The sequence below is a fragment of the Sinorhizobium americanum genome (genome assembly GCF_001651855.1).
In the GTDB taxonomy this organism is placed as follows: Bacteria; Pseudomonadota; Alphaproteobacteria; order Rhizobiales; family Rhizobiaceae; genus Sinorhizobium; species Sinorhizobium americanum.
Genome location: NZ_LNQC01000050.1, coordinates 1 through 54,993 on the forward strand (window position 1 = coordinate 1; position 54,993 = coordinate 54,993).

A 54,993-nucleotide genomic window follows, 5' to 3' on the forward strand; every position below is an offset into this window, starting at 1 on the left:
CTCGGGCGAGACGGAGAAGCGGCCGATCTCCTGGAGCGGCTCATAGCGGACGCGCCGGCGCGGCGGCACCCTCGATACCTCTCCTTGCGTGCGGCAGCCTGCAGTCATTTGGGGCGCACCGAGGAGGCGCAGCGATGTGCCAGGGCCTCCATTGAGTCGGTCGGCAAGTGTTGGAAGGGCGATCCGGCGGCGGGGCCGCGGCAATATGTGGACTGGCTCGTGGATACCTTGTACCTGCGTCGGGACGAGGACGCGGAACGGTTGCGCGAGGGCTTGCGGCGAGCCGGGTTGCCGGCTTGATGATGGCTTCTTCTGACCGCTCTTCTCAGCAAACAAGCCATTCCGCCAACGATTCCATATGGCAGAGTTCCACCCACCCACGACGCTGGTGAAGGCGAATTCTCGACCCAAGACGGCCATTGCTCGTCGATAGCGCGAAGGTCTGCAGTGGCCGATATATCGGGTCGTTCCACTCGATCCCCTCATCATCAATGGTCCCGCGCCGCTCAGCGCCGGATAACTTCTTGAAGGCGGGATTGCTATGCGCCTCACCCCAGCAGGAGCGGTCGGGGCATGACGGCATATTAGAGACTACTAAATCTATCTGTGGTACACTTCCGACATGCGCGACTTGCTGCTCTATATCGTAGTGTTGGGCTGCCCCGTGGCGGTCGATTGGATCACCACCGAGGGGACGTACAGCCGCGCGGTATGGCAAGTATTGAGCGAGCAAGCTGACTCCGTCCGGTATCAGGTCGAATACTTGGTCGATGACATCGCCAGGCTTTAAGGCCTGCGCAAGGGCTTTGCCCGTTTCGATTTGCCTCGCTCGTGCGGTGCGCTAAATCTCCGTCGAGATGACAAAGAAAGAAAAGCAGCCGTCGACGGACGACTCTACCCTGCGACGACAGGTTGCCGCCCTGCCGTTTCGCGTTTCGGAGCGCGGTTCCATTGAAATTCTCCTGATCACCTCACGCGATACCGGTCGGTTCATCATACCGAAGGGATGGCGGAAGAAAGGCCAGAAGCAATGGGACGCCGCCGCGAGGGAAGCCTTTGAGGAGGCAGGCGTTGTCGGCAAGGTCGCGAGCAAAGCGGCAGGCAGCTACACATATTGGAAGCGCGGTAACGGCGAATTTGAACGGCTTCAAGTGCTGGTCTATCCGCTCGAGGTAAAGACGCAGCGGGCAAGCTGGCCCGAGAAGGGTGAGCGAAAGATGGCTTGGTTAACTGCAGAAGATGCGGCTCTTCTCGTCGACGAGCCGGCTCTAGCTTCTTTGATCAGGACCTTTGCGCCTAAGGTCTGACCCACTGGCATTGCTCGCGTTTTTCGAGCATAATTCTCGGATCGCTCCCGCGTTTGCCATGACGTGTCTCCAAAAGGAGTGAAGAGTCCTGTAAGCAGACTCGGCGCCCGTCTAATCGGCGGGCGCATTTGAAGAGCCCGCCACATGGTCCCCCCCACCGCGGGCTCTTTCTGTGTCTAGATCCTTTACGGCCGGTTTGAACCTACCAAACAAAAAAGGCCGGGCTAACCCGACCTTCCTGCAGCCATTGCCAGTACATCCGTGGTCAATGGCGAGATGGTGTCGATTGCGTGACACGAGCGCAACCTGCTCGGTTCGAGCGTGTCAGAGGCAGATATCGCACAAAGGAATTTCTGGGTTCGTCGCCTCCCACCATCGCATCGGTCTGCCGCAATGGAGGCACCTCGTCTCCGCGCGCGCCAGTGCCTCCAGTTCAGCAAGACGCTTCCCAGCCTTTTGAGCTTCCGCTTGCCGTTTAATGGCGTCGTCGCGGCGCTTTAGCTCGCCGCTCGCTCTTCATCAGTAAAGCCGCTCACCTACGCACTCCCTTCGGTCTCGCTCCCCTCGTCCAAGTCATTGATGGGCAGGTAACCGTATCCCTGCAGCCACTCGCGAATGATGAGGCGGATCAATTCTTCCCGCGTCATCTGGAGCTCTTCGCAGGAGAGGGCTAGCGCCGTCTCCACGTCGTCATCGAGTTTCATCATCCTTCGCATCTCGCTTTGCGTTCAGCGTCGCACAGCGCCGGTGGCAGTCAAGGATTAGGGGGCACCGCCCAAAGGGGCGACGCGCGCACTCGTGTCCCTTTGACGGCTACACGGAGTAGATGTATTTACTAGTAGATATACTACTTCCATCTGAAAAGTAGGTAGCAATCCGATGATGACCACGGTAACGAGTTTCGTTTCCGAGCTATGCCGCGCCGCCAATGAGGTCCATCATCTTACTCCGTTGGCGGCCCGCCGGCTGCTGGAGCGCGCTGTGGCGGTAATCCACGACATGCCGGAGATAAAGGGCGTCGAGGCGAACAACACTGTCCAGGACGCCACTATCGCACTGTTAAAGGTTGCCGTATCCGCTCCACACCGTTCAGAACGCGAAATACGAAGCGCGCTGCTCGACGCCGCGGATATCATTCGGCTGCGGAAGAGCGGGCGATCTGTTCAGCGGGATTCCGAGCCCGGCGAGAAGACTGGACACTTTTCGGAAAAGCCTAATGATTTAGCGTGAAGGACCGGTGTCCAATTGAATGCTAAGCCATTGATGCGGCTTACCTATGCGATTTGAGGCGGCGGACCAGACCCAGACCGAGCGGCTGCCCGACCTCGACTTTCCACCCTGCTGCGACGTAATCTGAACTGCAAGGATCGACCCGTGGCAGACATCGGGCTTCACGCGCCGAATGACAAAAAAGTACGCTCTGCAGACGTTCGACGACGGCACCTGAGCATTGCCCATTGCGTTTTGTGCCGGAGCTCTGATGGCCGCGGCTAGGCCATTCTTGCTTCCGCAAGAAACGACAGCATAAGCGCTGAAACTCTCTGCGGGTCTTCCCAATGCGGGTTATGTCCATACCCCTCGAGCGTGATGGATCGCACTGAGGGGAATGCCTGTGCAAGTGCCTCGCGATGCGGGCTGCCAAAGAGCGGATCAGCCGAACCACCGATACAGAGCACCGGCGCGGTGACCCGCATCGCGCTGCGCCGGAGATCGGTTTCGGCAAAGCCCTCCAAGATGCCGTGCCAGACGGCCGCCGGCATTGCCGCCGCGTCCCTTTTCATCTTCGACAGAAAGTCGGGCTCGACAGGCCGGCTGCAGGAATACCAGTCCCGGAGAAAATGCCCCGCGGGGTCTATCGGGTCGCGAAGTGCGCGGATTCCGCGCGACAGCGGGCTCATGCTGCCAAAATCCGGCCTCAGGCTTGCAGACATAAGCACGAGGGCGGTCACGTCATCGCGACGACAAGCGGCAAGCTCGATCGCTGTCATTGCGCCCATCGAATGGCCGATAACGGCAAACTTTGAAATGCCCAGAAACGCCAGAAACCGGTCAATGCTTGCGGCAAAATCGCTGACGCGCATCCCATCCCCCAAAGCGGACTCACCGTGTCCGGGGAGATCCGGAATGATCAGACGGTAGCCGGCAAGAAAGGGCTCAAGCGCGGCAAAGCTGCGGCCGGTGTCAGAATAGCCATGCAGCAGCAGAAGCGGCGGCCCGCTTCCGCTACTGTCGGCGAAAGCGATCGGCCTTCCCCCTGGCAATTCGACGCGCCGCTTGCGACGATGCCATTCGTCCTTGACGCTGCACATCACAGGCCGAGCGCTGCCTTAACCGCGGCGAGGCCCGCTTGGCCGTCGAAAGTTGATACCCCGGTCAGCCAGGTTTCCAAGCGCTGTGGCTCGTCCTTTACCGATTGCAGAGCCGCTTCTTCCGGCTCCATTCCATCGTTCATGATGTAGGCCATGCCGCGGTTCTCGTATTCGACATCGAAAACGAGGTTGTTCAAAAGCTTTGCGACATTGGGGCACTCCTGCAGGTAGCCCTTGCGCACTTGGGTGGAGACCGTTGCCGCACCGAAATTCGGGCCATAGAACTTGTCACCGCCAGTCAGATACTTCATGTCGAAGACGGTATTCATCGGATGGGGCGCCCAACCCTGGAAGACGATGAACGACTTGTCGCGTGTCCGACGAACCACTTCCGAGAGCATGCCCTGCTCGCTCGACTCCACCACTTCCCATTCCTCAAGCCCGATGGCTGGATCCTCGATCGCGTCTAGCATCAGTTGGTTCGAGCCTGGCTCGATGCCGTAGAGCTTCCGTTCGAACTTATCGGCGAACTTCTGCAGGTCGGAAAAGTCCCTGACGCCAGCTTCCCAGACGTAGGTCGGAACGGCGAAGGTGTATTTGGCACCCTCGAGATTAGTCCGAACCGTCTCGACCGAGCCCTCCTCCTTGTACGGCTTGTAGTAAGCGACCATGGCTGGGTGCCAATAGCCGAGAAACACGTCGAGGTCCTTGCTCTTCAGGCTCGTGTAGATGACGTCGATACCGAGAAGCTGGCTCTTCGCCTCGTAGCCCAGCGCCTTCAGCAAGGTCAGACCGACCCCGGTGGTGAAGGCAAGATCATTCCAACCCGGCTCAGCCAACCGCACTATTTTGCAGCTTTCCGGCTCTGCCGCAAACACAGGAGCGGCAATGGCGATGAGAGCAAACGCCGCCGTCCCAGCTTTTAAAGATCGCTCCATCGTATTCCCCTTTTATCCAGTTGGTCATTTTACTGTCCCATAGGTCAATTATTGATCTTTTCGGAAAGTTTGTCAAATGTGGGCGAAAGTGAGGGCGTGCAAATGAGACTGACCAAGATCAGCGATATCCGAAAACGTGAACTCAGACGGGCGGCGTTCGAGGTCCTACAGCGTGAAGGCATGGCGGGGGCAACACTGGAGAAGGTCGCGGCTCAAGCAGGCGCATCGAAGGGCATCGTCCTGCACTACTTCGCCAACAAGCAGCAGTTGTTCGAGCATGCGATGCGCGAGGCAAACGCCGTATTGAAGGATGCCGTTGTGAGGCGGCTGAACCGCGCCAACACCCCGTTTGAACGACTGGAAGCAATCATCGAAGGCAATTTCGAGGACCGCTTCTTCCAGCCGTCGATCTGCCATGCCTGGCTGTCGCTCTGCGCCGAGGTGCCGCGCGACCCGCAGCTAGCGCGCATTCAAAAAGTCATTCATGCGCGAATGCGATCAAACCTCCTGTCGGCGCTGATCCATTTCCTGCCGGAGGAGGAATGCGAGACCGTCGTTCTTGGAATTACCGCGCTGATTGACGGACTGTGGCTGCGCCTCGGTCTGCAGTCGGAGGGCCTGACACGTGAAGATGCACTTCGCCAGATGCGCGACTATCTTTCTCATCGGCTGCCCTCCGGCGCCGCATAAGAGGTAGACGACGATCTCGAAGGGGTCGTTGTTGGGAGGGGACGAATTACTACCTTAAGCGATCGGGCGGTTTACGCTAGCGACCATGACACCTTTCACACGATAGGGATTTTTTGGCGGGTTTCGCCACAACAGCCGTTGGATAGTCTCCTGTAGACGGCAAAGTGCGACCCTGATGAGGCCTACAGGAACAAGCAGAATCGACCCGAAGTAGACACCTGCGGTTAAGGCGAGAGCGTCTCAATTTTGGAGTCATTGCAGACCTTCGCCGGCGGGTGCAGCTTGCGCAGCAGCGGCTCGCTTCAGCCGACCCCATCCATGGCAGCGCTGGGTTTTCGCGTCAGAATCAAAGACGGTAGAACCGCACCGCATTATCGTGGAAGAGAGCGGCGCGTTCATCGCCTGAGTAGGCTTTCGTGATGTCCTTGAAGGCGTTGAAGATTGCATCGTAGCTGGAAAACAGCTTGTCCACGGGGAAGTTGGAAGCAAACATGCAGCGTTCCACGCCAAAGGCGGCTATAGCTTCCTCGACGTAGGGCCGGATCGATGCCGTCGTCCAGGTCCAGTCACCCATGCCAAGGCCGGAAATCTTGCAGGCGACGTTCGGCGCCTGCGATAGCAACCGCATTCCCTCACGCCAACCTGGGAAATGATCGGGTCCGTCGACCTGCATGCCGGTGTGGTTGAGAATGATCTGAACGTCCGGAAAATCGCGCGCGAGGTTAAGAAACTCCTCCATCTGCCAGTAGTAGAGCTGGAGATCGAAGCTCAGTCTGCGTTTGGCCAGTTCACGGAATCCCCGCCGCCATTCGGGTGTCCTGCTTACCTCCGCCTCGATAAGGTAGGTCTTGGCCGGGTCATTATGGAAGTTCATGGATTGGCGGATGCCGCGGAAGTTCGCATATTGCATGTGCTCGTCGAGAAGTTCGCCCACATCCGGCTTCCGCAAGTCAGCGTAACCGACGATCCCATGCGGAAATCCGTGCTTGTCCGCCACGCCTTGCAGCCAACGCGTCTCGCCGGCCGGATCCTTCGGATCATAACCGACGTCGAGGTGAACCGCCTTGACGAGGTTCTGGTTCTTCGCGTCGGCAAGGAAATCACCGATAAGGTAGGTCTTGTTGATGGCGGTATAGTCGCCGAAAGCCGACGGCTTCACGCCGTCGGAGAGCCAAGGATAGTAGTTGTGGTCCAAGTCCCAGAGATGGAAATGGGGGTCGACGATAGGAAGGTCATCCATGTTTGACGTTTCCGATTGGGAGGCAGGGGGTGCCCGGACAAGTCCCGACACCCTATCGATATCAGTTGCTGGGCGGGAAGACGCGAGCGACGACAGCCTTGGCTTCGGGCGAGTCTACCTTGTCGGCGGTGACGAGCGGCATGACCAAGGCCAGGTCTTTCGTAACAGGCGCATCGGTGAGTGCATTGAACACCTGTTGCGTTCCATCGAGCCCCTGTCCGACTGCCTCCTGGAAGAAGATGCCCTGGATGGCGTTCGCCTTCAGGAGACCGATGGTGGTTGGGCTGCCGTCTGCAACGGCAATGCCCACCTTGCCGGTGAGGCCACGCGTCTCGAGTATCTTGGCCGCGCCCGTTCCGGCTTCGTCATACATGCCGTAGATTGCCTTGATGTCGGGATGCGCCGTCAACATGTCGTTCGCCTGCGTGACGGCCTCGTTAACCGTCAGGCCGCGGGTTTCGAGCATCTGCGCCAACTCGCATCCGTCGGTCGCGAATGCTTCCTTGGCACCCTTGAGGTACTTTTGCGCGTTTTCCCGATCCTGCGGCAGCGACAACATGCCAACCTTGCTTCCGCCGCGATCCTTGGCGAGCTTGCAGACAAAACTGCCTTGAGCCTTTCCGGTCTCGTAGTTGTTCGCGGTAACCGACGACGTATAGTCCGTCTGTCCGGGCTGGGGGCCAATGCCGGCGAAAGCGATCGGAATGTTCTGTGACTTCAGGTAGGCAAGCAGTGGCGGCGTGCTGGTGGAACTCACCGGACCGATCACGATCGCATCCACGCCCTTCGTTACCGCCGTCCTGGCGTTGTCCATCTGCTTGGCGGGCGAGTTTTCGGACGTGTATTCGACATAGTCCATGCCGAGTTCCTCGGCCTTTTTCTTTACCCCGTAGCCAACCCATTGCCAGTAGGAAATGTCGAGCGAGGGCGCGAGATAGGCGACCGTCTTTTTCTCCTCCGCCTGTACGCCTGTAAGGCCAACTCCTGCTCCCACAATGGCAGCAGTCAAGATAAGCGCTGTCGTAAGTTTGTTCTTCATGCTTTTTCTCCTCCTCCAAAAGAACCGGCGCGGACGCCGATGTCACTCTCAGCCGGCCCCGCGCCGGGATTTGCTGAAGCGGTCGATCACGACCGCGATCAGGATTGCGAGACCCGTCACCGAGCCTTGCCAGAAACTGTTGATGCCGATCAGGTTGACGCCGTTCTGAATGACAGTGATCATCAGAGCGCCGAGCACGGCTCCCACTGCGGTCCCCGTGCCACCGAGGAGGCTCGCGCCGCCGATCACCACCGCTGCGATGGCTTGCAACATGAGGCTCGAGCCGGCGGTGGATTCGGCATTCAAAATATAGGAGATCGTCAGCAGGCCGGAGAAAGACGCCAGAAGCGACGAGGCCACATAGGCGAAGAACTTGGTGCGCTTGACTGGAATTCCGAGCAGATAGGCTGCCGCGGCGCTGCTGCCTACGGCGTAGAACCACCGGCCGGCCACCATCTTCTTCAGGAAGATTTCGATCGCTACCAGAAGGACCAGGCAGAACAGAATGTAGTTAGGCAGGCCTGGAATGAGGCTGCCACTGTTCAAGAGCCAGAAATCCGGATCTGGGATCGGCATAGAGCGACCATTGGTCACGATAAAGGCAAGGGAGCCGGCAACCGCGAATGTGATCAGCGTCACCACAAAGGGCGCGAGCCCTGCGATCGTCACTAGAAAGCCGTTGATGGAGCCGAACACAAGGCCCACGCCCAAGCCGAACATGCTTGCCGCGACGCCGCCATAGCCGTACGCCATGGCCTGCGCAGTTACCATGCCGGTCAGCGAAAAGACTGAGCCAACGGACAGATCGATGCCCCCAGTGATGACGACGAGAAGCACGCCGAGTGACATGATGATCAGCGGCGCTCCAGCTTGGGTAACGTTGGCGAAGTTGCCCCAGCTCAGCGCCTGCGGCACCTGCGAGCCTACGGCAAGCGCTAGAAGCGCGATTGCAACGGCGATTGCAACTTCGGTGCGATACGTCCCGATGATGCTCTCACGGTGCCTGATTGCGCAAGGCGTCTGACCAGCCGCTTGCGTGCCTTGTGTGGTCGTATGTGTCATGCCGCCAATCCCGTCAGTTCAGAGAGCCTGTCCTCGCTCAAATCGCCATGCTCTATCAGGCCGGAACAACGTCCCTCGGTATCGAAGGCGATGACCCTGTCGCATACCTCCAGAAGCTCAACATTCTCCGTGGACCACCAGACGATGATCGTGCCGGTCGACGCCATTTGCCGGATGAGTTGATAGATTTCTTTTTTTGTCCCGATGTCGACGCCGCGTGTTGGCTCCTCGAGAACGAGGAGATCCGAGGGAACGCCCAGCCAGCGCGCCACGAGGAGCTTCTGCTGCGTCCCGCCGCTGAGCGTGTGCGGCAGGTCCCAGATCGAATCGGCTTTAACCTTGAGTGCCTGCAACAGATCCAGACATTCGATCCGCTCGCTGGCGCCCGCGAACAGGCTGCCGCGAACGACGCGCCGAGACGCCAGCACATTGTCGAGAATGGGCAGGCTGTGAAGTATGCCCTTCTGCGACCGGTCGCCGGTGACGAATCCGGCCCCGAGCCTGGCCGCCTCCCGCGGCGAAGAAAACCGGGTCGGCCATTTGGCACGAGAGACGGTCCAGCGCTTCGACCGGGCAGCGCCCACGAGAGCATCGATCAGCGCTTGTGGTCCGACGGGAGCACCGGCAATCCCCACTATGGTGCCCGGCGCGAATTCCAGCTCGTTCCCGTCTTCCCGGACCGTCAGGCCTTCGCCGCTGACCCTCGCTCGTGCGAGGGGCGCGTGCTCGGCGGAATGGAAAGCGGCGAGCTGACCCATCTTCTCGACAATCGCCGCGTCGCTGAGACTTGCCGTCGGCACCCGGTCCACGACCGTACGACCGTCGCGGATGATGGTGCAGACATCTGCAATCTCTCTGATCTCCCTCATTCGGTGCGACACGAAGACGACCGAGAGCCCCGCATTGCGGGTGAGCCGCCTCAGGACCGAGAACAGGCGCTCCGTTTCGGCTGCGGTCAGGTTTGCCGTGGGTTCATCAAGCAGAAGCAAATCGGCGCCTGAAGAAAGTGCGCGGGCGATCTCAACCATTTGGCCTTCGTGGAGGCTGAGGTCGCCAACAAGCCGATGAACGGAGGCCGACGCGAAATCGCGGTCGATCATGGACAGCGCCTCGTGGGCGTGCCGCAGCGCGCCCTTGCGGCTGAACGGTGCAAAACCCTTTCGAAAATGCGGCAGGGCGATGTTTTCGGCGACCGTCAGATGCGGCAACAGCGCCAGCTCCTGATGAACGACCGCCACCTTTCGCCGCCCCTCCGCTTCGGTGCGAGCGGCACCGGCAGGATCCCGAAAGATGATTTCGCCCTCACCTTTTGTGGCCGAACCCGTGATGACGCGGATCAAAGTGGATTTGCCCGCGCCGTTTCCTCCGAGGAGCGCGTGGACTTCGCCGCGAGCGACCGAGAAATCGACACCCTTGAGCACGGAAGTAGCGCCGTAGGACTTGGTCAGCCCTTTGACCGATAGGACGAATTGTTGTGCGTTCGACATCACGCTTCTCCCCTCAATAGATCGTCAGGCCGGGAATGAAGCTGACGGCGAGCAGAAGAAGCATCGCCATGCCGAAAAACGGCCACAGCTCCCGTGTCGTCGCACCAAGCGGTGTCTTTGCGATCGAGGAAGAGATGAATAGAGTCGTCCCGATGGGCGGCGTGTAGAGGCCGATCCCCAGGTTGATAACCATCATCAGGCCGAGTTGCACACGGTCGAGGCCAATCGCGTCCGCCAGAGGCACGAAGATCGGGCCGAGCAGGAGGATTGCCGGTGGCATGTCGAGCGGCATGCCGACGATCAGCATCAGGATGTTCATCAGCAGGATGATGAGGATGGGGCTCGAGATGTTGTCCGCCACCCATGCCGCCATCTGTTGCGGCGCCTGGTCGAAGGTGAGGACCCAGCCGACAGCAGCGCTTCCCATGATGACGAGCATGACCACGCCGGTCGCAACGCCCGCCTCGACCACATTCTCGCAGAACCGCGTCCAGGTCAGGTCGCGGTAAAACAGCAGGCTCAGCAAAAGGGAATACACGACCGACAGCACGGCCACCTCGGTCGGGGTCGCGAAACCGAAGCGCAGGAACAGAACGATCAAGATGGGCAGGAGAATTGCAGGAAAGCTCTTGAGCGCGAGCATCGCCAGCTCACTCTTCTTCACCTTCACGGCTTGCGCGTCGTATCGACGCCGAAGCGACACGAACCAGCAGACGAAAACGAAGCTCGCCGCCATGATGAGACCGGGCAGGATACCCGCCAGGAACAGGTTGCCGACGCTGACACCGCTGATGAGCGAATAGAGAATCATCGGTATTGACGGCGGGATGAGCACGTCAATGACTGCCGAGGTCGCATTGTTCGCGGCACAGAGCGCCGGGGGATAGCCCTGCTTCTTCTGCCACGGAATGAGCACCGATCCGAGCGCGCTGGCATTCGCAACAGCCGAGCCCGACACCCCGCCGAAGACGACGGAGGAGACGACCGTCGTCGACAACGGGCCACCGCGCCACCGCTGCATCGCCTTTGACGCAAGCGCCAGGAGCTGCCGGCCGAGTTCCCCTCCGAGCATCAGCGTCCCCGCCAGCATGAAAAACGGCAGCGCCAGCATGGGAAAGGACTGGGTCTGGTCGTAAACCTGCTGTGCAACCACGGAAAGCGGCACGTAGCCATTGAAAAGCACACCGACGGCCGCCGCAATAATGAGCGCGTAGCCCACCGGCACGGCCAGCACCATGAGAATGCAGAACGAGATGATCATTATCAGCGTCATAGCGGCATCTCCTCTGCCCCGACCTTGGTCCGCTGTTCCCAGCCGAAACGAAGCACCCTCACCGCGACGGAGACCGTGACGATAGCGACGAGGAAGGCGCCGACAGCCAGCGAGTAGTATCCGACGCTGTTTGGCAGTTGCAGCACGGGACTGTGTTCCACGCCCGCGATCTCCGCCACGACCATTGCCTGATAGCTGAGCACCAGGAAGGCTGAGGCGCTGACCGCGCTAGCGAGCACGAAGGCGGCAATACGAAGCCGCTGTCCCAGCTTGTCGTAGAGCCATTCGACGGCCATGTGTCCGCCGACGTGTGCGGCCAGCACGATCCCTGCCAGAATGAACCAGGGGAAGATCAGCATCGGCAGCTCCTGCGCGAAGGAGAAGCCGCCGCTCAGGGTATAGCGGGCGATCACATTGCCCGTGGTGACGAGGGTGAGCGCGATCCCGCTCGCTATCACGACGAAGCGGGCGAGCCGCACGATGACCTTCTCGACGACGTCGACGAGCTGCAACAGCATAAGCATGGCGAGGCTCCGGCTTGGCGAGGACGGTTACGCCCTCGCCTCCGCTTCGATCTGGCTGACGAAATCGCCGAACGGCTTCTTCTTCCAGATTTCGGCAACGGGAGCCGTCGCCTTCACGAACGCCTCGCGATCGACCTCGGCGACTTCAACATTTGCGTTGCTCTTGAAGGCGGCCAGGACCTCCGAAGCCTTCTCGGCGGAGAGTTTTCGCTGCAGGTCGCCGGCCTCCTTGGCTGCCACCCTCACCGGTTCGAGGTCACCTCCAAGCCGCGCCTCGGCGATCTTCGACATCAGAAACGGTGTCGACTCCCACTTGTGCGCGGTCAGGCTGATGTAGCGGTTGACCTCGTAGAGCTTCGAGCTCTCGATGTTGGCGAGTGGATTCTCCTGTCCGTCGACGACGCCCTGCTGCAGGGCGATGTAGAGCTCTCCAAAGGCGATCTGCTCGGTGGTCGCGCCGAGCGACTCAAAAATGTCGATGGTCATCGGATCCGCCGGCGTGCGTATCTTCATGCCGGAAACATCGGCCGGCGCGACGACCTTTCGCTTCGAATTGGTGAGGTGGCGGATGCCGTTGTCCCACCAGTCGAGCGGAACGACGCCGACCGCCTCGAAACGCTTGTTGAGCTCCTGTCCGACGGCGCCGTTGAGAAGCTTCATCGCCTTCTCGGTGCTCGCGAACAGGAAAGGCAAGCCGAGGGCCGCCAGCTCCGGCACCAGAGCCGAGGTGGCGCCCTGGCTGTTTGCCGTGAAGTCCAGTGCCCCGGTGCGCAGGCTCGTCAACATGGCCGCGTCGCTGCCGAGCGTCTCGGCTCCCGCGACATTGATCTTCACGCGTCCCGACGTCTTCTCGGCCACCAGCTCTGCAAACTTGGCGGCGGCGACGGTCCGTGGATTTCCCGGCGCGGCGCCGTGACCGAGCGTCAACGTCGTTTCGGCCCTGGCGGGTCGGATGGTGCTGACGAGCGCGGGCGCGGCAAGCGCTGCCGCGGCCGATGCGAGAAACGTACGTCTATGAAGTTGCAAGCTCATTGTCTCCTCCTAAAGTGCTTACATTTTGAAGGCGATCCAGCTCCTCCAAGCCGGATCTCCACTATTCGTCGAGCCAACCTTTGATCGCTGACACCACCTTGCCCGTGGAGAACCCGTACTGATCGTGCAGCGTCGGCAGGGCACCCGCCTCCAGGAACTGATCCGGTAGTGCGATTTGGCGGAAGGCTGCGGGGCGGACGTCCGAGCGCATGAGCGTAGCGGCCACGGCCTCGCCAAGCCCGCCGATCACAGTGTGGTTCTCGGCAACGACGACGAGGCGCCCACCTCTTCGGCACTCCGCAAGGATCGTCGCCTCGTCGAGCGGTTTGATGGTGGGAACGTGCAGCACGGCCGCATCCACACCGTCCTTCTGGAGTTCCTTGGCGGCTTCAAGCGCCCGCATCGTCATGAGGCCGGACGAAATGATCAGCGTGTCCCGTCCATCCCGGATCAACTTCGCTTTGCCGAGCTCGAATTCGTAGCCGTATTCGTCGAGCACAAGCGGTACGTTGCCGCGAAGCAGCCGCATGTAGACCGGGCCCTTGTGGGCGACGATCGCCGGCACCGCCTGCTCAATCTCGTGCGCATCGCAAGGATCGATGATCGTCAGGTTCGGCATGCCTCGGAACATCGCTATGTCCTCGGTTGCCTGATGGCTCGGTCCGTAACCGGTGGTGAGGCCGGGAAGCGCGCAGACGATCTTCACGTCCAGCATCTCCTCGGCGATCGCAAGGCAGATGAAGTCGTAGGCGCGGCGGGAAGCAAAGACCGCATAGGTAGTGACCCACGGTTGGAAACCTTCTCGCGCCATGCCGGCCGCCGCCATCATCAGAAGCTGCTCGGCCATCCCCATCTGGTAGAACCGGTCCGGGTGGGCGGCGCGGAAGATATGCAGGTCGGTGTATTTCGCCAAGTCGGCGGAAAGGCCGACGATCCGAGGGTCCCTGTCTGCCAACGCCGCGAGCGTGTGGCCGAAGGGTGCTGGCTTCGTCGGCTGGTCCGGCCCGGCGATGGACGCGATCATCGCTGAAGTCGTAAGCCGTGGTCTGTCGCCGTTGTTCAGCAAGTGCTCCGGCCGAATATACTTGGAACGCCTCATGCCACGGCTCCTGCATCGATGATCTTCAGGGCTTCGGCCCATTCATGCGGCTCGACCCGCAGGAAGTGGTTGCGCTCGCGCGCCTCCAGGAATGGCACGCCCTTCGCCATTTTCGTGTCGCAGATGATCATGCGCGGCTGTGCGCCCTCGTGGTGGCGGGCAGCATCGAACGCCTTGACCAGTGCGTCGACGTCGTTGCCGTCGACGCGCTGCACGAACCAACCGAAAGCCTCGAACTTCGGTACGAGCGGCTCGAAGTTCATGACACCAAGCGAGGGTCCGTCTGCCTGCATCTGATTGACGTCGACGATGCCGATCAGGTTGTCGAGCTTGTACGAACCGGCCGACATCGCCGCTTCCCAGGTCGAGCCCTCGTCCAGTTCGCCATCCGAGAACAGATTGTAGACAAACGATTTCGAGCCCTTGCGCTTCAACGCCAGGGACATGCCGACAGCAATGCCAAGCCCGTGGCCGAGCGATCCGCCGGTGATCTCCATGCCCGGCGTATAGGCCGCCATGCCGGACATCGGCAGCCGGCTGTCGTCCATGCCGTAGGTCCCGAGCTCGTCTTCGGGGATGATCTTCGCCTCGATTAAGGCTGCATAGAGCGCGATGGCGTAGTGGCCGATCGAGAGCAGGAAGCGGTCGCGGCCTTCCCACTCCGGATCCTGCGGGCGATAGTTGGTGGCGTGGAAATAGGACACGGCGAGCACATCGGCGACACCAAGCGCCTGCGCGATATAGCCTTGGCCCTGGACCTCTCCCATCCGGAGCGCGTTGCGGCGGATGCGCCTTGCGCGCTCGCTCAAGCTCACATTGTGACCAATCTCGGTCATTCTTCTCTTCCTTTCGTCCAATTCACTGGAGTCGCCGGTTCAGTGGATCAGCATTCCACCGTTGACGTCGATCACGGCGCCGGTGACATAGGCCGACAGGTCCGAGGCTAGGAACAGATAGATGCTCGCGACGTCGCGTGCCTCGCCGAGCCTGTTCAACGGGATGCCCCTGATGATGTCGGCCCGCATCTCTTCGGTCAGCTTGCCACCAGTGATATCGGTCTGGATGAGACCGGGGGTCACCGAATTGACGCGAATGCCTGCTGGGCCGAATTCGCGCGCCATCGCCTTCGCGAGACCAAGAACGCCCGCCTTGGCCGCCGAATAGTGCGGACCGCCGAAAATGCCGCCTCCCCGCTGGGCGGAGACCGAAGACATGCAGGCAATTGATCCGCCGCCATTGTCGCGCATGTTTGGGATAAAGGACTGGCTGAGGTTGAGAACACCCGTCATGTTGACCGCAACGATGCGCTGCCAATCAGCATCGGAAATCTCGAGCGTCTTCACGGGCTGCGTGACACCGGCGTTGTTGATGAGCACGTCGATGGCGCCGAACGCCTCGATTGCCGCCTCCGCCGCAGCCTTGCACGACGCCCGATCCGTGACGTCGCAGCCGAGACCAATGTGACTGCCGCGCTCAACCGGTGGCAGGGTCGACGCCGCTTCGCTGGCGGCCCCAACATCGATGTCCAGGATGGCGACTCTGGCACCATTCTCCGCAAAAAGCTCGGCTGTAGCACGGCCGATACCGCGCTTGCTCGCCGCGCCCGAAATGACCGCGGTCTTTCCTCGCAGTAGCATACAGATCTCCTCCCGACGCTCCTCCCTGGAGCCTCTGGTCCTCTTCGTCCGAATGGCGGTCCGCCGCTTCGACGGGGAGAGAATTGAATGAACGAGCGGTCTGCTGCAAACGCCAAGTTTACATCGGTAGATGACTCTGCTTCACTAATCCGATGCTGAACATGATTTCGCTTTCCGCCATGCGCATCTTTGAATCGGCCGCCCGCCTCGGCTCCTTTCGAGCGGCAGCCGAGGAGCTCAGGCTTTCGCCGAGCGCTATCAGCCATGCGATTATGCGACTGGAGCGGGATCTCGGCGCCAGTCTTTTCGAGCGGACTACACGCAATGTCGAGCTGACGCTGGCGGGCCAGACGCTGCTCACCCATGCTTCCAATGCCTTTGAGGATCTGCGTCGTGGTGTTGAACTTATTTCATCGAAAAAGGCGCAGTTGCTGCGCGTCCACTGCGCGCCAAGTTTCGCCGCGCAAGTTTTGTCACCGCGCCTGCCGCTGTTCCTGAAAGAGAACCCCGGCATCGAAGTGAGGTTCGCCGCCAGCACGAACTATGCCCGTTTCGTGGACGGTCTTTTCGATGCGGACATCGTCTATGGCGAGCCTCTGGATCGCGAGGACCTCATCGTCATTCCCCTCGGAGAGGAGATCGTCGCTCCCCTCTGTTCGCCAGAGATGGCGAAGGAACTCAAATCGCCCCGTGACCTCGTACGACAGCCGCTCATACGCAGCGACCTGAAGCGCATCCAGTGGGTCGACTGGTTCGAGGCGAACAACCTCGGGCCGCCTCCCGCTCCAACGATGAGCTTCGACAGGAGCTTCCTTGCAGTAGACGCCGCCGCTAACGGGTTGGGTGTCGCACTTGAATCGGACGTGCTGGCGCGCCGCGAATTGGACAACGGAAAACTGGTGCGGCCCTTCGCAGGCAGGTGTCGCGACACGCGCTACATCGGGCACTACCTGGCTTATCCGAAATCTGGCAGTCAACGGCGCTTGGCGAGGATTTTCGCCGACTGGCTGACGAGAATAATGCAATCTGACGATTGATTGCGCACGATGATGTCAGATGCGATAGCGCGTGGTCATTGGGCGGGCTGACACTCAGCGACGGAGACTTAAGTGCAGCCTGGCGATTAGGCTGCCTTCTGTCTATGCCCGGGCGTGGTCGTGCAAAGCGGCTGTCCCGCACGGTCTCAGTTGACTCGCACTATCAACTGCGACCGATTGAATCGCTAAGACGACCCTAAGCGGACTCCAATTCGTTGCTCGTGAACGGCAGGTTTGCGCCGATTTGCCATCGTCGAGGAGCCACTCCGCTCAGATGCGCGTTCTGCGACGAACGGGTGGGCATTCGTCCCGTTCACGTTCGTGCGTGACTTGAAATGACGTGATGGTTCAAGCCGCGGAAGCGGCGCCGAGCCGGAAATTGTCCCGAGCCCATGATGCAAATGTCGTCGGTGTCTTACCCGCCACCTTGTTCGCGAGCGCGATCTCAGCGTCGTGGGAGCCCGGTCCAAGATACGTATAGGTTTCGTAGTAGGACAGCGTCTCCCCTAACGCGTCAGCCCCAGGGAAGAAGCCTGCGTACACCTCCCGAGGAACCCGGGTGAACGAGAGCTTATGGCCCAACTGATTCAACGTGCCGAGGAGGTCGTTGAAGGTCAGGAAGTCGCCGACCAACGGTAGATATGCGCCGTTGCCAGTTTCTTCCGGGTTCGCGAACGCGCCGGCCACGATGTCGCCCAGTTCGTTGATGTCACCCATGTGAAAGCAACGTACCGCTGGATCGATAGGTAATACCCAGCCTAAGCTTCCGTCCTGCTGCATTTGCGGACCGTATGGTCCCGCGAAGTTCTGATAGTATGCAGGCGGTACGACGAAGGTGTGACGCGGGAATCCAGCATCCTTCACGATCGAGTCAACCTTCGCCTTCCCGGTGAATTGGGGAACGTCGAACTTGCCATCGCTGATTGCCTCGACGTTTGGAAGGGTCGACCAGATCAGGTGGTTGACGCCCGCAGCTTTCGCGGCCTGAATTGCCGCTGTTGCCTGCTTGATCTCATCGGCGCCTTCTTGCCAGAAGTTAGTCACGAGAAAGACGCCGTGCGCGCCTTCGAGTGCCGCTGCAAGCGTCTCTGGCCGTTCCAGATCCGCTGCGACAACTTCGTCGGCGAGGCCTTGATACTTGCCCGGTTCGCGCGAGAGCGCGCGCACCTTGAACTGGCCGTTGGCCTTCAGGGCACGCACCACGCCGGCCCCCTGATTTCCCGTTGCGCCGAACACGGCGATCAGCTTCTTGTCGTTGGATGCCATCTGTAACTCTTTCCGTTTGGTTTCAGGCGCCCGCGGGAACGCGAGACGGCCCTCGTGATCATCTTCGGCTACATCTTGCGCCGGAGCGAAAATCGTAACAATGCTTCAACAATTGACATCATCTGCCAGGATTCGAGCCATATGAGCGATCCAGTGGAAACCGCGGAACTCGTCGCCTTCACAAAGACGGTCGACGCCAAATCCCTCTCGCGTGCCGCCGCCGAGCTGCGCGTCCCGCGCGCTACTGTGAGCCGCCGCCTCGCGCGTCTCGAGGAGCGTCTCGGCGCGCGGCTCCTCCGCCGCACGACGCGAAGCCTCGTCCTCACTGATGTCGGTGAGGTGTTCTATCGGCAGGCCTGCATCGCGCTTGAGGCCGTGCGCCTCGCCGAGCAGAGCGTGCGGATGACCGACGACGTCGTGCGCGGCGATTTGCGCGTCTCGGTGCCGCCGATGACGAGCGTTGGCTTCCATGCGATGCTCTGCGAATTCGCGACGCGCCACCCCGAGCTGCGCGTCCGCGTCCACACCTCGAACCAACGTGTTGACCTTTTCCGCGGCGACTACGACGTCGCGCTCCGGGCCAGTAGCCAGATCGAGCCCGGTCTCATCGCGCGCACGCTGTTGCGCGACCCAATGATCGCCGTCGCGTCGCCCGCTTACCTCGCCGACTGCGGCGCGCCGCGCACGCACCGCGATCTCAAGAGTCACCGCTGTCTCCTCGGCTTCACAGGCGGCGAGCTGCCGGAGACCCACTGGCCCATGACCTCCGGAGGCAAGCTCCACGTCGAGGGAGCATTCTTCTCGAACGACATCAACCTGTTGTGCGACGCCGCCGTGAGCGGCCTCGGCATCGCGCTCCTGCCGCACAATCTCGTGGCGCCGCACCTCGAGAGCGGCGCGCTCGTGCAGGTGCTCGCCGGCGTCATCGGCGCCGAAATGCAGATCGCGCTCGTCTACCCCGAGCGCGCGTTCTTGCCGCCTCAGGTGCGCGCCTTTATCGATGCGGTCGCCGCCTGGGTGCCGCGCGAGCTTGCCGCGAACCAGCGCACCTATTAGCGAGAGGACATAGTCGCAGAGGTGAAGAAGGCTGCACCTCTCTCGCTGCGCGAGCTGCGAGGGCAACTGGCTTCGGATTTAACCGGTGTTCCTTTGGCGCGACTTGCTCGTTCAGATGAGCAGGGCGAAGGGCCGTCTTCCACCCGAAAGGTCCTCCAAAAGGATTACCATTGTGCCGCTTGTAGATTGAGCGCTGCGGCAGCGGAGGGTGGCTTTCAGGAGCAAGGCTATGTCTAGCTGAAACTCAGGCCGCATCATCGGTCAGAAGCCTCCATTGAAGCCAAAGGAGGTCTGGGCCATCCGAACCCGCCTTCAGATGACGGGTGCGGTCCGCGACCTGGCGCTGTTCAATCTCGCGATCGACAGCAAGCTGCGCGCTTGTGATCTCGTCGCGATCTCAGTTGCCGATGTTGCAATTTCCGGAAGGGTGCGCGACCGCGCGATCATTATCCAACGGAAAACAGGCCGACCAGGGCAGTTCGAACTGACCGATCAGAGACGGGAAGCTGTCGGTGCTTGGATCGGACGTCGGAGGCTCGGTGAACGGGATCACCTGTTTCCCAGCTGCTCGGCCACAAGAAGCTGGAGAGCACCGTGCAGTACCTCGGAATAGAGGTGGACGACGCCTTAGCCATTTCTGAGCAAGTGGAGCTGTAGCACTCAAGGCGGCGCTTCAATTCGAAGCGCCGCCCGCTCGCCTGCTGAGGCGAAAGTTCGGCTCGTTGCAAGCATCGGGATTTGCTTGCCCCTACGGCACAAGTTGATCCCATCCGATCATTCGTCCGACCGGCCACTCAGCCTCTGGAATCCGCCTGCGAATATATTCCCGCTACGAACTCGCGCCGTCAGGGCCGAGCTTTCAATCCAGGCCTGGATTTCGGCTGTTAGCGCGCCGAGGAAGATGACTTCCGCTAACGTCGCCGCCGCATGCAGCGCGGTCATTTCGGGCCAGTTCATGGCGATGTCGTGGTGGCCGATCCAGGCGTCAGGATCTTTGTAGTCGATGACGCCGCGCGCCGTCCTCTCCGACGCGTTAACGAAGAACCTGTAGGACAGGACTCCCGGATGACCTTCGGCTTCGACCCGCCTTGCCAACGCGCTTACCGCGATCTCAAAGTCTTCCGGCGTTCCCTTCAACTCGTATAGGTTCAGGATGGTGAGGCGGTTGTCGATCATGATTGAACCTCGATCCGAAACAAATTTCGTTGCGAAACCGCAAGTACAACCGGCACGGGATCAGATGCGGCAGCTAACCATACCATCAACAAGCCATTCCTCGCAGCCGTCGAAGTCAGGATAGAGCGCGAGTTGCTCGTTCTAATCGGATGCGACGAGCGACAGCTCCCCTCGCTGCGACGCGATCTGAACCGGACAGATCGACCCGTTGCGGACTTCGCCGGCATTTAATCAGAACGGCCGGATCCCCAGTCGGAAGCGGCTGTTGCGGCACTCGCGCATTTGCCGGCTTCGTTTCGCAGTTTTATCGGCTGGCATCCAATTTTTCTCGGATGAGCCGATCGCGATCGGCGATATGCCACCCAAGCGCTTCCTCAAACCTTGAAAGAAACTGACGCGCCGTCGCAGTGTCACTGCCATTCCCCTCTAAACTTGCCGACAATCTCGCGCTGAAGCGCAACATGGCGCCCACCATCCGCGACGTGCCTTTCCGCCGCTGCCAGGTGTTCCTCAATGAGGGCAAGGTGATCCATGACCGCATATAGCACAAGCGGTCCCGCTTCACGTTTCAGTAACGCCCCTGAAGTTGCCTGAAGCGCGCGTGGAACATAGCGACGGCGCAGCGATTGCCACGCTGTCACGGAAATCGCAACATCCGAATCATGGCGCCACATGAAAATTCGTGACCGGCCGGCAGGCACCGTGGCGGCTCTAATGTCTTAAAGGTGCAGCTCTAACTCAGGCCAGTCACCGGTACCGACTTACCATCTTCGTTTCAGCGCGAGAGCGCAGATTTCCAGCTTCGCTGCATGCAAATGACGCCTCGACGCATGCCGCCATGAAGCAGTTCCTTGCCGAACTCGCATATTCTGGGTGATGCAATGCTGCACGACAAGCTCCGACGGCACGTGCGTGCAGCGGTCCATGGCTGGGCCATTCATTCTCGAGGAAATCAAGGGCATCATAGAGCCCGCAGAACTGGCGTCTCATGCCATTTTGCAGCGTCACCCACAGGGGTCTACGCCAAGGCACTTCTCTCATTTTCGGACCTCCTCAAAGGTCGTACTTAGAACCCTCAACCCGTTCTGTTCGTTCACCACACTACGATGATTCTTTGCCCATGGTCACCATTCAGGCCCGCAATTCCCGCCTGAGTTTACTGGCGGCTCTTCCTACTCCTGACGGCTCCGTTGCCCGACCGTTCCTGAGGAGCGGCGCCAACATCGCTTTGGTTTTCAAGTTCTTTGCTAGCCTGGTGCCAGTGGCGTTCATGGTCTCCGTCAAGCCGGCCTTCGCGCTCCCAAATCTCATAGGCGCGCCTGCGAACATGCTCGTCCATTTCGTTGTCGGTTCCCATCGTTTTCCTCCTTGTTACTTGCGCGGCGGTTGCTGCGATCGTCAGCCATGCTTGCTCCTCCGGCTCTTGGATGGTTGGTGCGAAAAAGCAGGTGCGTGCAAACCAAGCAAAGACGAAGATGTTCCTCCTGTCCCTTAGGACATTCCGGTTCGACGAACCCGGAACGTTTGTGGATGCTTCTGGTTCGACCTTTGCAAGGACAAAGGACGAGAGGAAGCGACAATGGGAACGCCAGCCGATCATCTGCATGCCTGGCTCAGGGATGCACATGCCATGGAAGAACAAGCGATCACGATGCTCACCAGCCAGTCCGGAAGATTGGAGAATTATCCGGAGCTCAAGGCGCAAATCGAAAAACACCTTCAGGAAACCCGCGATCAGGTCGCCATGCTCGACCGTTGCCTTGAGCGCACCGGCGGCGGCGCTTCCGGGATCAAGGACATTACCGGCAAGATAGTCGCGTTCGGGCAGGGCTTGAGCGGATTGTTCGTCAACGACGAAGTCGTCAAGGGCTCGCTCGCCAGCTTTACCTTCGAGCAGATGGAGATCGCCAGCTACAAGATCCTCATCGCTGCCGCCGACCACGCCGGCGATGAGGAGACGAAACGCGTCTGCGAAACGATCCTGCAGCAGGAGCTGGCCATGGCGCAGTGGCTTGACGAACACGCCGCCGAGATCACCCGCACGTTTCTCGAACGTGATCAGCAGGGCAAGACCGCCAAACACTAGCGGAGCCTTCCAGTGCTCCGGAGAACTACATGCAAGCCGTTGTCTTCATAATCGTCATGGCCTTGCCGCTTGAAGCTGCTATCGCGCTGCTGTGGTTTGGCCCGTTGCGAAGCGAGCGACCAGGCGTGAGTCGGAACAATTTCTCGAGCCACCGGTTAAGGTGACGCGGCTCCTATCCGAGCGCATGCGGTTGTTCTCCTCCCTACGTGCACCAGGCGGTGTCCGCTCATTTTGCGGGCACCGTACTGAGGTCGCTGGACGTCACGGGCTGCAACGGTTTCTGTTGTGCCACAATGCCTACTGGACAACTCGAGCCGTTCTGTCACGATCAGACTGGCCAACATTATTGGGCTCAGATCGCGATCAGCCTCTTTGCGAGTTCTTCAGCTTCCGGCGTATCGGATGTCAGCTTCGTTCTGGCGAGTTCGTTCTCGAAAACACGCTGGAGGATATTCACGTCATCCGGGCGGATGACGCAGTCGGAATCGCAGAAAGAATACATGACGCGCCTCCATGGTTGGGGCGAAAGCACAAAATATCTTCCCGCCAGCGGCGCCCTTGCCCATAGCCGCTGATGATTGGAAGAATGCGCCTGACATGAGGCATTTTGAAGGGGTGCCCACTGGCTGTTAAACCGTCCTCGGGATACAAAAATCACCTTCGGGCATCTCACCCTCCGGTCACGGTATGACGTGACTGAACTGTGTCCGTGCGCTTCGCGGCCTTTCTGCTTTTGAACGCATCACTCTACTCTGGAGGGTCGGCATCGTGTGACAACGCCGGGGCGACAGCTCGGGTTTTTTATTGGCGTCGGGAACCAATCTACAAGGCTAACGTTCTTTCGTATTGTCGCACAAAGCGACGGAACGAAAGGGATATGAGAAAAGGAAGCGGTAGTCTAAAGGCCCCCAGGATGCCGCTTCCTTCTTAAGTGGGTCAGGCCGACGGCGCTTGTCACCGCGCGTTTCCGCGGCGGCCAGGAAAAAAGTGACGACACATCAGTTAACAATGCCCGCTTCCAATCCAAAAGCCAACGTTCGAAGCCGGAGCTTTGGTTCCCGAATAGCTCCACACTGCCGCAAAACCCTGTCTTTCAGAAGGGCGACGGCCCCTGCGTAACCGACAAATCCGGAAAGGCACCTCACGGCTCGGGTGACACCTTTGTGTGTTCTCACGATGACTTTGATCACCGAACTCGAGCCCTTCAATTTTCAAATGTTCCTGCAGATCCGCGCAGAGTGGCGTATGCTTTCATCATTGGCGTGCAGCACGGGCGGCCATGATGGGAAGAGGGATTTACTCTGGTCCCCAAACAAAGGAATGGCGTCATGAAGCGCCGCGACTACCCATCCAAGTCGATAAGTCCTGAAGAAGTTGAGATGCTCAGCACCATCTTCGAGCAGTTGTTGCACGAATATCAGATTCCGCGAGAAGGGCAGAAAGCTGAGGACCTCGCAGCCAGGCTGGTGGGGATATTCCAGTCCGGAGTGCGCGACGTTGAAATGCTAAAGAGGTTGTCTTTGCGCGCGTGAGGGTGGTGCCTGCCTCGACTCCTCGCTGCCAAGTAGGTGCACGCTGAGGAGGATCGCGAAGGGCGGAACGGTCGAATACGGGAGTGCACTGAAATGGATGGCGATGAAAACAGTAGAGAGGACAGGATCCGCGAACGTGCCTACGAGATATGGGAGCGGGAAGGCCGCAAGCATGGCGATCACGAGCGCCATTGGGAGGAGGCTGAAGCGGAATTGAGAAAAGAAGAATCTGGAATAGAATCCTCCCGTCGCTCGTCCGATCCGAGTGACGGGCAAGAAACCGCAGAACGCATGAGCGAAACCGTCTCTCCTTCAGGAGACGGCAAGCAGAAATCAAGAGGCAAGAATGTAGCTTAGCCGACCCCATTCGATCGGGGCCGATCGACTGCCCGTGCCGGCGTTTTCCGGCAAGGGCGCAACTCGTGGAGGGGTCCATGCAGGATATTCTCTGGGACGAGCCAGTGAAACTTGGCTATGCCGGAGGTCGCGAGCGCTGGGTTAGAGGACCCCAGGAGGCGCTGCAATGCCTTTCGGAGTGGCCGAGCGGCGGTGGCTGGTTCTATGAACGGGCTAAGATCCGCTGCCATGCTGCATTGGAAGCGAACGGTGATCTCGCGCTCTCTCGCCACGCGTTTGTCGCCGCGGCGATTGACGCCTCAATCGAGTGTGACTGACCAATCGGCCGATATATCGAGTCGTTCAGACCGTGCAGCAGATTGGGGCATAAGCAGAATTTAACTTCCAACGTTCGATGCCCAGAGGAACTCTTCTCGACGACGGCGACATTTCTCATGTCCCGCCTGCAAGCCTCTTTCTTTCTCTGATCAGGCGGTCGCGCTCGCGAATGTGCGACGCGAGGCTCAGCTCAAAAGTGACCAATAATTTGCGAGCCGTTGTGGCGTCTCGGTCGTCCCTCTCGAGCTTGGCAACGAGTTCGCGTTGAACCATTGCGCGCCTGGTAGCATCCGCCACGTCGCGCTCCGCCGCCCAAATACTTCTCGATCAGAGACAGTTCGTCCATGCCAGAGGATAGCACAGGTCCCTGGTCTTTTCCGTTCTTGGAGGGCTTCTTCAGGATCCGACCATGCAAGCGTTAACGCATCCAGCCAAAAAACTAGGCGAACGTCCGAGTGGCTGCTTAGTTTACGCGATCCACCTTGCCAGGACAGATGGGAAACCGAAGAATCGACCCGTTGACGACCTCGATCGTCGCTGACTTGAACGGCCAAAACGAGGACTGAAACTGAACTTCAGCGCAAGAGCAGCGACCCGCAGATACCTTTTCATTGCTCCCCGATTCTGCCTCCCGCTCCTCCAACAACCTTACTCGCTATGCCGAATTGGCTGTCATGTCTCCGCCCATCAGACCGCCCTACGGATCAGGCCTTGGCGAGGCAAACAGCTTGGCTCCGAATGACGGCTTCCGGCGCGATTGCTGCCAATGGGCGCCTTGCGCACCAGTTTCCACTCACCACCCGACCCCGACGGATCAAACCGAAAGATCGACCCAAAGCCGTCGCCGACGACAGTGCGGAGAGAACGTCCCGTGTCGGCCCAAGCGGACGTGAAATGCATTAGACGCATGCACCGCGCAAACTGCTGGAAGGGCATAAACGGCGGCGGGCATACAACTTGATTCCTGCAACGCCCTTCTAGCTTGCTTGTTCAATAAGATGTACCTAGCTTAGTTACAGATACGGACGCCGCCCCCATGAACACCCGCCTTGCTGTTGCCACCCACATCCTGACTTTCATCGCGACGCAGGGTGGGCAACCGGCCACGTCCGAGCTGATTGCTTCAAGCGTCAACACAAACCCGGCCCTTGTTCGGCGGTTGCTGTCGCAGCTCGCTAAGGCTGGGCTGACCACTTCGCAGATGGGGAGCGGAGGCGGGGCGTTGCTGGCATGTCCAGCCGACCAGATCACCCTCCTCGACGTGTACCACGCCATCGATGACAACAACGCCGTGTTCGCGTTGCACGATCAGCCGAACCCGCAATGTCCGGTGGGCCGCGTCATCAACACGGTTCTCAAAGGCCGGATCGCCGCCGCCGAGCAGGCGATGCAGAAGCAGCTTTCGACGACCACCATTGCGGATATGGCAAGCGGCGTCGCTGCCGAGAACCGCAAGCGGGCTTAGTCGAAAAAGATAACGGCTTTACAAATATGTGTAACTGCCTTAGTTACGCTATATCTGTAACAGAAATAGATACACATATGCGCTCCACCTATCGTTCCATCGGCTTTGCCGCCGCGGCTTCGCTGCTGCCCTTCATCTCCATGGCGGCCCCCAACTCCGTCACCTATGCTCACACAGAGGACGAGAAATTGACCACTCAACAAGAACAGGTCGTTGATCTGCTCAAAGCTATTGAAACTGGCGCTGCAAAGCCCGTCGCGGTCGTGAATCCCGACAAGTACACTCAGCACAATCTCGGCATAGCAGACGGCCTCGCCGGGTTGGGTGCGGCCCTTGCGGCGCTTCCTGCCGGATCGGCGAAGGTCAACACGGTGCGCGTATTCCAGGACGGCGATTACGTGTTTGCCCATACCGACTACAACTTCTTCGGCCCCAAGATCGGCTTCGACATTTTCCGGTTCGAGAACGGCAAGATCGTCGAGCACTGGGATAACCTGCAGGAAACTCCGACTTCGGCAAATCCGAGCGGCAACACCATGATCGACGGTCCGACCGAACCGACCAACCAGACCAAGACCGAAGAAAACAAGGCGCTCGTGCGCAGCTTCGTCGACGACATCCTCGTCAATGGCCGAATGGAAAAGCTGAACGGCTATTTCAACGGCGACAACTACATCCAGCACAACCCGCAGATCGGCAACGGCCTTTCCGGCCTCGGTGCCGCCCTCGAAGCTATGGCGAAGCAGGGCGTCACCATGAAATACGACACCATTCACAAGGTGCTTGGCGAGGGCAATTTCGTGCTGACCGTCAGCGAAGGCACATTTGCTGGCAAGCCGACTTCGTTTTACGATCTGTTCCGCGTCGAGGACGGTAAGATCGCCGAACATTGGGACACGATCGAAACCGTTCCGGCGAAAGCTGACTGGAAAAACCAAAACGGAAAATTCGGGTTCTAGTCCAGGGGCGCGAAAGCGCCCCTCTCGTCATGGAGGGCTCGATGGCCGATGTCGATCAGAACAAGGCGAACGTCATCGCCTTCTACGAACTGATGTTCAACGACAGCAAACCGCGTGAGGCTGTCGAGCGGTATGTCGGTGCTGACTACATCCAGCACAATCCGCATGTCGCGACGGGCAAGGAGGGCTTCGTCGATTATTTCCAGCGCATGGCCCGCGGGTGGCCAGGCAAGCGTGTCGAGGTGAAGCGAGCGATTGCCGAAGGCGATCTGGTCGTCCTGCACTGCTTCCAGCATTGGCCGAACGACCGCGATTACGCGGGGATCGACATCTTCCGCCTGGACAAGGACGGAAAGATCATGGAGCACTGGGACGTGCTGCAAGTCGTTCCGGAGAAGTCAGCCAATTCGAACGGCATGTTCTAGGTCGCTCCGCCATGGGCGCTTATCTGATCGATGACCGCTTTTAGCGCGATCTCGCATTCCGGCAGTTGGCTCAGACAGCAAAATTCCACCCAACCGAGACAGTCGTCAAACTGCTGAGCGCCCGTCCGTAGTGTTGGCTATTTATCCCTCGCTCTCGAGAGGGATGCGAACCTGCGGCCATGCTTTCAATCGCCTGTCCGAAGCGTATTGCAGGCACCTATATGGTGGAAAAGCTGAAACCTTTGACGTGCTCGATGAACGCTCGCAGCTTTGGATGAACCTGAGAGCGCTGCGGGTAATAGAGATATACCCCCGAGCTAGTTCCAGTGTACCGCTCGAGGACGACTTCGAGCTTGCCGCTCTTCAGCTTGTCACGGACCGCCTCTTCAGGGCTGTAGACTAATCCCATCCCGTCTCCGGCCGCGTCGATTGCCAGCAGCACGTCGTTCAAGATGAGCGGGCCTTTCACCTGGACCTCGAACTCTTTCCCGTCGCTTTCGAATTCCCAACGGTCGTACACGCGGCTGCCGGCTCCGGCGCAAATGCACGGATGCCCCAGCAGGTCTTTCGGATGCTTAGGACGCCCACGCTGTGCAAAGTACAATGGCGCACCTGCAACCACCCAGCGCACCGGGCCGAAGAGCTTCAGCGCCACGACGTCTTTCGCAAGAATGTCCGACACCCGGATTCCCGCATCGAATCCGCGCTCGAATATGTTGGTCGCAGCGTTTTCGAAGAAGATCTCCACCGTTACATCGGGATATTGCTCCAAGAAGCTCGTGATGACGGGCTTGAGGAAATTCGGATAAACGGTCTGCGGGACATTTAAACGCAGGCGCCCGGCTGGCTTGTCGGCGGTGCTTCCCGCCTCATTCATCGCAGACAGGATCGCGTCCAGCGCCGGTCCTGCCTGGTGAAGAAACTTCTCGCCCGCCTCGGTCAGGCTTGTAGCTCGCGTCGTTCTGGTGAGCAGGGTGACGCCCAGGCGCCTCTCCAGCTGCCGGATCATCTTGCTGATTGCAGGCGGCGAGATCCTGAGTGCTTCGGCGGCCGCCGTGAAATTGCGCTTCTCGGCGACGAGCGCGAACGCCACAAGCCCATCGAGCTGATCCTTATCCATTATGAACCTCTGGTTAATGTCACATCAACCGGAATGCCATTTTTCGAAAGTGTGGGCCAATGTAATCTCCACCCAGTCAGCAAGTCCAGCGACACAGGCCACTGTGTTTCGGAGGCTTGTTCCAACGGATTGGAGGCGCAGCATCATGACAAACCATAGAGACGGAGAGATCGAAATCGGCGCACCCGCGATGCCGGGCCGTCGTCAACTGTTGGCCGCGGGGCTGGGCATCGCTGCAGCATCACTGCTGCCGCTTTCCGCCTTGAGAGCCCAGACGGCAACACCGGAAACTGCTAGCCAGCGTTCAGGCGCAAGCAGCGCACAGCGCCGCATGCTCGGCTCGCTGGAGGTTTCGGCTCTCGGGATGGGCTGCCAGAACTTTGCCGGGATGTATGGTCCTCCGACGAACAGGCAGGAGGCGGTGCGAATTATCCGGGCAGCTCATGACCGCGGCGTGACGTTCTTCGACGTCGCTGAAGTCTACGGACCGTTTCTAGGCGAAGACATTGTTGGCGAGGCGCTTGCGCCGATCCGCGACCAAGTCGTTATCGCAACCAAGTTCGGATTCGACATCACGCCCGACGGCCAGGTCCGGGGCGTCAACAGCCGCCCGGATCATATCAAGCGGGTGACCGAGCAACAGCTTCGCCGCTTGAAGACCGACTACATCGATCTTCAGTACCAGCATCGCGTCGATCCCACCGTGCCCATCGAGGACGTAGCCGGGGCCGTGCAGGAGTTGATCCGCGAAGGCAAAGTTCGCCATTTCGGTCTCTCCGCTGCAGGCGAAGCGACCATTCGCCGGGCTCACAAAGTGCAGCCGGTCACGGCGGTGCAGAATGAATACTCCGTCTGGACGCGTGATCCGGAGCTGGAAGTTCTGGCGACGTGCGAGGACCTGGGCATCGGGTTCGTCCCGTGGAGCCCGCTTGGCATGGGCTATCTGACCGGAACCGTCACGCGGTTGATGGTGCATGGTCCTGCCGATCTGAGGGCAAACCTGCCGCGTTTCACCACCGAGGCCCGTCGCGCCAACTGGCCGGTGGTCGAATTGCTGCAGCGCTTAGGTGCCCGTCATCAGGCGACCTCCGGGCAGGTAGCGCTGGCGTGGCTGCTCGCCCGCAAGCCATGGATCGTACCGATCCCGGGTCCCACGACGCAGGACCAGATGGATCAGAACATGGACGCGCTGCAAGTCCGACTGACCGCCGGCGACATGAAGCAAATCGAGGACGGCTTCGCCCAGATCAAGGTGCAGGGCGCGCGGTTGAGCGAGCCGATGCTCGCGATGATCGATACCGGCGCCAAGCTTGGGACGAGCTCCAAGGGCGGAAGCGGCATGTCGCCCGTTCGGTAGCAAGCCTCGGGAGCCGGCGGGCTGCATGTCCCACCGGTTCCCCTGGCGGCTCCTGTACCGGGAGCCGCGGCCTGTCGCACCGGCCAATCTACATCGGGCCCCGGATCAGAACTCTCCAGACAGAACAACAACCAAAAGGACACTGTCATGACTAGCACCAACCGAGTTGCGGTGATCACCGGTGCATCCTCCGGGATCGGAGAGGCACTCGCACGCGAGCTTGTCGCAGAGGGATACCGTGTTGCGCTTCTGGCGCGCCGCCTTGAGCAGATCGCAGACCTTGCAGATGAATTGGGCAACGCGGCGCTTGCGATTAGGACTGACGTGACCGACCGGGAGTCCATCGTTGCAGCGGCCGCGCGCGTCCAACACGAACTTGGCGGCGCCGATGTCCTGGTCAACAATGCAGGCGTCATGCTGACGGCGCCGTTCGGCTCAGAGAAGCGCTCCGAGCACCGCCAGATGGTCGAAACCAATCTTCTGGGCGCCATGACCGTGACCGAGGTGTTCCTCGATCAGCTTCGTGCCAAGAACGGCGATCTGGTGAACATTTCTTCCGTCGCAGGACGTGTCGCACCGGCCGGCTTTGCTGCCTATTCGGCAACAAGTGGGGGATCAACGGCTGGTCGGAGGCGCTTCGCGTCGAGCTCCAGCCCGACATCCGCGTGATGGTCATCGAGCCTGGTGCCGTGGCAACGGAGCTGTCCGACCACATCACCCACGATGAGAGCAAGAAGGCCGCTCAGGACTACCGCGATAACGTGGCGATGCCGGCGCAGGATATTGCCGAGGTGATCGCCTTCGCGCTCAGCCGGCCAAAGCGGATCACCCTCAACGAGATTCTCGTGCGTCCGACCGTCCAGGCGATGTGAAGGCGCTTCGACAGACTTCTGCCCCCTCGGCCGCACAGGGCGGCCATAGATGGGGATGAAAATAACCCAAAGGAAATACGAGATGAGTGACAACGTATGGTTCATTACCGGCGCAGGACGCGGCCTTGGATTGGACATCGCAAAAGCGGCACTGGCAGCGGGTCACAAGGTTGTCGCGACCGGCCGTAATCCCGAGCGTGTGGCGAAAGCCATCGGCGCTTCCGACAATCTTTTTGTCGTGAAGCTCGATGTCACCAGCGCGGAGGACGCCGCAGCCGCCGCACAGGCAACCCTTGAGGGCTTCGGCCGTATCGATGTGCTGGTCAACAACGCGGCAAGCTTTTACGCCGGGTACTTTGAAGAGCTGTCCCCTGAACAGGTGCAACTGCAGCTTCGCACCAGCCTCGGCGGCCCAATGAACGTGACTCGGGCCTTTCTGCCGGCCATGCGCAAGCAGCGTTCCGGGCGCATCGTTTCGATCTCTTCAAGCGCAGGCCTGATGGGTTTTGAGTTCTGCACGGCCTACTCGGCTTCCAAGTTCGGCCTCGACGGCTGGATGGAAGCGCTGCAGACCGAAGTAGGCCCGTTCGGCATCGAGACGATGATCGTCAATCCGGGCTTTTTCCGCACGGAGCTCCTCACCGAGCAGTCGACCAACTATGCGGAAAACTCAATCGAGGACTATCGCGAGCGGCGGACGGCGCAGATCGCGTTCTGGAAGTCCCAAAACGGCAAGCAGGGCGGCGACCCCGCCAAGCTTGCACGTGCCCTCATCACGCTTACCGACCAGGACGAACTTCCACGACGGTTCCTGGCTGGTACTGACGCCATCCAAGTGGCCGAGCAGAAGATCGCCCTGCTGCAGCAGCAGATCGACGCTTACCGCGAATTGTCGAACTCTCTGGCGATTGATGAGAACGGCAACGAGTGAACTCGTTTTTGGCCCAGGAGCAGTGCCGACACGTTGGTGCTGCTGGCATCTGGGCAGCCTGACCAACCCACCAAGCATCGCACTGCTTCCGACAGCGCCTCCCTCGCTCATACAGGGTCTGCGAGACCAGCGGCTTCGTCAGCGTGGAGTAGGCACTTGGCGAATTGTCAGGTTGTCGCGCGCATTGCTGTCACTCGGCGGGACGCACTCCGACTTCAGCTTTCCACCCAACTTAGACGACCGGGCGCCGGCAACATGCCGCCCAGTCCGGGAGGTCAACTGCTATCCCTCGCCGCGATGGAAGTCGGACCGACGGCCTACCAATAGAGCCGAAATCCTGCGGAAATGTTCGAAGGGTTAGTGGTTGTCTGGTTCCTGCATCCATTGCGGCATGTCCCGTCTGGCATGCAGTGCGCGCCATACGTCGATATAGCCGGTGTGTTCGCGATAGAAAACGAGATAGGGGTATCGCTTTGCCAGAACTGGTAGCGCGGCGGGGATAAGTATGCCCACCAACGCGTCCGCACGCCCTGGGGTAACGGGCGGACATCACAGTGGTCGCACCTGCATATGCCGGAACGGGCGCTGTCAATCTAAGCGCGCCCGGTCAGATGTCGTTCCACTCCCGAACGTGGCAGAGAGCGAAGCCCTCCGTCATCTTGCGGGAGTTGGGTCCCCAAGCGAAAGCATCAGCCTGTTGGCCCAATTGAAGAAGGCCGCGCCGTGGATGACGTCAGCGACATCGAGTTCGTCGAGGCCCGCGGCGTTCAGCCGCTCGACATGGGCTTGGTCGAATGTCGGCGGTGTCGCAGTAAGCGCCACCGCCGCGGCGACGATCGCATTCCACCGCTCTCCGAGATCCGCCTTAACCCCCTCGTCCAGCAATCGCTGGACAACCTGTTTGCGTTTCGAGTGATGCGACGCGAAGCGGGAATGCACCGAGGCGCAGAAGATGCAGCCGTTGAAACGCGAGGCGGCAGTGGCGGCGAGCTCGCGTTCGGCGCGCGGAAGGCCGGTTCTTGTATTGTAGAAGATGTCCTTGTCCGTTCTGGTGCGCGCCTCCAGCACTTCCGGATCGCGGACCAGAAGCCGGAAATAGGGCGATTTGGCTCTCGCTTCCTCGACCAGCCCGGCGTAGTGACGCTCCGTCAAATCCTCCTCCGCAAGCGGTGCGATCCAGGGCGTCCAGCCGATTTCGTCCTGGGTGAAGATGATAGGGGGGTTCTTGACCGGCGTGGCGATCACTTGTTCTGTCATGGTTCTTCCCTTTCGGCTGTCACGCGGCTGCACGCTTCGTCGCCGAGGCGAGGACGGTTAGACCCGCAATAGCCCGGATCTGGAACGCGACGAAGGAAACGAGCTGCGAGAGTGTCACGACGCCGGTCGTCGTCCATCCGGCGTCAAGCAGCGCCTGAAGTGCCTCGGGGCTCGCGTCACGCGGGTGGAAGACAAGGAGATGAGCGTGCTCAAGCGCCGCGGCAAGCCGCGGTCCGAGTGTTTCGCGGCTCGCCTCCGAGGTGCGATAGCTCGGCCCCTCCTGATCTTCGGCGGTCAGCGGACCGGCGGGATAGCGGCCGTAGGGCCCAGTCGCCTGCGCGCGGCCGATCTCCGCCTTCAGCACCTCGACAAGCCAGGTGCCAGCGGCCTGGTCCTCCAGCGGCGCCGCGTAGAATTCGAACGCGTCGGGATGGCGATGAAGTCCGGCGACGAAGCTCGCCACGGCATGCCGCTCCTGAACAGAAACGTCGCCGGGATCACTCGGTTGAAAAAGCGCGAGGTAGCTCTTCTGCGCCTGCTCCCGCGTTTGCGGCCTCTGAGCGCGAATGCGGTCGAGCTCGGAGCCCGGTTTGACGCCGGCGAGAAGGTCGATGACGTCGGGTGTGGAAATGCTCATGGCATTGTCTCCTCTCTTCCTTGTATTTTCCGCGGCCGGGTTTTTCCCAAACCGGTTTGACGCCGGCTTCTCAGCCGACGGAGCCGATACGCCTGGTCTCGGCTGGCCGCTCAGGCGCCCAGCCCAGCGCCGGCGCCACCTTGGTGGCGACGAGCTCGATCGAGCGCAGGATCAGGGGATGCGGCGGATCGACCGAATGGACCTGGAAGACAAGATCGGTCACCCGATCAAGCGTCGCGTCCGCTGAAAGGCTCGCGATCACGTCCTCCGGCGTGCCGACATGGACGTCGAAGGCGCGGATGAGATCGGCAAGCGTGTCGCCTTCTACCTTGTGGCCGGCGGCGATCAGTCTTTCGGCGCCGCGGCGGAGACCGATCTCGGCAAAGCGCAGCGCTTCCGCCCGACTGTCGGCGACGAAAAGACTGCGGGACCCGAGAATGCGTGGGGCTCGCCTCTCGGGGAGCGCATCGAGATAGGCGTCGATGATCGGGTTCTGCAGATCGGCAAGCGACGCGCCGAGCCGGTCGGCGGGCCTTGGCTGGGTGCGCGACAGCATCAGGCCGTCGCCCGTCTTGCCCGCCCGCTCGCCGCCTTGGACCGAGAAGGTCGCCTGCCAGACGCGATCGACGAGATCAGGCGCTGCAGGATAGAGCCTGTCTCCGCCTTCGAGGCTCAGTCCCGACCAGGCATCGAGAACGATTTTCAAATGCCGCGCGAAGATCTCGCCCCGCACGCCGCTGTCCAGACCGAAGGCCGCGAAGGACGACGGCGTTCCGCCCGTCCCGAAGCCCACCTCGAGCCGCCCGCGCGAAAGGAGGTCGAGCACGGCCGTGTCCTCGGAGACGCGGATCGGATTTTCGAGCGGCAGCGTGATGACGCCGGTGCCGAGCCGGATGCGCGACGTTTGTGCGGCGAGATGGGCGAGGAAGACGAGCGGCGCCGGTAGCCCGCCTTCATCCGCATGGAAATGGTGCTGCGCCACCCAGGCGCTGTCGAAGCCGAAGCGCTCGGCGTGAGCGATCTGCTCCGCCGCCAGCCGATAGCGAACGCCCGCGGTCGTGTCATCGAGAACACGGGTGAAGAAGCCGAGGCGCTTGCGCGATGGTGTCTTTGTCATGGCCTTCCTGTCGATCGTTGCGTCACGCGAAGGCCGGATGCTTCCGGCCGGGAATGGCGCTGATGAGTTCGCGGGTGTAGTCGCTCCCGGGGTGGTCGAAGACTTGGGCGACTGGCCCCTCGTCAACCAGTCGCCCGCCCCGCAGGACCGAGACGGTGTCGGCAATCTGCCGGACCACCGCGAGGTCATGCGAGACAAAGAGGTAGGTGAGCCCGAGATCCTGCTGCAGCTCGTCCAACAGGTCGAGGATGCGCGCCTGGACCGTGACATCGAGCGCCGAGACGGCCTCATCGAGGACGACGACCTGCGGATCGAGCACCAGGGCCCGGGCAATAGCGACGCGCTGTCGCTGGCCGCCGGAAAGCGCATGCGCCCGGCGGGTCGCGAGGGCTTCCGGAAGGCCCACGCGCGAGAGAATGGCGAGCGTCTTCTCCCGGCGCTCCAGCCGCGACAGGTTGCCGAAATTGAGAAGCGGTTCCTCGACGATCTCGAAGATCGTCTGGCGCGGATCGAGCGAGGCGTAGGGATTCTGGTAGACTAGCTGGATCTTGCGCCTGAACTGCCGCAAGGTCTCGCCGCCAAGGGTGGAAAGGTCGGTGCCGTCGATCTCGATCTTGCCCGAGGTCGGTTTCTGGAAGCCGACCACCGCCCGGACCGTCGTGGTCTTGCCTGAGCCGGACTCGCCGACGATCGCGTGGGTCGTGCCGCGGCGAACGCGGAAGGAAACGTGGTCGACGGCGGAGAACGGCGCCTCGCCCCTCGTCGGACGGGGAAATTCCTGCACCAGTTGCTCCACCACTACGACATCGTCCGTCGCCGCAGTGCCGGTGGACGAGCGGGCGGTCGCCGTGACCCACGCTGCCGAACGCGACAGCGATGGCGCATCGGCGATCAGTTGCCTTGTATAGGGGCTGCGCGGGGCGGCCAGAACCTCGCTTGCCCTCCCCTCCTCCTGAACACGGCCACCCTGCAGCACGACCAGCCGATCGGCGCGATCGACGGCAACGCCGAGATCGTGGGTAACGAGCAGTACCGCGGTGCCGTATTCCGCACGCAACTCGTCGATGAGGTCGAGGATCCGCTTCTGCACCGTGACATCGAGAGCGCTTGTCGGCTCGTCGGCGATGATGAGCTCGGGTTTCAGTGCGATGGCAATGGCGATCAGCACGCGCTGGCGCATGCCGCCAGAGAGCTCATGCGGATATTGCCGCGCCCGCAGTTCCGGATCCGGGAGACCGACACACTCCAGCAGCGCAAGCACCCGCCGCTCCAGCTCCTTCCCACGTGCCTCTCCGTGAATCTCCAGGATTTCACCGACCTGGGCGCCAATGGTCTTGACCGGGTTCAGCGAACTTCCGGGATCCTGCGGCACAAGGCTGATGCGCGCGCCCCGGATCGTATCGAACTGCCTGTCGGACCAGCGGGAAATATCCGTGCCGTTGAGCCTGATGGTGCCGCGGTCCACGTGGCCGTTGGCGGGAAGCAAGCCGATGACGGACTGTGCCGTCGTCGTCTTGCCGGAGCCGGACTCTCCGACGAGCGCCACGACCTCGCCGGGCTCCACGCGGAAGCTCACACCATGGACCACCGGATGGTAGCGCTCGCCGCCGTGATAGGAGATCTTGAGGTCCGACACCTCCAGTACCGGAGTGCCCTGATCGGCCGAGAATGTCATGAGGTCACCTTTCCGAAGGATTGGCTGACGCGATTGGCGGCGAGAACCACGAGCACGACCACGAAACCGGGGGCGGTCGTCAGCCACCAGGCCGTCGAGATGTAGTTGCGGCCCTCGGCGATCAGCAGCCCCCATTCCGGTGTCGGCGGCGGCGCGCCGTAGCCGAGGAAGCCGAGCGTCGAGATCTGCAGAACGGCGGAGCCGAAGTGAAGCGCTGCGATGGCGATCACCGAAGTCAGCGAATTCGGGAGCACATGCCGCCAGAGTACCGCGCGAAACGTGCCGCCGCTTCCGAACGCTGCTTCGACATAGTCGCTCCTGCGCACCCGCACGACCTCGGACCGGGCAAGACGCGCAAAACCCGCCACCGACGTCAAGCCGACAGCGATCGCAGCATTCACAGTGCCGAAACCGAGCAGGATGATGATGCTCAGCGAAAGGAGAAGCGGCGGGATCGACAAGAGAACATCGACGATGCGCATGATCGCGTCGTCGAGCCTGCGGCCGACGGAGCCTGCGATCACGCCGAGCGTCGTGCCGACGATGAGCCCGAGACCGACAGCCACAAAAGCACCGGTTAGCGAGTGGACGGCGCCGTAGACGATGCGCGCATAGAGATCGCGGCCGAGCGCATCGGTACCGAGGAGATGGAGTGCATCCGGCCGCTTGAGCTGCGCACCGCCAACACCCTCGACGGGATTGTAGCTCGTGAAGAGCGCCGGGGCGATCGCCCAGAGAAACACGGTGGCAAGGATCAGCCAGGAGAGCGCAAGGCCCGGCGGCAGTCGCCTTGCGAGGCGGGCGAGCCGCGCACGCCGCGAGGAACCGGCACGGCCGTCTGCACCGATTTCACTGCGGATCGTGTCTAAGGTGGTCATGCCGTCGCTCCCGATCTTGTCCTGAGGCGCGGATCGAGCACGGGGTAAAGGAGATCCACGATGAGGTTGATGGCGACGAAAGCCGCGGCGGAAAGCACGACAATTGCCTGCAACACGGCCACGTCCTGCGTACCGACGGCGCGCTCGGTGAGGCCCCCTATGCCGTTGAGGCCGAAGACCGTCTCCGTGACGACGGCGCCGGCGATTAGTTCGCCGAAGAGCACGCCGGCGATGGTCAACGTCGGCAGCAGCGCGTTCTTCGCGACATGCCGCCAGAGGACCCGGCCCTGCGTGGCGCCCTTGGCGCGCGCGACAGTGATGAAGGGCTGGGTCAGCACCGCATCGATGTTGCGCACCAGCACCTGGGCAAGCGGCGCGGAGATCGGCACTGCGAGGGTCGCGACCGGCAAGATGAATTCCTGCCACGGCCCGGGATTGATCACCGGTACAAGCTTCAGCCGGAACGAGAAGATCTGGATCAACATGATGCCGAGCCAGAAGGTCGGAATGGAGATGAAGAGCGACGGGACCGACTGGATCGCGGAACGAAGCCAGGCGAAGGGCGCAAGGCTCGACAGGAAGGCGATCGCAACCGCCAAGATCGCTGCGGTCAAGAATCCGATGGCCGCGAGCTTCAGCGTCACCGGCAGATGCGCCGCAAGACTGGCGCTCACGGGCACGCCCGCCTGGACGGAATAGCCGAAATTGCCGCTCAGGAAATTGCCGATGGTTTGGACATATTGCAGCCAGAGCGGACTGTCGGCGGCGTAGGCCGCGCGGATCTCGGCGATCTGCTGCGGCGTCAGGCCGAGATCAGGGTTCTGGAACTTGATGAGGATCGCATCACCCGGCATCGCCTGCAGAAGCACGAAGGAGACCGTGAAGGCCGCCCACAGCACCAGAAGTGCCTGGCCGATGCGGTTGAACAGATATCGGGACGTCATGGTTTTTTCACCGTTTGATCCGGTTGGATCGGCGGTGCGCTCGGTGGCACGCCGACCAATGGCGATCAGTGCTCGGCCAGCCAGGTGCTGTAGAAGCTCGGACGGCCGACCGCCTCGAAAGCGACGCCGTGCACGTAGGGCGCGCCGGCGAAAGCCTGGGGCTCTTCGAAGATCGGAATGGCATAGGCCTGGTCGATCACGTAGTTCTGCACCTCTCCGGCGATCGCGAGCCGCTTGTCGCGGTCGGGCTCGGAGGCAAGCTGTTCGAGGAGACCGTTGAGCCTCTCGTCGACGAAGCTCTTGACCTTGTCGCCTAGCCCTCCCTTCTGGCGCAGCACGTCGCGATTCTTCGGGTAGTACTGGCTCTTGATGACGTCGGGGTCGGCGCGTCCGACCATCGCCGGCGACACCGGTGTCTTCTCAGGGTCGAGGTCGTCGACTGTCTTGCTGCCGCTGTCGCCGGCGAGCACGTTGAGCTTGACGCCGAGCTTGCCCCATTGCTGGGCGACGAGTTGGAGGGTTTCCTTGTTCTGCGGTTGCGGCAGGGATTCGTAGGCCGTTAGCACCAGCTCCTTGCCTTCCTTCTGGCGCCGGCCGTTGGGCCCGAGCGTCCAGCCCGCCTCCTCCAGAAGCGTCCTAGATTTTTCCGGATCGAAGGTCAGCTTGTCGGAGAGATCGACATAGCCGAGTGCGGTCGAAGCGATGATCGAGGTCGCCTGCGGATAATTCTTCGAGAAGAGCGTCGAGACGATTTCCTTCGTGTCGGTCGCGTGGAGGAGCGCCTGGCGTACCCGAACGTCGGCGACGAGCGGATTGTCCGGGCGGAAGACCACGCTGTTGTTCACGCCGCGGGTGGACGGCGCGTAGATCTGGAAGTCCTGGGCCTCGACCTGGGCTTCGTCATAGGCCTGCACCTGGCGGATGAAATCCGCCTGCCCTGCCAGCAATGCACCGATGCGGACGCTGTCCTCGCCGGTGATGATGTACGTGATGCCGTCGAGATAGGCTCGACCCTGATGTGAGAGCTTCGCCGGACCCCAGACGTAGTCCTCGCGGGCCCTGAGCTTCAGTTCCTTACCGAGCGTTTCGCTTTCCACCACGAAGGGACCGGACCCAATGATCCTTGTCGCGTCGCCGAGTTCTTCGAACGGCAGCGCCAGTGTGCTCAAGGAGACGAGGCCGGAGCCGATCACCGACGTGCCCTGCAGGAAGCCCGGCGCCGGCTTCTTGAAGTAGAACTTCACCGTCAGCGCATCGATGACCTCGCTGCGGTCGTAATTGTTGATGACTTCCGAGACCGGCTGCTTCAGCGCCTTGTTGCCGAGGCCGTAGACGTCGAAGTTCTTCGCGACCGCTGCCGCATCGAGCGGCGTACCGTCGGAAAAAGTAACACCGGGGCGGATCTTGAACGTGTATTCGGTCGCGTCCTCATTGATCGTCCAGGATTCGGCGATCCAGGGCTCGATTTCCAAGGTCTTCGGATTCTGGTAGGTGAGCTTGTCCGTGATCTGGTTGAGCACGCCGCCGTTCGGGTAGAAGCCGCCGGCCGGAGGGTAGAGATTGGTGTGCGCCTGTTGCTCCAGGTAAACGAGCGTTCCACCCTTCACCGGCTGGCTTGCCTCTTCGGCAAAGGCGACTGGCAGCGAAAAGCTTGTGGCAGCAACGGCTGCCACGGCGAAAGCGAGTCGTTTGAGCGTGGTCGTCATTCAGGACCGTCCTTGGAATTCTTGAGGATACGGTCGGTATTTCACGCGCGTTTGTCGACTAAATCTAGCAAAATTATGTGCAATTCCTTTGCTAAGGAGAAAAGAAGCTTCCTATCGCGGTCACTTGAGAGTTGATTTGTTCGATGGTCACGCATGCAGGCACGTTGCCGTGGCTTCACCTTTACGCCTTGGGGGAAGGGCTCGCGGGTGCGTTGGAAGGAGGCTGTCGCTCTTGACCCTTCTCGGACCTTGCTGCCGGGAAGTTGACGGGCAAGTCCCCACTCCGTTGTTGTCGTTCAGTGCTCATCGTCGCTATGCATCTCCAGTCGCAGGAAAGCAGCTTCTATTTGCAGCAGATCAGCCGAACGTGGCTCGCCATGCCAAATTCTGATATCCTAGTTGGGAGGCAGTTGCTCATGCGTACCTACGGCATGTGGGGATTCCGGGGCATCGGCTATCGGAGATGCAGTCTCGGCTCAGGCACTGTCGAAGCTAGTCGGGCGGCTTACAGCCGCAAGCGTGATCTCGATCGGTGAAAACGAGCGCTCGGGGCGAACCACACACGTCTCTACGCAAGCACGTTGCCTCAAAAATCTGCGGCGGCGCTGAGCATCGGCTTGAATCCGCCGCTCACACCGAGGAGGAACCAATGAAAAACTTGATCGCGGCATCCGCGGCAGCGATAACGCCTGTCAAAAGTGCGCTTCTCTCCGGATTACTCGTTGCCCTGGCTCCCGAAGTCGTCCTGGGGGCTCCTATCGAAAAGAAGGGGACCACACCCTACGTGACGCACTTCATTTTTCGCCCCCTGATGAGCATTGACGTTCCGGGCGTCGGTAAGGCCACCGCGCTGGAGGCCGTCGGCACCACCGAAAATATGAAGGGAGAAGCAATGCTCGACAAGATGTCAGCACATTGTACGGCGGTAAGCGTTGCTTCGGGTGACAAGAACTTCATTGATGGCGCCTGTGTGTTAGCCGACAAGGATGGCGACAAGATCTTTTCGACCTTTGATACGCGTGACCTAGACAAGTCGCAGCCGGAAATGGATTGTGGCACCCATATCATCACCGGGGGCACCGGCAAGTACGCGGGCATTACCGGGCGTGAGCCCTTTGCGTGTATGGAGATGCCTGCACTGGCTGGACCCGGCGGCTATACTGCGATGGACATACCGCATAACACGTCGTGGGAGATCAAATGACAGGAACCTCGATGCTCTATCGCAAACCGGCCCAAAAAGGTAAGAAGAGCCCGGCACGCAAGCCGGGTTCTTCTATGCTGAAGCGCGGTAGATCCTTTATCCGCATCGTGAGATCGTGGCGCGCTCTTGGAGGGACCGAGCAGTCCAGATCAATTCGGTCTGCGTTGTCCCCATCATTGGCCGAGCACCAGCATCCGATGCGTGGCGCATAGCGGTCACTCAGCGCCGTTCCAATGAATTTCGGCTATCCACCGATAGTGTTGAAAAAGTCCGGCTTGAAACAGTCTTGAAGCACTGACTCAGTCTTCGTATCGGAAGGAGATTGAGTCGATGATGGGCGAGCAAAGTGCGATGCAGGAGGAGTTGTTCTATGGCTTCAGTCTGGAACGGTACGTGCCGGCGGACCACCTGCTCAGAGCCATCGACCGCTTCGTTGACCTTTCCGGTGTCCGCCAGCACCTCGCGCCGTACTACAGCCCGATCGGCCGTCCCTCGATCGACCCTGAACTGCTGATCCGCATGCTGATTGTCGGCTACTGCTTCGGCATCCGCTCGGAGCGGCGGCTGTGCGAGGAAGTCCATCTGAACCTGGCCTGTCGGTGGTTCTGCCGGCTTGGCCTAGAGGGCGATGTGCCGGACCATTCGACCTTCTCCAAGACACGCCATGGCCGCTTCCGCGATGCCGATCTGCTGCGCGAGCTGTTTGAGACCGTCGTGCGGCGCTGCATGAGAGAAGGCCTCGGCGGCGGCGAGGGCTTTGCCGTCGATGCCAGCATGATCGTGGCGGACGCTCATCGTCAGCGCGGGATCGAAACGGCTGAGGAGCTCAACCCCACGGCAAAGCGGGCTGTGGCCGAGTACCTCGCCACCCTTGATGATGCCGCCTTCGGAGCCGCCACGCCGGTGGAGCCCAAGTTCATCTCGCCGGTCGACCCAGCAGCACGCTGGACCGCCTCCTGGGGCGGCCCGGCTGTCTACGCCTACTGCACCAACTATCTCATCGATGTGGAGCACGCCATCATCGTGGACGTTGAGCCCTCGACTGCGGTGCGTCAGGCCGAGGTGACGGCCGCAAAGACCATGATCGAACGTACTCACGACGAATTCGGCCTGTGGCCGGAACGGCTGATTGCCGACACTGGCTACGGCTCGGCCGAGATGCTGAACTGGCTGGTGCATGAGCGCGGGATCGAGCCGCATATCCCGGTGTTCGATAAGTCCAAGTGCAAGGACGGCACCTTCTCGCGGGAGGACTTCGCCTACGACCATTCAAGCGACACCTACCGCTGCCCAGGTGGCAAGCTTCTTCAGCACTACCGCCGGCGATTCACAACACCGCGGACCGGTGTGGGAAAGGACAACACGCTACGTTATCTGGCGAGCAAGCATGATTGCGACGCCTGCGCACTTAAGCCCCGCTGCTGTCCCAATACGCCGGCGCGCAAGGTAACGCGCTCAATCTATGAGGGCGCGCGCGACATGGCTCGCGACATCGCCAAAACCGACGCGTACCAGACGTCACGCTATCAGCGGAAGAAGGTGGAGATGCTCTTCGCGCACCTCAAACGCATTCTGAAGCTCGATAGATTGCGACTACGCGGCCCCTGCGGTGCCCGCGATGAGTTCCACCTCGCCGCCATCGCCCAGAATCTCAGGAAATTGGCCAAGATCTGCAGCCGGCGGACGGTGATCCCGGCCAGTTAGGGCGAGGAGGTCACGTCGACCTCAATTGCGACGCCCTGAGCGAGCTACCTTTCCGGCTAAAAGCTGACTTCTTCAACACTATCCACCCATCACGGCCACTCAGGACGGACAGAATTCTCTGTCCAGCATCCCCATGATTATGTCGTCTGCCCATCTGCCGTTGATGAAGGCTGATTCCCGCTCTCGCCCTTCCTCGAGGAATCCGCACTTACGATAGCAGGCGATCGCGCGGGTGTTGCTAGCCAGCACCCGTAGCGAAACCCGGTGTAGACCGGTTGAGAATGCATAAGCCAGAGCGAGCCTGATCGCTTCTGTCCCATATCCCCTGCCAAGATATGTGGGGTCATCGATGCCGATAGCGAGGGCGGCGCGCTTGTCGTGCCTGTCCATACTGTGAAAGCGGACATGACCGATGAAGCGGCCAGCATCGATAATCCATGCATATTCCTGCTCCTCGATGAGGCGAATGGCGGCTTCCGCGTGCTCCCTCGTAAAGGGCACCTCAGGGTCGAAGGTGCCGCCATATGCCTCGACGATTTCCTTGTGCCGCCCGAGCGCAAGGCGCACGTCCACATCTTCGCGGATGGGACTGCGGAGGATGAGACGGGCGCTTCGGAGTTCGGGAAGATTGGCTTTCATTTGCAAGCTTCAATGTTGAACGGCTCTGCGTCGCTGAGCGTCATTGTCTGGCGCGCGCAACCCAAAGCTGTTCCCGGCCGTAATCAGGCGGTGATCCGCTGAAATCGGAATAAAGATCGATCACCTCGAAACCGGTGAGTTCGAGCAAGTAGGCCGTTTCCTGCCGCAGGTTCCAGCGCAGCGACCACGACGTTTCTTCGGAGCCCACGACATTTCCCGCTCCATCGAATTCCTCGAAACGAAGGACTTCATGGACCGTCTGCTGATAGGGGTCGGTGTGTCGGGCCACGACCGTCCTGCGGATCAGATGGCCTGAGCGGGGATGCTGCGCCTCGCGCGGCGGAGCCTTGCTACCGTTTCCAAACAGCAATTCGAAGTTCGGATCGAAGAGGTCCAGGATCAGATGGCCGCCGGGAATGAGGTGGCGCCGAATGCAATTCAGCGCCAGCCGTTGCCCTTCCGGCGTGACCACGTGCTGGTAGCTTCGCGCCGGCACGAGGGCGAGCGCAAACCGTTGTTCCAAGTCGAAGCTCGTCATGTCACCTTCGACGAGGCGGGCACGACTGGTCAGCTCAGGCCGGTTGCGGAGCTTTGCAGCGGCTCGATCCAGCATGAGACGGGAAAGGTCCATTCCCACAACCTCATGGCCTGCATCCGCCAACGGGATCAATACGCGCCCGGTTCCGGTCCCGAGCTCAAGGATCGGGCCGCCAGAGCGTCGCGCCGAATCCAGGTAGAATTCGACGTCGCCGGTGAGCAGTCCCCCTCCTGTAAACAGGTCGTAAAGCTCGACACCGAGGCCCCCGGCATAATACGCATTCGGATCGGTCATCATGCGCAGTCCTCGGGTGCAGTCTGAGGTTGTCCAAACAATCTGAAGCGCGCCGCGCAGCGTGTAAAGAGGGGAAGACCGATCTCGTCGGATAATCAAGGCAATTGAGTCCCTCTATTTCTCGATTGTTAACCATTAATTTTTGGCAGCCCTTCCGGCCGCAAGTGCTTCTTCAGCGCGGCGATGCGGAAGATGGCGTTGGCGGCGCCATAGCCGCGATAGCCACGCCGCTCGATGATCTCGAAGAAGAAGCCTTCGCCGTAGGTGGGGCTGTATAGCTGGAAGAATTCGCCGTGTTCGTCGCGGTCGTACAGGATGTTCGCGGCTCTCAGGCGCTCCGTCAAAGCCGGTTCGAGGCCGAAGCGTGCTTCGACGTCGTCGTAGTAGTTGGGCGAGATCTGCAGCGGGCGGAAGCCGTTGCGGCGGAGCGCGGCCGCGGTTGCGAAAATGTCGTCCGTGTGGAAGGCGAGATGCTGGATGCCGGAGCCGAAGGTCTCGGCGATGAAGTGGCCGGCGAGCGTCCGGCGGTTCTCGGCGCCATTGAGCGTCAGGCGCAACGACCCGGAGGCATTTTCGACCACCTGGCTGCGCACCACTCCGGCGGGATCGATGATATCGACCATCGGCGTCTTTGCGGCCGCAAAGATCGAGGTGTAGAACAGGAGCCAGGTCGGCATCTCCTCGTAGGCTACCGTCTGGGCGATATGGTCGACGCGGCGGAGCCCGGCCTCTTCCACCTCGCCACCCTCGACGGACGGCTCGAAGTCGATGTCCCAAATGCGGCCGAGATCGCTCTTATCATCGAGCAAATAGAGGAGCCCGCCGCCGACACCGCGGATCGCCGGCAGCTCGACCTCGCCCGCGGCGACCGGCTGGCTGAAGGGCTCGGCATCGAGCGCCAGCGCCCGCTCCATGGCTTGCTGCGCGTCGTCGACGACAAGGGCGACGGCATAGGCGGAGCTGCCGTGAACGGCATAGGAGGAGCTCGCAAATCCGTTGTCGTCAGTATTGACCAGAATACGGATGTCGCCCTGCTGGTAGAGGTCGACTTTCTTCGAGCGGTGGCTGGCCGCCTTGCGGAAGCCCAGCGTCTTCAGGATGGCGGTGAGGTCGGCGGCGTCCTCGTCAGCGGCCGCGAACTCGACGAATCCGACCCGCTGGACCGGTGCGCGCTCCGGCATCGGCTTGACGGTGAGCGAGCCGGCATCCGGATGCCGCCGCACCTGGTCGCCGAGATAGATTAGCGAGCGATGGCCATCTGCAGCGATCGGCTTGGCGGCGCCGCCGCGGAACTGGTCGTTGAAGATTTCCAGCGAGAAATAGCCGTCGTAGCCGGTTTCGGCGATCGCCCGGGTGAACTCGGCAACGGGCAGGTCGCCTTCGCCGGGCATGTTGCGGAAGTGCCGGCTCCAATAGAGCAGGTCCATGTCGATCAGCGGCGCATCGGCGAGCTGGACGATGAAGATCTTTTCCTTCGGGATGGACCGGATCGAATTGACCTCGAGCTTGCGGGACAACGTGTGGAAGCTGTCGAGGATCAGGCCGATATTCGGGTGATCGGCGCGGCGGACGATCTCCCAGGCGTCGCGATGGTCATGGATGTGCCGGCTCCAGGCCAGGGCCTCGAAGCCCACCTTCAATCCGCGTTTCGCGGCGCGTTCGCCGAGCTCGCGAAGGTCGGCGGCGGCGCGATCGATGCCGCCGAGCGAGATCGGCGAGACGTTCGAGCAGACGAGCAGGAGATCGGTGCCGAGCTGCTGCATGACGTCGAACTTGCGTTCGGCCCGAACGAAGGTGCGGCTGCGGTGCGGCTCCGGCATGCCCTCGAAGTCGCGGAACGGCTGGAACAGCGTGATCTCGAGACCATGGTCGCGCACCATCCGCCCGACATCCGCGGGGCTGCCGTCGAAGGCGAGAAAGTCGTTTTCGAAGATCTCCACGCCGTCGAAACCGGCGGCGGCGATCGCCGTGAGCTTGTCCGGCAACTCGCCGCTGATCGAAACCGTTGCGATCGAAGTCTTCATCGCCGCTCACCTTCGTCGCGATCGCCCTTGTCGAGGCCCCAGAAGGCGATCTGCGTCGGCAGCTGCGCGAGCGTCATCTCGGCGCCGGCCTGGATGGCGATGCCGCGGCGCCGGGCTTCCTCGAGCCAGGGTGTCACCGGCGGCTTCGTCACCGCGTCGGCGATGATTTCCGCCTTTGTCAGCCGCTCCGGCGGAAAGGGATAGGGATCGGCAGGATTCATGCCGGCCGGTGATGCATTGACGGCGATGTCGACATCGATGCCGTCGGGCAAAACGTCATGGGCGTGAAGCTCAGGATAGTCGCGGCGCAACTGCCCGATCAGGCGGTCCGCCTTCGCCTGGTCACGTTCGATGACGATGATCGTTGCCGCACCCGCCTCGGCAAGCGCATAGATGATCGCCGTCCCGGCACCGCCGGCACCGACGACCAGTGCGGTCTTGCCCTTGACGGTGACGCCGTTCCTGGCAAGCGCCGCAACCATGGCGTCGCCGTCGACCATGTCGCCGAGGAGCGTGCCGTCCGGCCTCCTGCGGATGATGTTGACGGCACCGGCCCGGCGGGCCCGCTCCGTCAGCTCGTCGACGCCGGCGCAGGCCGCCTGCTTGTGCGGCATCGTCACCGAAACGCCGGGGCAATTGGGCGTTCCTCGAATGGCATCAAGGAACGCCGCCACCTTCTCGGGGAAGATGTCCACCGGGATGAGGACGGCCCCCACATCATTGTCGGAGAACCACGCGTTCACCGGTCCCGGCGACTTCACCTGCTCGACGGGGTGACCGATGAGCGGAATGAAGACGGTCTTTCCGGTAATCTCCGGGACGGGCGGCATTCATGCCTCCTCGAGATGGGCGCCGAGGAAGAGCTGGCCGACACGGGGATCGGCGAGCAGCTTGTCGGCCCTGTCGTACATCCGGCTGCGGCCCTGTTCGAGCACCAGGCCGAAGTCGGACATGGCGAGCGCCGGCTTGGCATTCTGCTCGACCATCAGGATGGTCACGCCCTGGTCGCGCAGCCGGATCAGCGTGCGGAAGGTCTCGTTGATCATCTGCGGCGAAAGGCCGATCGACGGTTCGTCGATGAGGATCAGCGACGGATCGAGCAGCAAGGCACGGGCGATCTCGAGCTGCTTCTGCTGACCGCCGGAAAGCGTGATCGCCTGTTCCTTCGCCTTCTCCTTGAGGATCGGGAACTGCTCCATCACCTCGTCGATGCGCCTGGCGATCTTCGCCTGGTCGCCGGAGGAGATGCCGCCGATCTCGAGATTGTGGCGCACCGAGAGCATCGGGAAGAGGTTGCGCCCCTGCGGCACATAGGTGACGCCCTTGCCGAGCATCTTGGCCGGCGGCAGGGAGGTGACGTCCTCGCCGTTGAGGAGCACATTCCCCGAGCGGATTTTCAGAAGCCCGAAGATCGCCTTGAAGACCGTCGACTTGCCTGCCCCGTTCGGGCCGATCACCGTGGTGATCGTCCCCTTGTCGATCTTGAAGGACGTGCCGTTCAGGATCGTCATTTTGCCGTAGCCGCCATAGACCTGCTTGAGTTCCAGCATGGCTCAACCTCCGAGATAGGCTTCGATGACGGTCGGATCGTTGCGCACCGTTTCCGGGTCGCCTTCGGCAATGATCCTGCCGTTCGCCAGAACGATGATGCGCGTGCAGAGCGACATCACGAATTCCATGTTGTGTTCGATGACGACGAAGGTGGCGCCGCGTTCCTGGTTGAAGGCCTTCAGCCGCTCCTTGAGGTCGGCGAGCATGGTGAGGTTGACGCCGCCGGCCGGCTCGTCGAGCATCACCAGCTTCGGCCCCGCCATGAAGGCCATGGCTGCGTCGAGCAGCTTCTGCTGGCCGTAGGAAAGCGATCCCGCCTTCTCGTGGGTCTGGTGCCCGAGCCGGAAGAAGTCGATCATCCGCAGGGCCTCTTCGGTGAGGCCCGCATCCGGCTTGCCGAAGAGCCGCGACAGCATCGTGCCCTTGTGCTCCTGGCCGGCGAGGATGATGTTGTCGAGCACGGTCATCTCGGGGAAGACCTGCAGCATCTGGAAGGTGCGGCCGACGCCGAGCTTGTTGAGATCGCAGGGGGGCTTGCCCGCGACCTCCTTGCCGTCGACGAGCACGGTGCCGGTCGAGGCCGGCAGCTGTCCGAGGACGCAGTTGAAGAGCGTCGACTTGCCGCTGCCGTTCGGACCGATCAGGCCGAGGATCTCGCCCTGGTGGACGTCGAAGGAGACATTGTCCACCGCCTTGACGCCGCCGAAGGACTTGCTGACATTGCGTACGGAAAGGACCGGCGTCATCGTCCTGCCTCCCAGGTCGTGGCGTTGGGGTTCTGCCTGAGCTTCAGCGCCGTGCGGGCACGCTCGACGAGGCCGAGCAGGCCGGTCGGGCAGAAGACCATCAGCACGATGACCAGCGTGGCATAGATCATCAGGTAATATCCTTCGGTGAAGCGCAGGAATTCCGGCGCCAGAACGATCAGCAGCGCGCCGAGGATCGGGCCGAAGAAGAAGCCAGCGCCGCCGACGATGACCATCAGCAGGACCTTGAGCGAGATGGTTAGGCCGAAGGAATGCGGATCGATGAACTGGGTGAGCTGGGCTAGCAGGCTGCCGGCAAGCCCGCCATAGGAGGAGCCGATGGCGAAGGCGAGCAGCGTCGTCTTGCGGATGTCGACGCCGAGGCTGTTGGCGCGGATCGGGTTTTCCCGGAGGGCCTTGAAGGCGCGGCCCCAGGGCGAACGGATGATGGCGTAGAGGGCGACAGCCATCAGCACGAACAGCGCCAGCACGAAGAAGTAGAAGGCGAGCGGCTTCTGCGTCTGCAAGCCGAAGAGTTCCGGCCGCGGGATGCCGACGATGCCATAGGTGCCGCCGGTCAACCATTCCTCATTGCGCAGCATCAGCACCACCAGTGCGTTGAAGGCGAGCGTGATGAAAGCGAGGAAGTGATGCTGGACGCGGAGCGCCGGGTAGCCGAGCAGAAATCCGATAACGAAGCACAGCACCATCGCGGCGATCATCGCCGCCGGCCACGGCACGCCCGCCATGGTCATGAGCGCCGTCGTATAGGCGCCGATGCCCATGAAGGAGGCCTGGGCGAGCGACACCTGGCCGGCATAGCCGAGCGTTAGGTTGAGTCCCATGGCGGAGATCGAATAGACCAGCCATGAGCACAGCACGAACACGCCGTAATTCGACTGCGTGAAGGGGAGCAGGATCAGGATCGCGAGACCCGCGACCAGTGTAGCGAGAGTGTGCTTGCTCATACGGTGCGTCCTTCCGCCTTTCCGAGCAGGCCCTGCGGCCGCACGAGAATGATGATGATGAGCAGGATCAGCGGCACCGCGGAGCGATACGGCGCGGAAACGTAGGCTGCCGAGAGATTGTCGATGACGCCGAGCAGGAGACCGCCGGCCAGCGCGCCGCGGATCTGGTTGAAGCCGCCGACGATCGCCGCGATGAAGGCGATCAGGCCGAGCGTCTCGCCGTTCGAGAACTTCGCCAGGTAGATCGGCGAGATCAGGATGGAGGCGAGAAAGGCGAGGCCGGCATTGATCAGGAACGTGTAGAGGATCATCCGCCGAACCGGCACGCCGAGGATTTCGGCGACGTTCGGGTTCTGCGCCGTCGCCTGCATGCAACGGCCGATCTTCGTGCCGTTCAGGAAGAGCTGCAGCAGCGCCACGGCGCCGAGCGCGATCAGCAGAACGGCGATGTCCTGTACCGAGATGGCGGCGCCCAGCACGTTGAGGGTGCGGTCGGAAAACAGGGCTGGGAAGGGCAGCGCCTCGGCCGTGTAGAACTGCTTGACGCCTTCCTTCATCAGGATGCCGAGGGCGATCGTGGCGATGACGATCGGCAGGACGCCGTGCGGCAGTAAGGGATCGATGATGATGCGCTTGAAGCCGAGGCCGAGCAGCAGCAGCGAAAGCACCACCGCGACCGCCATCGCCACCGGAAAGCTCAGGCCGAGGAACTGCGTCCCGGCCAGAACGAAGAAGGCGGGCAGCATGATGAACTCGCCCTGGGCGAAATTGATCGTCTGCGACGCCTGCCAGAGCAGGGTGAAGCCGATCGCCGCGAGCGCATAGATCGACCCCGTTGCCAGTCCGGAGACGAACAACTGGAAAAACGTATTCATGGAAGATGTCCCCAAGAAAGGGGGCTTCGGGCCCGGCGGGCCGGAAGCCTCACCGTTTTTAGAGTTTCGGCAGCGTGGTCACGACGGTCTGCTTGCCGTCCTTGACCTCGACGAGGAAGCTTTCGCGGTTGACCTCGCCCTTGTCGTCCCAGCTTGTCTCCATCAGGATGCCGGGTTCGTCGGCAGGCGTGATGGTCAGGCCATGCAGCGCATCCGCGAAGGCCTGGCGGTCGACCTTGCCATTCTTGGTGGTGACGTATTTCACCACATAGGCGCCCATATAGGCCTTGATGGCGTTGTGGTCGGGCTTGTAGCTGTACTTCGCCTCGAACTTCTTGGCGAATTCCTCGATGCCGGGGATCGGCGCATTGGCGCTGAGGCCGACATGCCCGCGCACGCCGTTGACCGCTTCGCCGGCAAGGTCGACGACCTTCTGGTTCATCAGCGTCGTTTCGCCGAAGATCGGCTGGGTGACGCCCTGCTTGCGGATTTCCTTGAGCAGCCGCGCGCTTTCCTCTTCATGCAGATAGGCGAAGATCGCGTCCGCATTGCTCGACTTCAGCTTGATGACGTCGGCTGCGAAATCGGCCTGGCCCACTTCGCTCGACACGTCGGCGTTGACGGCGATGCCGTTCTTCTCCAGCTCGGCTACGAAGGAATCGCGTCCACCCTTGCCGAAGTCGTCATTGACCCAAGCGACGGCGACCGACTTCACCTTCATTTCCTCGGTGAGGTACTTGACCAGTTTCGGCATCGACTGCTGTGCGCCGAAAGAGGTGCGGAAGATGTAGGGATTGCCCATGTCGGTGATGAATGGGGCTTCGGCGCCGGTCAGCTGCGGCACGCCGTTCTGCTGGGCGACCATCATGTTGACCTTGACCGAGCCGGAATAGATCGGCCCCATGATTACATAGGCGCCGTCGTCGATCGCCTTCTGCACCATGGCGCGCGAGGTCGTCGGGTCGGTCTGCGTGTCGTAATCGGTCACCTCGACCTGTTCGCCGAGGATGCCGCCGGCAGCATTGATCTCCTCGAAGGCGAGCTTCAGCGCGTCGCGCCAGTTGCTTCCCACGGTGGCGCCGGCGCCCGAAAGCTCGATCACGTTGGCGATCTTTATCGTGTCCGCCCAGGATATGTTCGGCAGGCCGGCCGATAGCGCCACGGCAATTGCGATCGACGCAAGTGCTCTCTTCGTCATGTTCTCCTCCTATGTCGTTCTTCCATGGGCGGCGATCCTCCCCCGCCCAGCTGCGTGATACTGTCCCATCTCTTACGTAACGGCAAATATCAAGTTATGAAGAGTCAATAACATCATGTTATCTTTTGGCGCGGTTCATTTCGGTTCTCAGCGTGTCGATGAAGCGTTCCGAAAAGATCGACAGCGGAACGTCGCGCCGATAGGCGACGAAGGTTGGGAAGGTCGTGTCCGCTTCGATTTCCACGCATTTGATTCCCGGCACTTGGCCGGCGGCGACGGTGAACTCGTCGATGATGGCAATGCCGAGCTCGGCGGCGACGAGGGCGCAGACGGTCGTGCCGAAACGCGCCTTGATCTTCATATCATAGGCGAGGTTCTGACGACGAAAAATCTCGGTCATAACCCGTCCGTAGGGATCGTTCGGATCGATGCCGATCAGAGTATGGCGGACGATTTCTTCCGGCGCGATGCTGTCCTTGCCGGCGAGCTCGCTGTCCTGCGGAACGATGCAGAGCAGCCGGCCGGTGGCGAGCGGTTCGAAATGGATGATCGAGTGCTCGAGATAGGAACTGATCGCCACCACCTCGCCGCGGCCGACGAGCAGATAGTCGATCGCCTCCTCGATCTTCAGAATGTTGATGTCGACATAAAGTGATGGATATTGCTGGCGCAGCTTGGCGATCGCCCGCGGCACCATCACATTGGCGATGCTGGGAACCGAGCCGACGCTGAGTTCCAGCCCGTCGCCCTTTTCCAGCCGCTGCACGGCAAACTGCAGATCCTCGACCTGGCGATAGACGGTATCGAGCAAGCCGAAAATGTGCCTGGCCTCCGGTGTCGGCACATAGCGCCCATGACTGCGGTTGAAGAGGCGGACCCGAAGGCTGTCTTCCGTATACTTCATCAGCCGGCTGACGCCGGGTGCCGCGACGCCAAGAAGTTTCGCCGCGCCGGCGATCGTGCCGGTGACCATGATAGCGCGGATCACTTCTATTTGGCGTAGCGTCAGCATGTTTCCTCCGGGAACGGCTCAGCGTTTTTTTGGCGGTTCACTGTCTGAGCGTGTCGCAGAATGCGGATGGAACAGCTAGGTGTCGAGCGCCCTTTTGACTTGGGAACCTCCTTATTGCAGGCGACCCTAACCCCGCGTAGGACATCGACGCCTCTCACCTTCCTGCGCACAAAATTGCGCTTCTGATTGGCCCGTGTCCACTCAGGCGCAATGCCAATCCAACTGAGACGTTCGGCAAAGTGCTCGCCGATCCAGGCTGTGGCGCGGGGCGAGCTCGTGTTAGTTGATTCCGGAACGGTAGCTTTGGCTCCGCCATTCGGCTGTCTTTCTGCCAATTTCCGTTCACCACCCTTCCCGACGGATGGGAACCGGAAAGGTCGACCCTAAGCGGTCGGCGGGAACCGCACCAGGAATTGCACGGTTCGGCCCGACGCGGACGTTTGGTTCGGCGGGGCACCCACCTCACCCCCAGGCATACGCTCGTATTCGTCGTCGCGTTCACGCGGCCTCGCGCCGCACTTCAAGACACGTAAGCAAGTCCTCATGTTCATCGCCTCGTAGGCTGGTCCAGCCCGTGTCAAACGCGGAGCTAGCGGCGGGCGGTGGACCGAAGACTCGGTCTCGAACACCCCATCCGTGATCGATATCCCGGCCGAAGGCGCGACCTCGTCAAGCAGTGGCGCGAACAGGTTGCCGCTGCAGACGGGGCGGCTGAGGAACCTTCGCAGCGATGACTCTGGCAAGGCACTGCGGAGACTTCGCGCGGAGTGTCTGGTATGTCTGCTCATGGCGCAACTTGCTCGTTCAGATGAGCGAGGCAAAGGGCCGCTGTCCACCCACTGCGACGTGACCCTGAACCGGAGCGATCGACCGAGGACGTGTGAAAACGCGGGTGCGGGACGGTCGATGGCGCGGCAGGGCAAGTTGGTTCTGCCTGCACCTGTGGATAGGTGGAGTTCGCAGCAGTGATCGTTGATCCTCCTGTTGCGGAGCCGCCGATTAAAAAAGCCAGCCATCCCGAGATCGTCGTCGGCGCTGTCACGATACGTCTGGAAGAAGGCGCGTCTGCTAGTCGGATCGCCGCTGTCGCATGTGCCTTAGCGGTTCCGGCATGATCTTTCCCTCGAACCATGCTCGGCTAATGGTGGCGACCAAGCCTGTAGACTTTCGCGAAGGTCACGACGGTCTGGCGGCACTGGTCAAGAACGAGTTGCACAAAGACCCGTTCACCGTCGCGTCCGCCTCATAGGTCTCGTGGATGATCGCCAGCTTCTCTGCCATGCTCCAGCGCCGCCGACGTTCCGGCCCGGAGAGGACTTCCATCTTAAAATTGCTGCTAGTCATATTACCAACATTACTCCTACCCACTTAACTAAGTGGGGGAGCATGTCCGAGCCTTTCGGGGGCTAATTCAAAGACGCCATTGAAGCCTTCGGCTACCCCAAACCTTGATCGCCTCGCCTTGACACACCGCCTCCACAGCTTCTGACTTAACCCAGCTTATTGTGGAAGTGCGACGCAACCCGATCAGCAGCCGCACGGACTGTCTCGGCTTGGTCGTAAAAGTCGTAGTGTTTTCCCTCTGTCCAATGTAATTCTTTTGGACCCGCCAAAAGGCCATACATTTTGCGAGCCTGATCAGGGAACGCTGCGCCATCTGAGTGAACTACGAGAGCTGGTGCCGTAACATGCGGAGCCTGGGCCAAAGGATCAAACGCGAGCCAGGGCTCCCATGCCATAACTGCAAACTCGTTGCGCCAGGCACGAACGCTCCCGCCGCGTGAATGATCCATATAGTATTCGTTGGGGCCGGAGCTCACCGCAGTTTTGTCGTTCGGCATATAGGCGAAGACCGTTTGGATTACCCCTTCGTCGTCATAGCGCTTACGCGCCTCTCGACTTGCCGCGATCCGGCTGTCGATACCCTCTTTGCCGCCGAACATCTTCGACACCAGCTCCGGGTCGGAGAAAAAACCTGCGACAGTGGCTAACGCGCCCACATTGGGGTCCTTCGCAGCCGTGTAAAGAGCCGTGCCGCCGGACGTGCAAATTCCGAGGATACCGGTCCCGGCGACGTCGCTACGTTTCTTCAGGTACCGCAAGGCAGCCGACAAGTCCTCTGCCTTTGAAGCTTGGTCCTCGAACTGCCGCATCGCACCGCTACTCTCGCCGTAATTGCGATAGTCAATTGCGAGCGCAATGATGCCGCGCCGGGCAAGCTCGCCGGCATAATTTCCGCCCATCTGCTCCTTCACCGAGGTTAGCGAACCGCCGACCGCCACGGCCGGATAGCGGCGTGATGGATCATGTCCCTCTGGAAGATAAAGATTGGCTACGACGAAACCGTCCCCGCTCTTAAAGCTGACTTTTTCAGGCACTGGCTGGGTTCGCTCGGTAAGGGTTTGTGCCATGGTATTTTTTCCTGCGCTGAG

58 protein-coding genes and 2 pseudogenes (1 of these 60 only partly in view) are annotated in these 54,993 nt (G+C 61.1%); 22 read left to right on the top strand and 38 right to left on the bottom strand.

The annotated features are described in order from the left end of the window. Positions 1-857: 857 nt before the first annotated feature. A complete protein-coding gene (locus tag ATC00_RS12860) occupies positions 858-1,307 on the top strand; it encodes an NUDIX hydrolase (protein ID WP_064253079.1) in 450 nt (149 codons plus the stop codon). Positions 1,308-1,843: 536 nt separating this feature from the next. Here the strand turns inward: ATC00_RS12860 and ATC00_RS32920 are convergent. After that, complete coding sequence (locus ATC00_RS32920; protein ID WP_080604180.1) at positions 1,844-2,014, bottom strand: hypothetical protein; 171 nt, start codon at positions 2,012-2,014, stop codon at positions 1,844-1,846. 172 nt (positions 2,015-2,186) lie between these two features. Between ATC00_RS32920 and ATC00_RS32780 the strand changes: the two genes are divergently transcribed. Beyond that, a complete protein-coding gene (locus ATC00_RS32780) occupies positions 2,187-2,537 on the top strand; it encodes a hypothetical protein (RefSeq protein WP_064253080.1) in 351 nt (116 codons plus the stop codon). 260 nt (positions 2,538-2,797) lie between these two features. Here the strand turns inward: ATC00_RS32780 and ATC00_RS12870 are convergent, their stop codons facing one another. Then, positions 2,798-3,616 (bottom strand): alpha/beta fold hydrolase, encoded by an 819-nt coding sequence (locus ATC00_RS12870; RefSeq protein WP_064253081.1) that lies wholly within the window; start codon positions 3,614-3,616, stop codon positions 2,798-2,800. After that, entirely contained in the window at positions 3,616-4,554 is a 939-nt protein-coding gene (choX, locus tag ATC00_RS12875) for a choline ABC transporter substrate-binding protein (RefSeq protein WP_064253082.1), read from the bottom strand. Before choX ends, ATC00_RS12870 begins: the two co-directional genes overlap by 1 nt. A gap of 102 nt (positions 4,555-4,656) precedes the next feature. Between choX and betI the strand changes: the two genes are divergently transcribed. Then, complete coding sequence (betI, locus tag ATC00_RS12880) at positions 4,657-5,244, top strand: choline-binding transcriptional repressor BetI (protein ID WP_064253083.1); 588 nt, start codon at positions 4,657-4,659, stop codon at positions 5,242-5,244. 346 nt (positions 5,245-5,590) lie between these two features. Here the strand turns inward: betI and ATC00_RS12885 are convergent, their stop codons facing one another. The 10 genes from ATC00_RS12885 to ATC00_RS12930 form a co-directional block, all read right to left on the bottom strand. Beyond that, a complete protein-coding gene (locus tag ATC00_RS12885) occupies positions 5,591-6,484 on the bottom strand; it encodes an amidohydrolase family protein (RefSeq protein ID WP_064253084.1) in 894 nt (297 codons plus the stop codon). A 61-nt stretch (positions 6,485-6,545) separates the two neighbouring features. Continuing rightward, positions 6,546-7,523: a substrate-binding domain-containing protein gene (locus ATC00_RS12890; RefSeq protein WP_064253085.1), complete on the bottom strand. Its 978-nt coding sequence runs from the start codon at positions 7,521-7,523 to the stop codon at positions 6,546-6,548. Positions 7,524-7,571: 48 nt separating this feature from the next. After that, a complete protein-coding gene (locus tag ATC00_RS12895; RefSeq protein ID WP_064253086.1) occupies positions 7,572-8,585 on the bottom strand; it encodes an ABC transporter permease in 1,014 nt (337 codons plus the stop codon). Then, a complete protein-coding gene (locus tag ATC00_RS12900) occupies positions 8,582-10,072 on the bottom strand; it encodes a sugar ABC transporter ATP-binding protein (RefSeq protein WP_064253087.1) in 1,491 nt (496 codons plus the stop codon). Before ATC00_RS12900 ends, ATC00_RS12895 begins: the two co-directional genes overlap by 4 nt. Positions 10,073-10,085: 13 nt before the next feature. After that, a complete protein-coding gene (locus tag ATC00_RS12905; protein ID WP_064253088.1) occupies positions 10,086-11,345 on the bottom strand; it encodes a TRAP transporter large permease subunit in 1,260 nt (419 codons plus the stop codon). Continuing rightward, complete coding sequence (locus tag ATC00_RS12910; RefSeq protein ID WP_064253089.1) at positions 11,342-11,869, bottom strand: TRAP transporter small permease; 528 nt, start codon at positions 11,867-11,869, stop codon at positions 11,342-11,344. The genes ATC00_RS12905 and ATC00_RS12910 overlap by 4 nt, the downstream gene beginning before the upstream one ends. A 27-nt stretch (positions 11,870-11,896) precedes the next feature. Beyond that, positions 11,897-12,901, bottom strand: a complete 1,005-nt coding sequence (locus ATC00_RS12915; protein ID WP_064253090.1) for a TRAP transporter substrate-binding protein — start codon at positions 12,899-12,901, stop codon at positions 11,897-11,899. 61 nt (positions 12,902-12,962) lie between these two features. Further along, positions 12,963-14,000 carry a transketolase family protein gene (locus ATC00_RS12920; RefSeq protein ID WP_064253091.1) on the bottom strand — a complete coding sequence of 346 codons (1,038 nt, stop codon included), beginning with the start codon at positions 13,998-14,000 and terminating at the stop codon, positions 12,963-12,965. Continuing rightward, a complete protein-coding gene (locus tag ATC00_RS12925; RefSeq protein ID WP_064253092.1) occupies positions 13,997-14,836 on the bottom strand; it encodes a transketolase in 840 nt (279 codons plus the stop codon). Before ATC00_RS12925 ends, ATC00_RS12920 begins: the two co-directional genes overlap by 4 nt. Positions 14,837-14,875: 39 nt before the next feature. After that, positions 14,876-15,637 (bottom strand): SDR family NAD(P)-dependent oxidoreductase, encoded by a 762-nt coding sequence (locus tag ATC00_RS12930; RefSeq protein ID WP_064253093.1) that lies wholly within the window; start codon positions 15,635-15,637, stop codon positions 14,876-14,878. 152 nt (positions 15,638-15,789) lie between these two features. Here ATC00_RS12930 and ATC00_RS12935 point away from each other — a divergent pair, with 152 nt between their 5' ends. Next, positions 15,790-16,674 (top strand): LysR substrate-binding domain-containing protein, encoded by an 885-nt coding sequence (locus tag ATC00_RS12935; RefSeq protein WP_064253094.1) that lies wholly within the window; start codon positions 15,790-15,792, stop codon positions 16,672-16,674. A gap of 348 nt (positions 16,675-17,022) precedes the next feature. Here the strand turns inward: ATC00_RS12935 and ATC00_RS12940 are convergent, their stop codons facing one another. Next, a complete protein-coding gene (locus ATC00_RS12940) occupies positions 17,023-17,940 on the bottom strand; it encodes an NmrA/HSCARG family protein (RefSeq protein WP_064253095.1) in 918 nt (305 codons plus the stop codon). 54 nt (positions 17,941-17,994) lie between these two features. Here ATC00_RS12940 and ATC00_RS12945 point away from each other — a divergent pair, with 54 nt between their 5' ends. Beyond that, positions 17,995-18,996 carry a LysR family transcriptional regulator gene (locus ATC00_RS12945; protein ID WP_234782290.1) on the top strand — a complete coding sequence of 334 codons (1,002 nt, stop codon included), beginning with the start codon at positions 17,995-17,997 and terminating at the stop codon, positions 18,994-18,996. A gap of 274 nt (positions 18,997-19,270) precedes the next feature. Next, positions 19,271-19,653 (top strand): annotated as a pseudogene (locus ATC00_RS33385) (site-specific integrase). 117 nt (positions 19,654-19,770) lie between these two features. On the opposite strand, the gene ATC00_RS12955 reads toward ATC00_RS33385, so the two are convergent. Beyond that, the gene (locus ATC00_RS12955; RefSeq protein WP_064253096.1) at positions 19,771-20,172 is read right to left on the bottom strand and encodes a hypothetical protein; all 402 of its coding nucleotides are present in this window, start codon (positions 20,170-20,172) and stop codon (positions 19,771-19,773) included. A 407-nt stretch (positions 20,173-20,579) separates the two neighbouring features. On the opposite strand from ATC00_RS12955, the gene ATC00_RS32545 reads away from it, so the two are divergent. Continuing rightward, complete coding sequence (locus tag ATC00_RS32545) at positions 20,580-20,717, top strand: hypothetical protein (protein ID WP_156911503.1); 138 nt, start codon at positions 20,580-20,582, stop codon at positions 20,715-20,717. A gap of 202 nt (positions 20,718-20,919) precedes the next feature. Here ATC00_RS32545 and ATC00_RS30990 read toward each other — a convergent pair whose 3' ends face one another. Both ATC00_RS30990 and ATC00_RS33920 read right to left on the bottom strand, forming a co-directional pair. Beyond that, on the bottom strand, positions 20,920-21,213 hold the full coding sequence (locus ATC00_RS30990; RefSeq protein WP_072642858.1) for a DUF982 domain-containing protein: 294 nt from the start codon (positions 21,211-21,213) through the stop codon (positions 20,920-20,922). 115 nt (positions 21,214-21,328) lie between these two features. Continuing rightward, positions 21,329-21,778 carry a DUF2934 domain-containing protein gene (locus ATC00_RS33920; protein WP_327290055.1) on the bottom strand — a complete coding sequence of 150 codons (450 nt, stop codon included), beginning with the start codon at positions 21,776-21,778 and terminating at the stop codon, positions 21,329-21,331. On the opposite strand from ATC00_RS33920, the gene ATC00_RS12965 reads away from it, so the two are divergent. Further along, positions 21,752-22,258 (top strand): ferritin-like domain-containing protein, encoded by a 507-nt coding sequence (locus tag ATC00_RS12965; RefSeq protein ID WP_064253097.1) that lies wholly within the window; start codon positions 21,752-21,754, stop codon positions 22,256-22,258. The two genes, ATC00_RS33920 and ATC00_RS12965, sit on opposite strands and share 27 nt — an antisense overlap. A gap of 352 nt (positions 22,259-22,610) precedes the next feature. Here ATC00_RS12965 and ATC00_RS32550 read toward each other — a convergent pair whose 3' ends face one another. After that, a complete protein-coding gene (locus ATC00_RS32550) occupies positions 22,611-22,760 on the bottom strand; it encodes a hypothetical protein (RefSeq protein WP_156911504.1) in 150 nt (49 codons plus the stop codon). An 826-nt stretch (positions 22,761-23,586) separates the two neighbouring features. Here ATC00_RS32550 and ATC00_RS32785 point away from each other — a divergent pair. The 6 genes from ATC00_RS32785 (at position 23,587) to ATC00_RS12990 (ending at position 27,314) form a co-directional block, all read left to right on the top strand. Further along, a complete protein-coding gene (locus tag ATC00_RS32785) occupies positions 23,587-23,790 on the top strand; it encodes a hypothetical protein (RefSeq protein WP_064253098.1) in 204 nt (67 codons plus the stop codon). Between the two features lie 93 nt (positions 23,791-23,883). Further along, the gene (locus tag ATC00_RS30995) at positions 23,884-24,147 is read left to right on the top strand and encodes a DUF2934 domain-containing protein (protein ID WP_082912286.1); all 264 of its coding nucleotides are present in this window, start codon (positions 23,884-23,886) and stop codon (positions 24,145-24,147) included. A gap of 77 nt (positions 24,148-24,224) precedes the next feature. Beyond that, positions 24,225-24,464 carry a DUF982 domain-containing protein gene (locus tag ATC00_RS12975; protein ID WP_064253099.1) on the top strand — a complete coding sequence of 80 codons (240 nt, stop codon included), beginning with the start codon at positions 24,225-24,227 and terminating at the stop codon, positions 24,462-24,464. 1,037 nt (positions 24,465-25,501) lie between these two features. Further along, on the top strand, positions 25,502-25,930 hold the full coding sequence (locus ATC00_RS33395) for an Rrf2 family transcriptional regulator (protein WP_064253100.1): 429 nt from the start codon (positions 25,502-25,504) through the stop codon (positions 25,928-25,930). A gap of 536 nt (positions 25,931-26,466) precedes the next feature. Further along, entirely contained in the window at positions 26,467-26,889 is a 423-nt protein-coding gene (locus tag ATC00_RS33400) for a nuclear transport factor 2 family protein (protein ID WP_268801725.1), read from the top strand. Positions 26,890-26,930: 41 nt separating this feature from the next. Next, positions 26,931-27,314, top strand: a complete 384-nt coding sequence (locus ATC00_RS12990; protein WP_064253148.1) for a nuclear transport factor 2 family protein — start codon at positions 26,931-26,933, stop codon at positions 27,312-27,314. Between the two features lie 217 nt (positions 27,315-27,531). On the opposite strand, the gene ATC00_RS12995 is transcribed toward ATC00_RS12990, so the two are convergent. After that, positions 27,532-28,434, bottom strand: coding sequence for a LysR family transcriptional regulator (locus ATC00_RS12995; protein ID WP_064253101.1), 903 nt, complete (start codon positions 28,432-28,434; stop codon positions 27,532-27,534). Between the two features lie 331 nt (positions 28,435-28,765). Here ATC00_RS12995 and ATC00_RS13000 point away from each other — a divergent pair, with 331 nt between their 5' ends. The 4 genes from ATC00_RS13000 (at position 28,766) to ATC00_RS13010 (ending at position 31,594) form a co-directional block, all read left to right on the top strand. After that, positions 28,766-29,791, top strand: a complete 1,026-nt coding sequence (locus tag ATC00_RS13000) for an aldo/keto reductase (RefSeq protein WP_064253149.1) — start codon at positions 28,766-28,768, stop codon at positions 29,789-29,791. A gap of 147 nt (positions 29,792-29,938) precedes the next feature. Next, complete coding sequence (locus ATC00_RS13005; protein ID WP_199275544.1) at positions 29,939-30,460, top strand: SDR family oxidoreductase; 522 nt, start codon at positions 29,939-29,941, stop codon at positions 30,458-30,460. Then, positions 30,457-30,663: a Rossmann-fold NAD(P)-binding domain-containing protein gene (locus tag ATC00_RS33180; RefSeq protein WP_199275545.1), complete on the top strand. Its 207-nt coding sequence runs from the start codon at positions 30,457-30,459 to the stop codon at positions 30,661-30,663. The genes ATC00_RS13005 and ATC00_RS33180 overlap by 4 nt, the downstream gene beginning before the upstream one ends. Before the next feature lie 82 nt (positions 30,664-30,745). Then, positions 30,746-31,594, top strand: a complete 849-nt coding sequence (locus ATC00_RS13010; protein ID WP_064253102.1) for an SDR family NAD(P)-dependent oxidoreductase — start codon at positions 30,746-30,748, stop codon at positions 31,592-31,594. Positions 31,595-31,951: 357 nt separating this feature from the next. Here the strand turns inward: ATC00_RS13010 and ATC00_RS33405 are convergent. The 8 genes and pseudogenes from ATC00_RS33405 to ATC00_RS13045 form a co-directional block, all read right to left on the bottom strand. Beyond that, positions 31,952-32,077, bottom strand: a pseudogene (locus ATC00_RS33405) (type II toxin-antitoxin system RelE/ParE family toxin); the annotation flags it as partial. Between the two features lie 171 nt (positions 32,078-32,248). After that, positions 32,249-32,851, bottom strand: a complete 603-nt coding sequence (locus ATC00_RS13015) for an alkylhydroperoxidase domain protein (RefSeq protein WP_064253103.1) — start codon at positions 32,849-32,851, stop codon at positions 32,249-32,251. A 19-nt stretch (positions 32,852-32,870) separates the two neighbouring features. Beyond that, complete coding sequence (locus ATC00_RS13020) at positions 32,871-33,488, bottom strand: CMD domain protein (protein ID WP_064253104.1); 618 nt, start codon at positions 33,486-33,488, stop codon at positions 32,871-32,873. Between the two features lie 70 nt (positions 33,489-33,558). Beyond that, entirely contained in the window at positions 33,559-34,605 is a 1,047-nt protein-coding gene (locus tag ATC00_RS13025) for a putative FMN-dependent luciferase-like monooxygenase (RefSeq protein ID WP_064253105.1), read from the bottom strand. Positions 34,606-34,627: 22 nt separating this feature from the next. Further along, on the bottom strand, positions 34,628-36,280 hold the full coding sequence (locus ATC00_RS13030) for a dipeptide ABC transporter ATP-binding protein (RefSeq protein WP_064253106.1): 1,653 nt from the start codon (positions 36,278-36,280) through the stop codon (positions 34,628-34,630). Further along, positions 36,277-37,158, bottom strand: a complete 882-nt coding sequence (locus ATC00_RS13035; protein ID WP_082912292.1) for an ABC transporter permease — start codon at positions 37,156-37,158, stop codon at positions 36,277-36,279. Before ATC00_RS13035 ends, ATC00_RS13030 begins: the two co-directional genes overlap by 4 nt. Then, positions 37,155-38,102 (bottom strand): ABC transporter permease, encoded by a 948-nt coding sequence (locus ATC00_RS13040; protein WP_064253107.1) that lies wholly within the window; start codon positions 38,100-38,102, stop codon positions 37,155-37,157. The genes ATC00_RS13035 and ATC00_RS13040 overlap by 4 nt, the downstream gene beginning before the upstream one ends. Positions 38,103-38,167: 65 nt before the next feature. Beyond that, a complete protein-coding gene (locus tag ATC00_RS13045; RefSeq protein WP_064253108.1) occupies positions 38,168-39,808 on the bottom strand; it encodes a TIGR04028 family ABC transporter substrate-binding protein in 1,641 nt (546 codons plus the stop codon). Between the two features lie 649 nt (positions 39,809-40,457). Here ATC00_RS13045 and ATC00_RS13055 point away from each other — a divergent pair. Both ATC00_RS13055 and ATC00_RS13060 read left to right on the top strand, forming a co-directional pair. Beyond that, positions 40,458-41,012, top strand: a complete 555-nt coding sequence (locus tag ATC00_RS13055; protein WP_064253110.1) for a hypothetical protein — start codon at positions 40,458-40,460, stop codon at positions 41,010-41,012. Between the two features lie 330 nt (positions 41,013-41,342). Further along, entirely contained in the window at positions 41,343-42,716 is a 1,374-nt protein-coding gene (locus ATC00_RS13060; RefSeq protein ID WP_064253111.1) for an IS1182 family transposase, read from the top strand. A 99-nt stretch (positions 42,717-42,815) separates the two neighbouring features. Here ATC00_RS13060 and ATC00_RS13065 read toward each other — a convergent pair whose 3' ends face one another. The 10 genes from ATC00_RS13065 to ATC00_RS13110 form a co-directional block, all read right to left on the bottom strand. Further along, positions 42,816-43,355, bottom strand: a complete 540-nt coding sequence (locus tag ATC00_RS13065; protein ID WP_064253112.1) for a GNAT family N-acetyltransferase — start codon at positions 43,353-43,355, stop codon at positions 42,816-42,818. A 40-nt stretch (positions 43,356-43,395) separates the two neighbouring features. Then, positions 43,396-44,187, bottom strand: a complete 792-nt coding sequence (locus ATC00_RS13070; protein WP_161951905.1) for a class I SAM-dependent methyltransferase — start codon at positions 44,185-44,187, stop codon at positions 43,396-43,398. Positions 44,188-44,315: 128 nt separating this feature from the next. Next, positions 44,316-46,211 carry a bifunctional sugar phosphate isomerase/epimerase/4-hydroxyphenylpyruvate dioxygenase family protein gene (locus ATC00_RS13075; RefSeq protein ID WP_064253114.1) on the bottom strand — a complete coding sequence of 632 codons (1,896 nt, stop codon included), beginning with the start codon at positions 46,209-46,211 and terminating at the stop codon, positions 44,316-44,318. After that, positions 46,208-47,041, bottom strand: coding sequence for a shikimate dehydrogenase family protein (locus ATC00_RS13080; RefSeq protein WP_064253115.1), 834 nt, complete (start codon positions 47,039-47,041; stop codon positions 46,208-46,210). Before ATC00_RS13080 ends, ATC00_RS13075 begins: the two co-directional genes overlap by 4 nt. Continuing rightward, complete coding sequence (locus ATC00_RS13085; protein ID WP_064253116.1) at positions 47,042-47,761, bottom strand: ABC transporter ATP-binding protein; 720 nt, start codon at positions 47,759-47,761, stop codon at positions 47,042-47,044. Between the two features lie 3 nt (positions 47,762-47,764). Beyond that, complete coding sequence (locus ATC00_RS13090; protein ID WP_064253117.1) at positions 47,765-48,508, bottom strand: ABC transporter ATP-binding protein; 744 nt, start codon at positions 48,506-48,508, stop codon at positions 47,765-47,767. Further along, complete coding sequence (locus ATC00_RS13095) at positions 48,505-49,476, bottom strand: branched-chain amino acid ABC transporter permease (RefSeq protein WP_064253118.1); 972 nt, start codon at positions 49,474-49,476, stop codon at positions 48,505-48,507. Before ATC00_RS13095 ends, ATC00_RS13090 begins: the two co-directional genes overlap by 4 nt. After that, on the bottom strand, positions 49,473-50,351 hold the full coding sequence (locus ATC00_RS13100) for a branched-chain amino acid ABC transporter permease (protein ID WP_064253119.1): 879 nt from the start codon (positions 50,349-50,351) through the stop codon (positions 49,473-49,475). The genes ATC00_RS13095 and ATC00_RS13100 overlap by 4 nt, the downstream gene beginning before the upstream one ends. Positions 50,352-50,409: 58 nt before the next feature. Next, positions 50,410-51,549, bottom strand: coding sequence for an ABC transporter substrate-binding protein (locus ATC00_RS13105; RefSeq protein WP_037421275.1), 1,140 nt, complete (start codon positions 51,547-51,549; stop codon positions 50,410-50,412). A gap of 118 nt (positions 51,550-51,667) precedes the next feature. After that, a complete protein-coding gene (locus ATC00_RS13110; protein WP_064253120.1) occupies positions 51,668-52,561 on the bottom strand; it encodes a LysR family transcriptional regulator in 894 nt (297 codons plus the stop codon). A 1,141-nt stretch (positions 52,562-53,702) separates the two neighbouring features. On the opposite strand from ATC00_RS13110, the gene tnpB reads away from it, so the two are divergent. Then, on the top strand, positions 53,703-53,810 hold the full coding sequence (gene tnpB / locus ATC00_RS34035) for an IS66 family insertion sequence element accessory protein TnpB (protein ID WP_412458387.1): 108 nt from the start codon (positions 53,703-53,705) through the stop codon (positions 53,808-53,810). A 241-nt stretch (positions 53,811-54,051) separates the two neighbouring features. Here the strand turns inward: tnpB and ATC00_RS13120 are convergent, their stop codons facing one another. Then, positions 54,052-54,972, bottom strand: coding sequence for an alpha/beta hydrolase (locus ATC00_RS13120; RefSeq protein WP_064253121.1), 921 nt, complete (start codon positions 54,970-54,972; stop codon positions 54,052-54,054). Here ATC00_RS13120 and ATC00_RS13125 point away from each other — a divergent pair. Then, a protein-coding gene (locus ATC00_RS13125; protein ID WP_234782291.1) for a LysR family transcriptional regulator crosses the window boundary here: on the top strand, positions 54,971-54,993 show its 5' end (the start). Its footprint extends 1,084 nt past the window's final position; only the first 23 of its 1,107 coding nucleotides appear in the window; the start codon lies at positions 54,971-54,973; the stop codon falls past the right edge of the window. The genes ATC00_RS13120 and ATC00_RS13125 overlap by 2 nt on opposite strands.

Bases quoted from the DNA above. Each gene is read 5' to 3' on its own strand.
- ATC00_RS12860 (WP_064253079.1), top strand. From the start codon at position 858: ATGACAAAGAAAGAAAAGCAGCCGTCGACGGACGACTCTACCCTGCGA.
- ATC00_RS32920 (WP_080604180.1), bottom strand. From the start codon at position 2,014: ATGATGAAACTCGATGACGACGTGGAGACGGCGCTAGCCCTCTCCTGC.
- ATC00_RS32780 (WP_064253080.1), top strand. From the start codon at position 2,187: ATGATGACCACGGTAACGAGTTTCGTTTCCGAGCTATGCCGCGCCGCC.
- ATC00_RS12870 (WP_064253081.1), bottom strand. From the start codon at position 3,616: ATGTGCAGCGTCAAGGACGAATGGCATCGTCGCAAGCGGCGCGTCGAA.
- choX (WP_064253082.1), bottom strand. From the start codon at position 4,554: ATGGAGCGATCTTTAAAAGCTGGGACGGCGGCGTTTGCTCTCATCGCC.
- betI (WP_064253083.1), top strand. From the start codon at position 4,657: ATGAGACTGACCAAGATCAGCGATATCCGAAAACGTGAACTCAGACGG.
- ATC00_RS12885 (WP_064253084.1), bottom strand. From the start codon at position 6,484: ATGGATGACCTTCCTATCGTCGACCCCCATTTCCATCTCTGGGACTTG.
- ATC00_RS12890 (WP_064253085.1), bottom strand. From the start codon at position 7,523: ATGAAGAACAAACTTACGACAGCGCTTATCTTGACTGCTGCCATTGTG.
- ATC00_RS12895 (WP_064253086.1), bottom strand. From the start codon at position 8,585: ATGACACATACGACCACACAAGGCACGCAAGCGGCTGGTCAGACGCCT.
- ATC00_RS12900 (WP_064253087.1), bottom strand. From the start codon at position 10,072: ATGTCGAACGCACAACAATTCGTCCTATCGGTCAAAGGGCTGACCAAG.
- ATC00_RS12905 (WP_064253088.1), bottom strand. From the start codon at position 11,345: ATGACGCTGATAATGATCATCTCGTTCTGCATTCTCATGGTGCTGGCC.
- ATC00_RS12910 (WP_064253089.1), bottom strand. From the start codon at position 11,869: ATGCTTATGCTGTTGCAGCTCGTCGACGTCGTCGAGAAGGTCATCGTG.
- ATC00_RS12915 (WP_064253090.1), bottom strand. From the start codon at position 12,901: ATGAGCTTGCAACTTCATAGACGTACGTTTCTCGCATCGGCCGCGGCA.
- ATC00_RS12920 (WP_064253091.1), bottom strand. From the start codon at position 14,000: ATGAGGCGTTCCAAGTATATTCGGCCGGAGCACTTGCTGAACAACGGC.
- ATC00_RS12925 (WP_064253092.1), bottom strand. From the start codon at position 14,836: ATGACCGAGATTGGTCACAATGTGAGCTTGAGCGAGCGCGCAAGGCGC.
- ATC00_RS12930 (WP_064253093.1), bottom strand. From the start codon at position 15,637: ATGCTACTGCGAGGAAAGACCGCGGTCATTTCGGGCGCGGCGAGCAAG.
- ATC00_RS12935 (WP_064253094.1), top strand. From the start codon at position 15,790: ATGCTGAACATGATTTCGCTTTCCGCCATGCGCATCTTTGAATCGGCC.
- ATC00_RS12940 (WP_064253095.1), bottom strand. From the start codon at position 17,940: ATGGCATCCAACGACAAGAAGCTGATCGCCGTGTTCGGCGCAACGGGA.
- ATC00_RS12955 (WP_064253096.1), bottom strand. From the start codon at position 20,172: ATGATCGACAACCGCCTCACCATCCTGAACCTATACGAGTTGAAGGGA.
- ATC00_RS30990 (WP_072642858.1), bottom strand. From the start codon at position 21,213: ATGAGAGAAGTGCCTTGGCGTAGACCCCTGTGGGTGACGCTGCAAAAT.
- ATC00_RS12965 (WP_064253097.1), top strand. From the start codon at position 21,752: ATGGGAACGCCAGCCGATCATCTGCATGCCTGGCTCAGGGATGCACAT.
- ATC00_RS33920 (WP_327290055.1), bottom strand. From the start codon at position 21,778: ATGCAGATGATCGGCTGGCGTTCCCATTGTCGCTTCCTCTCGTCCTTT.
- ATC00_RS32550 (WP_156911504.1), bottom strand. From the start codon at position 22,760: ATGTATTCTTTCTGCGATTCCGACTGCGTCATCCGCCCGGATGACGTG.
- ATC00_RS32785 (WP_064253098.1), top strand. From the start codon at position 23,587: ATGAAGCGCCGCGACTACCCATCCAAGTCGATAAGTCCTGAAGAAGTT.
- ATC00_RS30995 (WP_082912286.1), top strand. From the start codon at position 23,884: ATGGATGGCGATGAAAACAGTAGAGAGGACAGGATCCGCGAACGTGCC.
- ATC00_RS12975 (WP_064253099.1), top strand. From the start codon at position 24,225: ATGCAGGATATTCTCTGGGACGAGCCAGTGAAACTTGGCTATGCCGGA.
- ATC00_RS33395 (WP_064253100.1), top strand. From the start codon at position 25,502: ATGAACACCCGCCTTGCTGTTGCCACCCACATCCTGACTTTCATCGCG.
- ATC00_RS33400 (WP_268801725.1), top strand. From the start codon at position 26,467: ATGATCGACGGTCCGACCGAACCGACCAACCAGACCAAGACCGAAGAA.
- ATC00_RS12990 (WP_064253148.1), top strand. From the start codon at position 26,931: ATGGCCGATGTCGATCAGAACAAGGCGAACGTCATCGCCTTCTACGAA.
- ATC00_RS12995 (WP_064253101.1), bottom strand. From the start codon at position 28,434: ATGGATAAGGATCAGCTCGATGGGCTTGTGGCGTTCGCGCTCGTCGCC.
- ATC00_RS13000 (WP_064253149.1), top strand. From the start codon at position 28,766: ATGCTCGGCTCGCTGGAGGTTTCGGCTCTCGGGATGGGCTGCCAGAAC.
- ATC00_RS13005 (WP_199275544.1), top strand. From the start codon at position 29,939: ATGACTAGCACCAACCGAGTTGCGGTGATCACCGGTGCATCCTCCGGG.
- ATC00_RS13010 (WP_064253102.1), top strand. From the start codon at position 30,746: ATGAGTGACAACGTATGGTTCATTACCGGCGCAGGACGCGGCCTTGGA.
- ATC00_RS13015 (WP_064253103.1), bottom strand. From the start codon at position 32,851: ATGACAGAACAAGTGATCGCCACGCCGGTCAAGAACCCCCCTATCATC.
- ATC00_RS13020 (WP_064253104.1), bottom strand. From the start codon at position 33,488: ATGAGCATTTCCACACCCGACGTCATCGACCTTCTCGCCGGCGTCAAA.
- ATC00_RS13025 (WP_064253105.1), bottom strand. From the start codon at position 34,605: ATGACAAAGACACCATCGCGCAAGCGCCTCGGCTTCTTCACCCGTGTT.
- ATC00_RS13030 (WP_064253106.1), bottom strand. From the start codon at position 36,280: ATGACATTCTCGGCCGATCAGGGCACTCCGGTACTGGAGGTGTCGGAC.
- ATC00_RS13035 (WP_082912292.1), bottom strand. From the start codon at position 37,158: ATGACCACCTTAGACACGATCCGCAGTGAAATCGGTGCAGACGGCCGT.
- ATC00_RS13040 (WP_064253107.1), bottom strand. From the start codon at position 38,102: ATGACGTCCCGATATCTGTTCAACCGCATCGGCCAGGCACTTCTGGTG.
- ATC00_RS13045 (WP_064253108.1), bottom strand. From the start codon at position 39,808: ATGACGACCACGCTCAAACGACTCGCTTTCGCCGTGGCAGCCGTTGCT.
- ATC00_RS13055 (WP_064253110.1), top strand. From the start codon at position 40,458: ATGAAAAACTTGATCGCGGCATCCGCGGCAGCGATAACGCCTGTCAAA.
- ATC00_RS13060 (WP_064253111.1), top strand. From the start codon at position 41,343: ATGATGGGCGAGCAAAGTGCGATGCAGGAGGAGTTGTTCTATGGCTTC.
- ATC00_RS13065 (WP_064253112.1), bottom strand. From the start codon at position 43,355: ATGAAAGCCAATCTTCCCGAACTCCGAAGCGCCCGTCTCATCCTCCGC.
- ATC00_RS13070 (WP_161951905.1), bottom strand. From the start codon at position 44,187: ATGACCGATCCGAATGCGTATTATGCCGGGGGCCTCGGTGTCGAGCTT.
- ATC00_RS13075 (WP_064253114.1), bottom strand. From the start codon at position 46,211: ATGAAGACTTCGATCGCAACGGTTTCGATCAGCGGCGAGTTGCCGGAC.
- ATC00_RS13080 (WP_064253115.1), bottom strand. From the start codon at position 47,041: ATGCCGCCCGTCCCGGAGATTACCGGAAAGACCGTCTTCATTCCGCTC.
- ATC00_RS13085 (WP_064253116.1), bottom strand. From the start codon at position 47,761: ATGCTGGAACTCAAGCAGGTCTATGGCGGCTACGGCAAAATGACGATC.
- ATC00_RS13090 (WP_064253117.1), bottom strand. From the start codon at position 48,508: ATGACGCCGGTCCTTTCCGTACGCAATGTCAGCAAGTCCTTCGGCGGC.
- ATC00_RS13095 (WP_064253118.1), bottom strand. From the start codon at position 49,476: ATGAGCAAGCACACTCTCGCTACACTGGTCGCGGGTCTCGCGATCCTG.
- ATC00_RS13100 (WP_064253119.1), bottom strand. From the start codon at position 50,351: ATGAATACGTTTTTCCAGTTGTTCGTCTCCGGACTGGCAACGGGGTCG.
- ATC00_RS13105 (WP_037421275.1), bottom strand. From the start codon at position 51,549: ATGACGAAGAGAGCACTTGCGTCGATCGCAATTGCCGTGGCGCTATCG.
- ATC00_RS13110 (WP_064253120.1), bottom strand. From the start codon at position 52,561: ATGCTGACGCTACGCCAAATAGAAGTGATCCGCGCTATCATGGTCACC.
- tnpB (WP_412458387.1), top strand. From the start codon at position 53,703: ATGGTGGCGACCAAGCCTGTAGACTTTCGCGAAGGTCACGACGGTCTG.
- ATC00_RS13120 (WP_064253121.1), bottom strand. From the start codon at position 54,972: ATGGCACAAACCCTTACCGAGCGAACCCAGCCAGTGCCTGAAAAAGTC.